The organism is Kitasatospora sp. NPDC101108 (assembly GCF_055584725.1).
In genome coordinates, this window is record NZ_JBVJLM010000016.1 from 102,103 (window position 1) to 152,148 (window position 50,046).

The window sequence follows — 50,046 nt, forward strand, 5'->3', positions numbered from 1 at the left end:
CACGGACACCATGACCGCGCGGCTGGGCGCTCAGGCCTCGGCCGGCGGGGGGAAGGACCCGGGCGAGATGAGCCCGGCCGACCTGCGCAAGCTGCCCGAACCCGTTCAGGACGCCTTCCACCACGCCGTGTCCAACGGCATCCACACCGTCTTCCTGTGGGGCGCGGGGGTGGCCGTGATCGCCATCGCCGCCGCGGTGTTCCTGCGCGAGGTGCCGCTGCGCGGCACCGGCAAGGGCGAGAAGCCGGCCGAGGCCTCGCTGGAGGCGGCGGCCGTCTGACGGTCCCCCTCGTACGCACGGCGCCCCCGGAGGCTCGAAGCCTTCCGGGGGCGCCGTCGTGCTGTCGTCGCCGCGCCTACTGGGGAAGCCGGTAGACACCCTGTTCGACAGGCTCCACCAGGCCGTCGGCGACCAGGCCGTCCAGGGCCCGGGCGCGCTGCACCGCATCCGGCCAGACGGCGTCCAGCCGGGCCTGCGGCACCGTGCCGTGCGCCTCGCGCAGCACCGCCAGCAGCTTGCCGCGCACCTGGCGGTCCGTGCCCTCGTAGGTCTGGCCGCGCCGGGCCGGGCCCTCGTACGGCGGGCGGCCGGCCCGCTGCCAGGCGCAGACGGTGAACAGCGGGCAGTCCCCGCACTCCGGGCCGCGGGCGGTGCAGACCAGCGCGCCCAGCTCCATCACACCGACCGCCCAGGTGGCGGCCGTCCCGGCGTCATCGGGCAGCAGCGCGGTCGCGGTGCGGCGCTCGGCGGCGGTGGTGGCGGTGGCCGGGTACTCGACGCCGGTCACCGCGCGGGCGAACACCCGGCGGACGTTGGTGTCCAGCACCACGTGCCGCTGGCGGAAGGCGAAGGAGGCGACCGCGGCGGCGGTGTACTCCCCCACCCCGGGCAGCGAGAGCAGCGTGGCGTGGTCGTCCGGTACCTCGCCGCCGTGCTCCTCGGTGATCGCCACGGCGGCCGCGTGCAGGCGCAGGGCGCGGCGCGGGTAGCCCAGCCGGCCCCACATCCGGACCGCCTCGCCGGGCGCCTCGGCGGCGAGGTCGGCAGGGGTCGGCCAGCGCGTGAGCCAGGCCTGCCAGGCGGGCAGCACCCGCTTCACCGGGGTCTGCTGGAGCATGAACTCGCTCACCATGACCGCCCAGGGCGTCGCGTCCGCGGTCCGCCAGGGCAGGTCGCGCTTGCTGGACTCGTACCAGTCGATGACGGTCGAGTGCAGCAGCGGCAGGGGCATCGGCGGCGAGGGGGCTTCGGTGGCGGTGATGGCAGTCATGGCCCTTCGATCCTCCCACGGCCGATAGGCGCGACCGAAGGGGAGGCTTGTGTTCCGGTTGGGGCGAAATAGCCTGGAAGTCCCGGTTCGGGGTCTCCCTCGAACGGATCAAATGGCGGATCATGTGAAAGAAGGGGCGACTGTGCGGTGTTGGTGAGTCAATCGCCACACACAGTCTCGTAGAGTTTGATCGTGCCCTCTCTGCGTCAACCCGTGGGACCGCTGCCGGCCTCGATCTACTGGCGTCGGCGCGTCGTCGTGCTCGTCGCCGTCGCGGCGGTCGTCGCCCTGATCGCCTGGCTGATGACCGATCAGGGCGGAGGTGACGGCGGCTCACCGAACAAGGCCGCCCAGGCCGCACCCTCCCAGTCCGAGAGCCAGACGCCGGCTCAGACGATCACGCCCGGCACCTCGCCGAGCGGCCCCGCGGCGCACCCCGCCACCGGCGGCACCGGCAGCGGGCCGGTGGCCAGCGGCGGAGGCAGCGAGGTCGGCCTCAGCGGTGGCGGCACCGGCGGTGCCGGGGGTTCCGGCGGCTCGGGTGGCTCCGGCGGCTCCGGTGGGTCCGGCGGCTCCGGTGGGTCCGGCGGGGGCAACCCGGCTCCGGCGGGCGGCTCCAGCGGGGGTTCGGCCGGCGGGTCCGGCGGCTCGGGCGGTGGCTCGGGCGGCGGGGCCCCGGCGGTGAACACCCCCGAGGTGATGGCACTTCCGGTCTGCTCCTCCTCGCAGGTCGCCCTGGAGCTGGCGGGCACCCAGAACTCGTACCAGCCCAAGGACAAGCCGAAGCTGGCCCTGACGGTCAAGAACTCCTCCGGCGCCAACTGCCGGGTGGACCTGGGCCGCACCGCCTCCGTCATCACGGTCAGCAGCGGCAGCAACAACGACCGGGTCTGGTCCTCCGGCGACTGCCCGCCCGACAAGGGCAGCATCTGGGTGCAGATCCCGGCGAACAGCAGCCAGACCGAGACCTTCACCTGGGACCGCAGCCGCAGCAAGCCGCAGTGCGCGACCGCCGACCAGACGGCACCGGCGAGCGGCACGTACGTGGTGCTCGCGGAGCTCACCGGGCTCTCCGGGGACAAGGTCTCGGCGCGGACCTCGATCCGGCTGGACAGCTGATCCTCCGCCACTTCCGTTCGGAGCCCTCGGCCGCAGCGCGGCCGGGGGCTCCTGCGTTGCGGGGGCCGTTGCGTCGGGCTTCCCCTGGGAGGCGGAACGGCCCCCGGGGAAGCGTTTCTCCGGGGGCCGTTCCGCGCTCTGCCGCGCACCGGTCAGACGTAGCGCTCCAGGATGGACGATTCGGCAAGGCGGGACAGGCCCTCGCGGACCGAGCGGGCCCGGGTCTCGCCGACGCCCTCGACCGTCTGGAGGTCGTCGATGCTGGCGGCCAGCAGCTTCTGCAGGCCGCCGAAGTGCTCGACCAGCCGCTCTATCACCGTGTTGGGCAGGCGCGGAATCTTCGCCAGCAGGCGGTAGCCGCGCGGCGAGACGGCCGAGTCCAGGGACTCCGGCGAGCCGGAGTAGCCGAGCGCCTTGGCGACCGTCTGCAGGTCCAGAAGCTCGGCGTGGGTCAGCGCCTCCAGGTCGCCGAGCACCTCGGTGACCGTCCGGCCCTTCTTGGCGGCGCGCTCCGGGAAGTAGTCCCGGGCGACCAGTTCGCGCTCCGGCTCCACGCCCGCGATCAGCTCGTCCAGCTGGAGCGAGAGCAGGCGGCCGTCGATGCCGAGCTCCAGCACGTAGCCGGCGATCTCGGTGGCGATCAGCCGGACCATCTCCAGGCGCTGGGCCACGGCGGTGACGTCCCGGACCGTCACCAGGTCCTCGATCTCCAGGGCGGAGAGGGTGCCGGCCACCTCGTCCAGGCGCAGCTTGTAGCGCTCCAGGGTGGCCAGCGCCTGGTTGGCGCGGGAGAGGACGGTGGTGGAGTCCTCCAGCACCCGGCGGGTGCCGTTGACGTACATGGCGATCAGCCGCATCGAGTGCGAGACCGCGACCACCGGGTAGCCGGTCTGCCGGTTGACCCGCTCGGCGGTGCGGTGGCGGGTGCCCGTCTCGTCGGTGGGGATGGTGGAGTCCGGCATCAGGTGGACGCCGGCCCGGACGATCTTGGTAATGTCCTTGTCCAGCACCACCGCGCCGTCCAGCTTGCACAGCTCGCGCAGCCGGGTCGCGCTGAACTCGACGTCCAGCACGAAGCCGCCGGTGCACAGGGACTCGACGGTCCGGTCGAACCCCAGCACGATCAGGCCGCCGGTGTTGGCCCGCAGGACCCGTTCCAGGCCGTCACGAAGCGCGGTACCGGGCGCGATGGCGGTGAGGGAGGCGCGCAGCAGGGCCTCCTCACGGGAGGCCTTGTCCGCCCCCCGGTCGCTGGCTGCCACGTGACTCCTCCGGTCGACCCCGTGCCTCGCGCCGTGCGCCGGTCCGCGGTCTGTTGCTCTGTCGCTCAGTACCGCTCCGGTACTGCCTTCTGGCCAATGAGACTGGGGAAAGTCTAACTGCGTGCGGCTTCGGCAGGGCTTGGGTCAGTGCAGTTCGTCGGAGTCGAGCGGCTCCCAGCCGTCCATCAGCTCCTCCGGGTACGCCGGGACCTTCGCCGCGCGGGGCGCCGGCGGGGCCGACGGGGTCTCACCACGCCCCTCACCGCGCGGCTTGGCGGCGGACCGGCGACGGCCCGGGATGGCCCGCAGCGCCTCGCCGATGTCGGCCACCTCGACCACCTTCATGCCCGGCGGCACCTTGCCCGGGTCCGGCGGGACCAGGGCGTGGGTGAAGCCCAGCCGGTGCGCCTCGGCCAGCCGGCGCTGCACACCCGTCACCCGCCGCACCTCGCCCGCCAGGCCGACCTCGCCGATCGCCACCAGGTTGCTGGGCAGCGGGGTGTCGGTGGAGGAACTGGCCACCGCGAGCGCGACCGCGAGGTCGGCGGAGGGCTCGGTCAGCTTCACCCCGCCGACCGTCGCGGTGTAGATGTCCTGCTTGCCGAGCTTCACCCCGCCGTGCCGCTCGACCACCGCCAGGATCATCGCGATCCGGGGCGACTCCAGGCCCGAGGTGGTGCGGCGCGGGGAGGGGATCTGCGAATCCACCATCAGCGCCTGCACCTCGGCGACCAGCGGGCGCTTGCCCTCCAGGGTGACGGTGAGGCAGGTGCCGGGGACGGGCTTGTCACGCCTGGTCAGGAACAGGCCGGACGGGTCGGCCAGGCCGACGATGCCCTCGTCGTGCAGCTCGAAGCAGCCCACCTCGTCGGTGGCGCCGTAGCGGTTCTTGACCCCGCGGATGAGCCGCAGCCGGGCGTGCCGGTCGCCCTCGAAGCTCAGCACCACGTCCACCAGGTGCTCCAGCAGGCGCGGGCCGGCGATCTGGCCGTCCTTGGTGACGTGGCCGACCAGCAGGGTGGCCATGCCGCGCTCCTTGGAGGCGCGGATCAGCGCGCCCGCCACCTCACGGACCTGGGCCGGGCCGCCGGGGGCGCCGTCCAGCTCGGCGGAGGCGATGGTCTGCACCGAGTCCAGGATCAGCAGGCCGGGGTTGACCGCCTCGATGTGCCCCAGCACCGCGCCCAGGTCCTGCTCGGCGGCGAGGTAGAGGTGCTCGGAGAGGGCGTTGATCCGGTCGGCGCGCAGCCGGACCTGGCCGGCCGACTCCTCGCCGGTGACGTAGAGCGTGCGGTGCTGCCCGGTGGCCGCCTTGGCGGCGACGTCCAGCAGCAGGGTGGACTTGCCGACGCCGGGCTCGCCGGCCAGCAGCACCACCGCGCCGGGGACCAGACCGCCGCCGAGCACCCGGTCCAGCTCCGGCACGCCCGTCGAGCGGGCCGTCGCGACCTGGCCGTCCACCTGGGCGATCGGACGGGCCGGCGCGCTGACCGGACCGGCCGCGGTGGTGCGGATCGGCACCGCGCCGTACTCCTCGACCGTGCCCCAGGCGTTGCACTCCGGGCAGCGGCCGACCCACTTGGGCAGCTGGTTGCCGCACTCGGTGCAGCGGTAGGCCGGGCGCGGCTTGGCGGTGGTCTTGGAACGCGGAGGCATGCGGCCCACGGTAGTGCCTGGGGGTGACAGCCGCGGACCGCGACCGGACGCGCCGCGCGTCCACACAGATGGGCGATGTTGTTACCCGAAAGAAGTACATACGCGGCGATTGGCGGGGAGGGGCGGCCCGTTGTCCCTACCGTCGGACGGGTGACAACGCGAACTGTTGGGCCCGCGGGGGCGCCGGACGCCGTGCTCGCGGCGTACGACCGGCAGGTGGACGGCCTCTTCACCTACTGCCTCTCGGTGCTCTGCGAGCACGACGCGGCCGCCGACGCCCTGCGCGAGGTCCGCGAACTGGCCCGGCGGCACGGCGCCCGGCTGGCCGAACCCGGGCTGGTGCGCGCCTGGCTGTTCTCGCTGGCCCGGTACTGCTGCCTGCGGCGGCTGGCGGACGGGACGGGCGGGGGGACCGGAGTGGCGGCCGGGCGCGGGGCGGGGCTGACCGAGGCCGAGGCGGTCCGGCGGCGGCGCGAGCTGGCCTCGCTCGCCTGGCCGGAGGCGGCCGGTACGGACCCGGAGCAGCGCGAGGCGCTGGAACTGTCCGTGCGGCACCGGCTGACCCCGCTGGAGGTGGCGGCCGTCCTGGGAATGCCGTTCGACCGGACCCGCGGACTGCTCGCCGCCGCCGAGGCCGAGGTGGCCCGGACCAGGGCCGCGCTGCTGGTGCTCGGGGTGGGCAGCTGCCCCGAGCTGGACCGGCTGGGCGGGGCCGGGGCGGAGTCCTGGCGGGACTGGGTGCTCGGCCCGGCTCTGCGGCGGGAGCTGGTGCAGCACGTGGTGGACTGCCCGACCTGCCGGGGGACGGCGGAGCGGGTGGCCGCCGGGGAGGCGGCCGAGGGAGCGGCGGGGCTGTCGGGGCTGCCGCTGCTGACGGCGCCCTCCCCGGTGGGCGGGGCGGCGGCCGGGGAGTCGCGGCCGTCGGCGGCCGGAGTGGCGGTGGCCGAGGTGGCCGGGGCGGCGACCGGAGAGTCGCGGCCGTCGGTGGCCGAGGTGGCCGGGGTGGCCGGTCGACGGGGCTCGGCGGCGGCCGAGCCGGGGCTGCGGTTCGACCACGGCGGCTTCCCCCGGCACCGGGCGCCGGACGCGGGCCGGGGGCTGGCGGTCCGTCGGCGGGTGGTGACCACCGGGGTGCTCGCGGCCGTCCTGGCGGCGCCGGTGGTCGCGCTGTGGGCCGGGCACCGGGGCGGCGGGTCGGGGGCGGCGGCCTCGGTCTCGGCGGTGCGGGTGGAGGAGGCCGGGCGGGACGCCGGGCAGCGGCCGCCGTGGGCGGCGGGCGGGGCGGATGCGACCGTGGGCGTGGGGGTGCCGGGGCTGGAGCTGGCGGGCGCGGGGCCCGGGGGTGCGGGTGGCGAGGGCGGCCCGGGCGATGCAGAAACGTTGCTTCCCGGCTTTCCGCGGCTCACCTTCCAGGGGCCGGTGGTCCCGGTACCGGGCCGGGGCGCGACCCCGCTCGGCAGCCCGACCCTGGTCGCCGCCCCCGCCCCGATGGTCGAACGGGCCTCCGCCCAGGGCGCGGGCGACCCCGCCCCGGCCGGGCTGCTCACCGTCGAGGCCGGCGAGTACGGCAGCCGGACGGTGCTCACCCTCACCAACTCCGGTACCACGGAGATCCGTTGGCACGCCGTGACGGACGCCGGCTGGCTCCGGCTCAGCCGCGACTCGGGGACCCTGGCGCCCGGGCAGCGGATCACCGTGATCGTCACCGTGGACGAGGACCTCGCACCCGCCGCCCACTGGACCGCCCGGATCGCGCTGCCGCCCTCGCAGGCGGTGGTCACCCTGGAGGGCGGGCCGCAGAGCCGCGGCGGGTCGGCGTCCTCCTCGGCGGAGCCCTCGTCCGCGCCCTCGTCGGCGCCCGCGCCCTCGTCCGCGTCCTCGTCGGGCCCCTCGTCGGGATCGTCGCCGGCACCGAGCGGGGCACCGGGCGGCGGGCCGGGCGGCGGACCGAGCGGCGGGCCGTCGGCGACCGCCTCCGCCACGGCTTCGCCCTCGTCGACGCCGAGCCGTACGGGCGCGCCGTCGCCGTCGGGGTCGGGCGCGTCCTCGGGAACGCCGGGCGGTACGGCCGCGCCCTCGGCGACTCCGACGGGCGGCGCGTCGCCGCACCCGACGGGAGCGGCCACGGGGTCGGGTCGGTGAGGGGCCCGGCCACCGCCGAGTGGCCGGGCGTCAGGTGCGGCGGATCGGGGGCACCTGGTAGCTGCCGTCCAGCACCTCGGGCTTCGGCCGGTAGAGCCGGATGATCGGGCGGAACTCGCCGAGCGGGGTGGGCAGCCAGTTGGCGGCGGCCGTCGGGTCCTCGGGCGGTTCGTGCTGGAGCGTCACGGTCAGCGAGCCGTCCGGCCCGTACACCAGGCCGGGGGTGCGGTCGCCGATGGAGTAGCGGTTGATCGGGTTCTCGACCAGGTAGTAGTCCGGGACCGAGTACATCGTGACGGACCAGAACGCCTCGACCGGCGGCGGCTCATCGAAGCGGAGGGTGTAGCTGTTGGCGCCGCTGAGCGGGCGGCCGTCGGAGTCGTCGTAGGTCACCGCGTACGAGGCCTCGTAGGCGTGGTTGCCCCAGAGGCCGGCCCGGGCGGCCGCGGCGCGGCTGAGGTAGGCGGCTCGGCGGTCGGGGATGCGCCACTCGGGGTCGTCCAGGGTGCCGGGGCCCAGGTGGTCGAGGTTGTAGTCGAAGAGGTGGAGCGCGCAGCGCCACTCGCCGAGTGGGTGCTCCTCGGGCGGGCGGGTGGCGTCCTCGACCCGTTCGCGTCCGGCGGCGAGACCCTTGGCGAGCGCGAGGGTCCACTCCGCGGCGGCCGAGCGGTACGGCGAGGTGCCGTCGTCCAGCAGGCCCAGCGGGGCGAAGCGGCGCTGGTACTCGATGTCCGGGGTGGCCGGCGGGAAGGCCTGCATCCACACCCGCAGCCGCTCGAAGAAGGCCAGCCGCTCGGGGACGTCCGGGTCCGGCTCGGGCAGTCCGGCGACCAGGCCGCCGGGTTCCAGCGGCTCCAGGCGGAGCCCGGCCTGCAGCGCCCTGACCCGCGGGAGGTCGCGCGGGCCGTTGCAGGCGAAGCGGCCGACGATCGTGCCCAGGGTGGTGGGCAGTTCGATCACCCGGTCCGGGTCCGGGGCGGTGCCGTGCCAGCCGGGCGGCACGATCAGCCAGGTCTGCGCGTCGGTGCCGGTGGCGCGGCTGCCGAGGTAGGCGACGTTGTCCGTCCAGGCGCCGATGAACTGCAGCACGTAGTAGGCGCCGGAGGTGTCCGGGACGTGGAGCACCTGCGGGCCCTCGGAGAGGTCGAGCTGGGCGATCGAGTAGATCGTGTCGTTGTTGACCGAGACGAACTGGTCGCCGGGACCGGCCAGCCGGGTGGCGTGGCTGAAGTGGTTGGGCGGCGCCGCCGGGAGGGTGCCCAGGCCGCCCTTGGCGAAGCGCTCGACCATGGTGAGGCCGGCGACGAGCGGGTAGCCGTAGACGTAGGCGTCGGCGGCCAGGGCCTCCAGCTCGGGCAGGTTCATCGGGGGGTCCTTCGTCGGATCGGGTCGGGGCCTGGGGCGCGGAGCGGCTGTGGCTGCGGCTGTGGCTGCGGCTGTGGCTGGGGCGGAGCAGGTCAGTGCGGGGTGAGCGGCGGGGGCTGCCAGCGGCCGTCCAGGACGGACGCCTCCGGGCCGTGGATCCGGAGCACGACGGCGAACGGGCCGTCCGGGGCGGGCAGCCAGTTGGCGGAGTGGTCGGCGTCGGCGGGGCGCTTGTGCTGGACGTAGAGGGTGAGGCCGCCGTCCCCGTCGCGGACCAGGCCGGGGGTGTGGCCGCCGATCGAGTAGCGGGCCAGGGTGTTGTCGACCAACCGGTGGCCCGGGAGCGCGTACATCGTCGCGGACCAGAAGAAGCGGGCCGGGGGCAGGGCGTCCGGGGCGAAGCGGATCAGGTGGTCGCGGTCGCTGGCGTTCGGCGGGCGGCGGCCCTCGCTGTCCGCCGCCCAACGGCCGTACCAGACCTCCTCGGCGGGCAGGCCGTACGGGTCGAGCTCGGCGCCGACGGCCTGCCGGAGGAAGTCCCCGCCGAGCTGTTCGCGGGTGCCGAACAGCCCTGCGGAGTCACGGAGTTCGGCCAGTGCACGGGTCAGCCGGGCGCGGCCGTCGGCGATCCCGCGGTCGAGTTCGGCACGGACCTCCAGCGGGAGGAGGGCGGGCTCGAACTCGCCGCGGCCGTCGATGCCGAGGTCGGTGAGGCGGCCGCGCAGTTCGGTCTCGGCGGGCGGGAGCCCGTCGGTGTGGGGGAAGAAGCCGAGCAGGAAGTCCAGGAAGGTCAGGAACTCGACGCCCTCCAGGACCTCGTCGCGCCAGACCGGCCAGACCGGTTCGGGGGCGGGGGCCGGCGCCGGGGTGCCGGCGTACTCGTGCAGCGGGCGCAGCCGGTACTGGTCCTGGACGGCCCGCAGGGCGGCGAGGTCGTCGGGGGTGTTCCCGGTGAGGCGGGTGCGGCCGACCAGAGCGACCAGCCGGGTGGCGGTGCGGATCACGCCCTTGAGGCCGGGCGGGGGCTCGCCCTGCCAGTCGGGGCCGGCCACCAGGTAGTCCCCCGCGTCCTGGCCGGTGGTCCGGGAGCCGATCAACCCGGCGTGCAGGGCGTCGAGTTCGCGCACCGCGAGGACGTGGTAGCGGTCCTGGGCGGGGACCGAGAGCACCCAGGGTTCGGCGCGCAGGTCGAGCCAGGCGCGGGAGGGGAGGGTGTCGTTGTCCGGGGTGACGGCGTCGGTGTCGGCGGGGGCGGCCGGGCGCGCGGTGTGGTGGAAGACGCCGAAGCCGCCGATGTAGCCGGGGTCCGCGTCGTCCAGGGCCTGGGTGTAGAGGGTGCGGTAGGTCCGCAGCAGGGGGTGGCCGCGGATCCAGGCCTCGGCCGCGGTCGCGCGGATGGTGGCCGGATCGACGAGTGCCGGGTTGACCATGCTGTCGCTCTCCCAGGCCGGATCAGATCATGGATCGACTCATGTCGGTACATTTCGGATGCTAAGTGGGGCCGGGTGGGGTGGCATTTCGGGCGGCACGCCGGGCGGCTTCGGGCGGCACTTCGGGCAGCCCCTGGCGGGCGTGCCGGCCGGCGGGCCGGTCGGCGGTCCGGTCGACGCGCCTGCTCCGGCGCTCTGCTCAGCGCTAAGCCGGGCGTACGGACGGGGCCGCCGGGACAGGCTGGGCGGTATGAAGATCCTTCTGCTCGGGGGCTCGTCCTTCCTCGGACGCGCCTACGCCGTCGAGGCACTCGCCCGCGGCCACCAGGTCACCACCTTCAACCGCGGCCGCCGCGCCCCCGACCTGCCCGGGGTCGAGGCCGTCCGGGGCGACCGCGACAGCGCCGAGGACCTGGCGCGGCTGGTCGCGGGCCGCCGCTGGGACGCCGTCGTCGACACCTCCGCCCAGCAGCCCGCACAGGTCGCGCTCTCCGTACGACTGCTGCGCGAGCGGGCCGACCACTACACCCTCGTCTCCTCGGTGCACGCCTGCGCCGACTGGGCCACCCAGGTGATCACCGAGGACTCCCCGCTCCTGCCGTGCCCCGCCGACACCCCGCCCGGCCGGCCCTTCGGCCGCGAGCTGAAGGCGGGGTGCGAGCGGGCGGCGTCGGCAGGCTTCGGCGCCGACCGCACGCTGGTGCTCAGCAGCGGGCTGCTGGTCGGACCGTACGAGGTCGGCGGCCGGCTGCCCTGGTGGCTGGAGCGGATGGCCCGCGGCGGGCGGGTGCTCGCCCCCGGCGATCCGGGGCGAGCCATCCAGGTGATCGACGTCCGGGACTTCGCCGCGTTCGGGCTCGACCTGCTGACGGCCGGGACGGCGGGGCGCTACCTCACCACGGCGCCGCCCGGGCGGCTCACCTTCGGGCAGTGGCTGGAGACCTGCCGGGAGGTCGCGGGCGCCCCGGGCACCGAACTGGTCCGGATCGACGACGGTCCGCTGCTGGCCGAGGGTCCGGACCGGGTCGAGCCCTGGTCCGAACTCCCGTTCTGGGCACCGGACCTGCCGGACTGGGCGTACGTCTGGCAGGTCGACAGCAGCCGCGCCCGGGCGGCCGGGCTGCGCTGCCGACCGTTCGCGGAAACCGCCCGGGACACCTGGGAGTGGCTGCGCACCCGGGGACCGGTCGAGGACACCGACGCGGAGGGGCGCAAGGGCGCGCCGGGGGCGCCGGTCAAGCATGGCATCGAACCCGCCAAGGAGCAGCGGTTGTTGGCCGCGCACGGGTGAGTCTCGCCGGATCGGCCGCGTGCAGGCGAGACGCGCTCAGGTGAACCCCGCGCAGCCGGCGACCGGGGCGGGAGGTCGGCCGGGGCGGGAAGTCGGTCGGGGCGGGAGGTCGGCCGGGCCGACGTCCCGCTCCGGGCCGGGAGCGCCGGACGCGGTTCAGTGGCTGCGGCGGGTCACCAGCTCGGCGAGTGCCAGCAGTTCGTCGGCCGCGGACGGCTCCGGTACGGCCACGGCCAGCTGGGCCATCGCCGCGGCCATCCGCTCGCAGGACTCGCCCTGCGCCCAGCCGCGCCCGCCGGCCGCCTCCACGGCGGCCGCGCACCGCGCCAACTCCTCGGCGCTGAGCGGACGTTCGAGCGAGTAGAGCTCGGCGAGCCGGGCTCCCTCGGCGGTGCCGGAGCCGAGCGCCTTGACCACCGGCAGCGACTTCTTCCGGGCGACCAGGTCGGCGCCGACCGGCTTGCCGGTGACCGCCGGATCCCCCCAGATGCCGATCAGGTCGTCGATCAGCTGGAAGGCCAGGCCGATCTCGCGGCCGAAGCCGTCCATCGCCTGCGCCGCCTCCTCCGTGCCGCCGCCGTACAGCGCGCCCATCGCACAGGCGGCTCCGAGCAGGGCGCCGGTCTTGGCCTCGGCCATCGCCAGGCACTCGGCGAGCGAGACGTCGTTGCGCTGCTCGAAGGCGCAGTCGATCTGCTGGCCCTCGCAGAGTTCGACCACGCAGTCGGCGAGCCGGCGGATCGAGCCGCGGGCGGCCGGGTGGGCGTCCTCGGCGACCAGGCGCAGCGCGAGGGAGTGCATCGCGTCGCCGGCCAGGATGGCCTCGGTGGTGCCGAACACCCGCCAGGCGGTGGGCCGGTGGCGGCGGGTGTCGTCCCGGTCGATGACGTCGTCGTGGAGCAGGGTGAAGTTGTGCACCAGCTCCACCGCGGCGGCCGCGGCGACGGCCCTGCCGGGGGTGCCGCCGAGGGCCTGGGTGGCGGCGAGGACCAGGGCGGGGCGGATCGCCTTGCCGGAGGAGGCCTCGGAGGGTGTACCGTCCGCCTCCCACCAGCCGAAGTGGTAGCCGGCCACCTTGCGCATCGTGCCGGGCAGTGAGTCGACGGCGGCCCGCAGGACCGGGTCGACCAGCCCGCGGGCACGGGCCAGGATGTCGGCCGCCTCGTGGCCCTCTTTGTGGTCCCGCTCCAGCGTGGAGCTCGTCATGGGTTCCTCCCCCTGTAGGGCGCGTGCGTGGGACGGCCGGCCCGTCGGGGCGGCCGGGTGCGCCGGGGCGGCGGGCCGGTGGCCGTACGCGCCGCGGCGCGCCGCCCGGCCGGGGCTGCTCCCCCCGGCCGGGCGGCGCGGTTTCGGCTCGGAAGCCGAGCCGGCGGCTGTCGTCAGCGCTGGGCGACGTCCACGTTCTCCAGGACGCCGACGGCGTCCGGAACCAGGATGGCGGCCGAATAGTAGGCGCTCACCAGGTAGGAAATGATGGCCTTCTCGTCGATTCCCATGAACCGCACCGAAAGGCTCGGCTGGTATTCGTCCGGAATTCCGGTCTGGTGCAGGCCGATGACACCCTGGTTGTCCTCGCCGATGCGCATCGCGAGGATCGAGCTGGTGTTCCCGCCGATGACCGGGATCTTGTTGCACGGGAAGATCGGCACTCCGCGCCAGGCGCTGACCTGCTTGCCCTCGACCTCGACCGTGCCCGGGTAGAGGCCGCGCTTGTTGCACTCCCGGCCGAAGGCGGCGATGGCCTTGGGGTGCGCCAGGAACATCCTGGTGCTGCGGCGGCGGCTGAGCAGCTCGTCCATGTCGTCCGGGGTGGGCGGGCCGGAGTGGGTCTGGATCCGCTGGTCGTACTCGGCGTTCTCCAGCAGGCCGAACTCGGGGTTGTTGATGAGCTCGTGCTCCTGGCGCTCGCGCAGGGCCTCGATGGTCAGCCGGAGCTGGTGCTCGGTCTGGTTCATCGGCTTGTTGTAGAGGTCGGCGACGCGGCTGTGCACCTTGAGGATGGTCTGGGCGACGCTCAGCTCGTACTCGCGCGGCTTGAGTTCGTAGTCCACGAAGGCGCCGGGCAGCTCGTACTCGCCCTGGTGGCCGGCGGAGAGGTCGATCGCGGCCTCGCCGTGCTTGTTCTGCGCCTGCTGGAAGCCGTTCAGGTACTCCATGATCTGCAGCTGCAGGGACTCGGAGCGGTCGTGCAGTTCCTGGAAGGACGGCCAGGCGAGCACCATCACGGTGCCGGCGGTGGCGGCGCGGACGGTGTACGGCCAGCTGCCGTTCTCCTCCTGGAGCGCCTCGTCGCCCAGGTGGTCGCCGTCGGCCAGGGTGCCGACCACCGTCTCCTCGCCGTACTTGCCGGTGCCGAGCCGGTCGAGCTTGCCGTGCGCGATCAGGAAGACCTCGCTGATCGGCGTGCCGGCCGTGACCAGGACGTCGCCCGCGTCGAACTGCCGCTGGACGAAGCGGCCGGCCAGCTCCTCCAGCACCGCCTCGTCCTGGTAGCCGCGCAGCACCGGCACCTCGGCCAGCGTCTGCGGCACGATCCGCACCTCGGAACCCGTCTTGACGAAACCCACCCGGCCGCGGCCGACCTTGTGGCGCAGGCGGCGGTTGACCCGGTAGGTGCCGCCGGAGACCTGCACCCAGGGCAGCATCCTGAGCAGCCAGCGCGGGCTGATGCCCTGCATCTGGGGCGCGGACTTGGTGGTCGTGGCGAGGTTCCGCGCGCCCGCCGTGCTCAGGGACTGCTGCTGCCGGATCTCCGGCTGCGCGCCCGGCGCAGGAATTCCGGCATTGGTTTCGGTCGACATAGGGGGAGCCCTTCGCATGCCCGATGAAGTGTCGCCTTGCACATTCTTGTTGCAGCTTCATGGTGGGCCCGTTCGGGGACGACCCGCAATCACTCGTTCGAGTGGTTCTGAATAACCGAACAAATAGTACGAATAGATCGCCTGGTCGATATGCGTTCGACCGTTTATTCGAACTGTTCTAGAGCGGGCCGTTCCAGTCCAGGGTCGGCTCCAGCACCCCTTCCAGGGTGAGCAGCCAGCGCTTCACATCGATCCCGACCCGGCCGCCGCCGAAGCCGCCGATCCCGTCCGCCGCCACCACCCGGTGGCAGGGCACCAGCAGGGCCACCGGGTTGGCGGCCATCATCTGCCCGACCGTCCGGGCGGCCAGGCCGGGCTCCGTGACGTCCTCGAACACCCCGCTGCGGGCGGCCAGTTCGCCGTAGGTGATGGTCCGGCCGTACGGTACCTGCTCCCAGAGCGTCCGCAGCACGGCGCGGTGCGGCCCGGAGCTGAGGCTCCAGTCGATCGGCAGGCCCAACTCCCGGCTGCGGCCCGCCAGGTAGGCACCGATCCGCTCGGTGACGGCGGTGATCTTCGCGGGGTCGGTGCACGGCGGGGTCTCGCCGTCCCGTCCGCCGTAGCCGGCGGCAGCCACGCCCAGCGGCGTCACCGCGATGTGCATCGGGCCGCTGGGCAGCGGGGTCGGCACGGTCAGCCAGGACAACGACCAGGACTGCGGCACGCTCGGGCCCCCACCCTCCACCGGGCCGGCCACCGGCCAGCCCGGCGACCACGGGGCGCTCCGGACCGGTCCGCCCCGCGCGCCATCGTACGGCGGGCGGGGCGGGCCCTCGGTCGGTCCGGTCAGAGCTGCCCCTTCAGGCTGCGGGCGGTCGACGCGCAGAAGTGCACCAGTTCGGCGCGGTCCGGCGCGCGGCCCTCGCAGAGCGCGGCGACCTGGGCGTCGGTGATCCGGTCCGATCCCGGGATCTCCAGCAGGTACGCCAGGTCGGCCAGAACGGTGGCCAGCCGCTCCGCGTCCACGTGGTCCAGGGTGGCCGCGGACTGGTGGTGGCTGATGGTGAGCGAACCGGGCATGGTGCACCTCCTCCGTACCCCCTCCGTCCACGGTACGGCCGACCCGGCCACCCCGCCCGCCGCGGAGGCACGCACGCGTGGGCGGAGCGACCGGCTGCGCTCCGGGGCCGGCCGGGTGCGGTGCGCGGTGGGCCGCACCGGTACCGGCCGGGGGTGCGCCCCGGAGCCGTCCGAGGGGTGAGTCAGTGGTCCGGGCCCTCCTCCCAGCGGCGATCCGTACGGTCGGCAGGCCCAACACTACGGCCCCGGCCACGACTTGCCGGACCGCTCCGGCCCACAGCACGCCGCCGACGCCGAACCGGGCCGACAGCGGACCGGCCCTCCGGCAGCTGCGGGAGGGTCGGTAGGAGCGGTAGGAGGGGTAGGAGCGGTAGGAGACATCCGTCGGAGCGGGGCACAGCCACGGCTCCGACGGTTCAGCCGGTGGCCCAGGTCGGGGTCGCGGCCCGGTCGAGCCGGGCGTAGCCGGCGTCCTGGGTGAGCAGTTCCCGGTGGCTGCCGCACGCGACCACGCGGCCTCCGCGCAGCAGGACGATCCGGTCGGCGTTCCGTACGGTGAGCAGGTTGTGCGAGATGATGATCGTGGTCCGTCCGCTCATCAGCCGGCCGAGCGGCTCCAGGATCCGCCGCCCCGACTCCGGGTCCAGCCCGGTGGTCGGCTCGTCGAGCAGCAGCACGGGTGCGTCCCGGACCATCGCCCGGGCGATCGCGATCCGCTGGCGCTGGCCGCCGGACAGCAGCCGCCCGTGCTGGCCCACCACCGTGTCGTAGCCCTCGGGCAGCCGGCTGACGAACTCGTGGGCGTCGGCGGCCCGGGCGGCCGCCACGATCTGCGCGTCGGTGGCGTCCGGACGGCCGTAGGCGATGTTGTCCCGGACGGTCCCGTGGACGACCAGGGTCTCCTGGAGCAGCAGCGCGATGTGCTCGCGCAGGTCGGTGACGGCCAGGTCGCGCACATCGGTGCCGTCCAGCCGGACGGTACCGCGCTCCGGGTCGTAGAAGCGCAGCAGCAGCTTGGCCACGGTGGACTTGCCCGCCCCGCTCTCCCCGACCAACGCCACCGTCTCGCCCGGTTCGGCGTGGAAGGAGACGTCGTGCAGCGCCACCCGGGGCGCGTCCGGGTAGCGGAACCGGACGCCCTCGAAGGCCACCGTCCCGCGCACCCGCGCCGGGCGCAGCGGTTTCGGCGGATCGGCCACCTGCGGCCGCTGGTCCTGGAGTTCGATGATCCGCTCGGCGGAGGCCGCGGCCGAGAAGAAGCCGTTGCTGAGCCGCCCGATCCCCTGGACCGGGCCGTAGAGACGGCTCAACAGAGCGACGAAGACGAGGAGTTCGCCGAGGGTGAGGCGGCCGCGGGCCAGCTCCCACGCCCCCAGCCCGAGCACGATCAGCGCGCCGAGCAGCTCCAGCAGGTCCACGATCGGCTCGAACAGCGCCCGTATCCGGGCCGCCGCCATGGTCGCCCGGAACCGTGCCAGGTTCTCCCGCAGAAAACGCCGCTGCTCCCAGTCCTGCTGGTTGTACGCCTGGACGAGGGCGATGTTGCCGAGCGTCTCCTCCGCGAGGGCGCTGACCGAACCGCTGCGGCGCCGCCGCTCGCGGGACGCCGCCTTGACCTTCACCGAGAAGCGCCGGGCGGTGACCCAGAACAGCGGTGCGACCACCAGGGCCGTCAGCGTGAGGTCCCAGCGCAGGTAGAACAGCACGCCCAGGAAGACGGCCAGTTCGGCGACGTACGCGACCGCTTCCAGGACGCCCGAGAGCAGGAAGGTCTCGACCGCCTCGATGTCCGCGGTCAGCCGCGACAGCACGTCGCCGAGCCGCCGTCGCTCGAAGAAGCCCAGCGACAGGCCCTGCAGGTGCCGGAAGACGTCCGTCCGCAGATTGAGGAGGAAGCGCTCGCTGACCCAGGTGGAGAGCGTCTCGTCGGCGAAGCCCAGGCCTCCCGCCAGCAGGGTCAGCCCGGCGTAACCGAGCGCCACCGGCAGGAACAGTCCGAGTCTGCGCGGCACCAGCACATCGTCGACGACGACCTTGAACAGCCAGATCATCGCCGCGTCGACCACCGGGCCGAGCAGGACGATCGCCACCAGGAGGATCAGCCAGCGCCTCCCGCCTCGGGTGTAGGGCCAGAACTGCCGGAAGGTCCGCCGCAGCGGTACGACCGGGGCCGCGGCGACGACCGGCTCCACCCGGCCGTCGCCGTCGCCCGTGTCGACGGCCGTCAACCGCCGCAGGGACCACACCAGTTCGTCCTAGCCAGGGATCTTCAGCGGTCCGTGGACCCGTCAGTACCGGTCCCGCCGGTTCCGGCGGTGACGGCGACGGCGGCGACGGTCGTCGCCGAAGTCGTCCTTGTGGTCGCGGAAGTCCCCGCGGTCGTCTCCGCGGTCACGGCCGCGGCCACCGCGGTCGCCCCGCAGCGTCGGCAGGAGGTTGGCGAGGATGCTCATCACTGCCACCTTTCTCTCGGTTTCTCCCCCACCGGAATGTACGGACGGACGGGCGGGGGTACTCAGCCCCGGACGCATGTCACCGGATGTGTTCGGGGTCACCGAGGGTGTTCCGGCGGGCGTCACGGCTTCGTCGCGGCTTCTTTCGCGGCTTCGGGCACGGCTTCTTTCGCGGCTTCGTCGCGGCTTCGGGCGCGGCTTCGGGCGCGGCTTCGGGCGCGGCTTCTTTCGCGTCCGTCGCGGCTTCGGGCGCGGCTTCCGTCACAGCTCCGTTCCGACCGGCCCGGCGACCGTTACCCAGCCGATGGGCGACCGTGACGCGGCCGGGCGGGCACCGCGACACGGCCCTCCTACCGTCACTGACGACGCACCGACCGGCCGAACGGGCCGGCCCCACCGGCCGGCCGTACGGGCCGCGGGGGCGTCGCGAGAGCCGCGGTCTCGCCACTGACGCGTTCGTTCACCAGAGTCTTCGTCTTCGAAGGAGAACCACCGTATGAGCAGGAGCCGTACCCACCGTTCGCCCGCCCGCCGGATGCTGGCGGTCTGCGCGCTGACCGGCGCCGCGCTGGTGACCGTCGTCACCGGCGGACAGGCCTGGGCCGACGGAACCCCGAAGGCGGCCCCCACCGCCCACGCCCCCGCCAACCCGGCACCGGCGGGCGGGGCCGCGGGCGCGGCCCGTCCCTCCGCCACGGCCGTCAGCCCGGCCACCGCCGTGCCCGCGGCGCAGCCCGCCCCCGCCGGCGGCCAGTCGCAGGTCCGCGAGGTGCCGAAGGGCGCCGCCCAGGCCGGTGACGGCTCGGGAGAGACCGACGGCAACGGCCTGATGCTGGCGGGCGGCGGCGCCGTCGCGGCCGTCGGCGCCGGTGCGCTGGGCTTCGCCGTGCTGCGCCGCCGCTCCGGTGCGCGTGGCTGACAGCCGTCCCGAGTCCGCCGGGCACCCCGGCGCCCTTCCTCCGCACCCGGCCGGGCGGGGAAGCGGCGCCGGGGTGCCCCGGGCGGCGGGGACCGCCGCGCGGGGCGGCCGTGGGCGGCGGCGTGCCGCCCGGCCCGGCCCCGGAATCCTGCGCCGGAGCGTCTTCGGCGCCGCCGGCCTGCTCTGCGTGGTGCTCGGCACCTCGCTCGCGCTGTCCGGCCAGAACGCCCCGGTGGTGCGGATCGAGACCTCCGGCCACGACCCGGCGGCCGACGCGCCCGCCCCGACCGCGTCCGGCCGTACCACCCCCGTAGGCGCACCGACCGCCGGTGCCGGGACGCTCGCCGCCTCGCCGCCCACCCGGCTGCTGATCCCCTCCATCGGCGTGGACGCCCCGGTGACCGACCTCGGCCTGAACGCCGACGGCAGCGTCCAGGTGCCCACGGCCGACCACGCCGACCAGGTCGGCTGGTACCGCAACGGCCCCACCCCGGGCGAGGCCGGCCCCGCCGTCCTGATCGGCCACCTCGACACCAGGAACGGCCCGGCGGTCTTCCGGCACCTGCCGGAACTCCACCCGGGGGACCTGATCCGGATCCGGCGCTCGGACGGCGGCACCGTTGACTTCAAGGTCCGCAGCCTCCTCCAGGCCGCCAAGGACCGCTTCCCGACCGACACGGTGTACGGCGACACCCCCGGGCCCACGCTGCGGCTGATCACCTGCGGCGGCCGGATCGGCTCGGACGGCCACTGGACGGACAACATCATCGTGCTGGCGGACCCGGCCTGACCTGGGCCGTCGCCCCGGCGGGGGAACCGCCGGGCGGCGTCCGGGCGACCTACCCACCGGAACAACCGCAGGAACAACCACTGGGACAAGCGCAGGCCGCAGGAACAGCCACCGGAACAGCCACCGGGACGCACGGGCTACCACAGTTGCGACAGCAGAACGGGCACAGGGACGACGAACCGGCACCGCACCGCGCGCACCGCGAACCAGGAGGACGAGCACCGACCGTGGCACCACCGACCCCGCTCCGCCGCCGCCCCGGCGCCGTACCCGCGGCCGCCCTCGCCGCCCTGGCAGTGCTGACCGTCCTCGGCGTCCTGGCGTTCGGCCGTCCCGCCCCCGGCGGTCTGCGGGACGACGGCCCGCGCGCGGCCGTCACCCGGCCGCCGTCGGCCAAGCCGCTCTGGCCCGGCCTGGCCACCGCCCCGCCGCCCGCCACGTCCGCGACCGGGTCCACCACCCAGGCACCGCCGCAGCCCGTACCCGACCTGACCGTCCCCGGGCACGACCTCACCGCGGTCGACGTCCACGCCCTCCTCGCCAAGGACCCGGCAGTGACCGCGGAGGAGCGCCGCGCGCTCGGCTCCTGCACCGACTGCGAGGTGCGGGCCCCCGAGTTCCGCGACCTCACCGGCGACGGACAGCCCGAGCTGATCACGGCCGTCACCACCCCCGGACAGGTCGTGCTGCACGTCTACACCCTCTCCGGCGACCGCGTGCTGCCGATCCTGCGGGTGCAGATCAAGCCCGATTTCGGCGCCGAGACACTCGACTCCGACCTGTGGCTGTACGAGCCCACCACCGTCACCACCCGCACCACCAGCCACTACCGGTGGGACGGGACCAGGCTCGCCCTGGTCGAGAAGCGGGTGGACGGCATCGGCCTGCTCCAGCCCACCGAGGCGGGCGCCGACCCGGCGACCGGCACCGGTCCCAGCGGCGCGGTGCCCGTTCCGATGCGTCCCTCCGCCGAGGCGAAGCCGGGCGGATGGGCGGCCGTCCCGTCCGCACGCCCCGGCCGACCCCAGCCCCAGCCCCAGCCCGCCCAGCCGTCCGCCACCGCCGTCGTCCCGGAAGCGAAGCGATGACCAGCGCAACCGCCCCCGCCCAGCCACACATCCTGCTCGTCGAGGACGACGAAGTGATCCGGGAGGCCACCCGGATGGCCCTGGAGCGCTACGGCTTCCCGGTCACCACCGCCGCCGACGGCCTGGAGGGGCTGGAGGCCTTCCACGCCGTCCGCCCCGACCTGCTCCTGCTGGACGTCATGCTGCCGCTGCTCGACGGGGTCGGTCTGTGCCGCCGGATCCGGGAGGAGAGCCAGCTGCCGATCCTGATGATGTCGGCCCGCACCGACCCGGTGGACGTGGTGTCCGGCCTGGAGGCGGGCGCGGACGACTACGTGGTCAAGCCCTTCGAGAGCGCCGTCCTGGTCGCCCGGATCCGTACCGTGCTGCGCCGCATCCGGGTGGCGCCGGCGGCCGTCCCCCCGGCTCCTCCCGCTGCCTCTCCTTCCACTCCCTCCTCCCCTTCCGCTCTCTCCCCTTCCTCCGACGCCCCGGCACCCCTCGCCGCGCCCTCCCCCTCCCCCGCCGTCCGCAACTTCGACGGTCTGCAGGTGGACACCGACAGCATGGAGGTGCGGGTCGACGGCCGCCTCGTCCCACTCACCCCCACCGAGCTGCGGCTGCTGCTGGAGTTCACCGCCGCACCCGGCATCGTGCTGGAACGCTCCACGCTGTTGGAGCGCGTCTGGGACTACGAGTGGGGCGCCGACACCCGGGTGGTCGACGTCCATGTGCAACGGCTGCGCGCCAAGATCGGCTCCGGCCGGATCGAGACCGTCCGCGGCTTCGGCTACAAGCTGCGGCGCCCCGCATGACCGTGCGCCTCCCCCGACTCCCCGGCCCCCGACTCCCCGGCCCCCGACTCCCCGGCCCCCGACTGACGCTGCACCGACCGGCCCTGCGCCGGATGACGCTGCGCCGCCAGATCGCCACCGCCGTCGCCGCCATCTCCGTCCTGGTCGCGGTGGCCGTCGGCCTGCTGGTCCACCAGGCGATGATCCGTCAGCACGTCGACCAGGCACGCGCCTCGGCGCTCACCGCCCTCGACTCCGCACTCACCGACTACGGGCGCAACCTCCCCAACCCCGTCGGCGCCCTCGACGACCCGGCCCTCCCCACCCGACTGCACGACCTCGCCGCCGCCGGACGACAGGGCTCGCTGCTCGCGACCGACCGGCAGGGCGAGTCCATGTGGGCGGCGGCCCCGGTCCAGGGCGGCGTGCTCTCCGTCCGGGTGGACTTCGCCCAGGACCGCCGGGCCATCGCCGACCTGGACCGGATCATCCTGCTCACCGTCATCGCCGCGGTCTTCACCACCGTGCTCGCCGGCGTGCTCGTCGCCGACCGGATCAGCCGCCGCCTGCGCACCGCGGCCACCGCCGCCCGGGGCATCGCGGCCGGCGGCACCGACACCCGGATCGGCGAACTCGTCGACGGGAAGGACGAGGTCGCCGACCTCGCCGCCGCCGTCGACCTGATGTCCCGCACCCTGCACCGCCGCCTGGCGGACGAACAGCGCTTCACCGCCGACGTCGCCCACGAACTGCGCACCCCGCTCACCGGCCTGGTCACCGCCGCCGAACTGCTGCCGCCCGGCCGCCCCACCCAGCTGGTGCAGAACCGGGTCCAGGCCCTGCGCGCGCTCGTCGAGGACCTCCTGGAGGTCTCCCGCCTGGACGCGGACGTCGAGTCCCCCGACCTCTCCGCCGTCCCCCTGGAACGCGCGGTGCGCCGCACCGTCACCCTCACCGGCCTCGACGTCGAGATCGGGATCACCTCCGACCAGGAGGTCCGCACCGACCTGCGCCGCCTCGACCGCATCCTCGGCAACCTGCTGCTCAACGCCCACCGCCACGGAGCCGGCCCGGTCGAACTCCACGTCGACGGCCGCCGCATCACCGTCCGCGACCACGGCCCCGGCTACCCGGACGACCTCCTCGACCACGGCCCCCAGCGCTTCCGCACCAACGCCCCGGAACGCGGCCGCGGCCACGGCCTCGGCCTCACCATCGCCACCGGCCACACCCGCGTCATCGGCGCCACCCTCACCTTCGCCAACCACCCCGCCGGCGGCGCCCTCGCCACCCTCACCCTCCCCCCGGACTGACACCCCGCCCCCACCAACGCCGAAGGGCCGGCCCGATCACCATCGGGCCGGCCCTTCCGCCGCTGAGCCCCCTGTCGGGTTCGAACCGACGACCCCCGCTTTACAAGAGCGGTGCTCTGGCCAGCTGAGCTAAGGAGGCACGGTGGCCGTCCGCGAAGGATCACGGCGGCACCGGGGGCAGTCTACCGGGCCGGGGTGGCGAGGTGGGGGGATATCCGGGGGTTGGCGGGGGGCGGACGCTGCGTGGGTGGGCGGGGGTCGGTGTGGGGGGTGGGCGTGATGGAACCGATGCCGAAATCGGGTGGAGGGGGGCTGACAAGCGACGGGAGCGCGGGTAGCGTCGCCGGGAGTCGGTTCTGGTAGTGGTTCAGACCACTGACGGGCCGACGGAGACGAACAATCCCCCTTTACTCGGATCGTCCGGCACGTTCCTGCCGGTGAAGGAGAGAACGACCATGGCTTCTGTCACGTACGACCAGGCGACCCGCATCTACCCGGGGGCGACCAAGCCCTCGGTGGACGCGCTGGACCTGGAGATCGCGGACGGCGAGTTCCTCGTGCTGGTCGGCCCGTCGGGCTGCGGCAAGTCGACCAGCCTGCGCATGCTGGCCGGCCTGGAGGACGTCAACAGCGGCGCGATCCGGATCGGCGACCGGGACGTCACCCACCTGCCGCCGAAGGACCGGGACATCGCCATGGTGTTCCAGAACTACGCGCTCTACCCGCACATGACCGTCGCCGAGAACATGGGCTTCGCGCTCAAGATCGCCGGCGTGAACAAGGCGGACATCCGCACCAAGGTCGAGGAGGCGGCGAAGATCCTCGACCTCACCGACTTCCTGGACCGCAAGCCGAAGGCGCTCTCCGGCGGTCAGCGCCAGCGTGTCGCGATGGGCCGCGCGATCGTCCGCCAGCCGCAGGTCTTCCTGATGGACGAGCCGCTGTCGAACCTGGACGCCAAGCTCCGCGTCTCGACGCGCACCCAGATCGCCGGCCTGCAGCGCCGCCTGGGCATCACCACCGTCTACGTCACCCACGACCAGACCGAGGCGCTCACCATGGGCGACCGGGTCGCGGTGCTCAAGGACGGTCTGCTGCAGCAGGTCGACACCCCGCGCAACATGTACGACAAGCCCGCCAACCTGTTCGTGGCCGGCTTCATCGGCTCGCCGGCCATGAACCTGGTCGAGGTGCCGCTGGTGGACGGCGGGGTGAAGTTCGGCGGCTCCGTCGTCAACATCTCGCGCGAGAACCTGGCCGGCGCCGGCACCGACAAGACGGTGATCGTCGGCATCCGCCCGGAGCACTTCCAGATCGTCGACGCCGGCGGCATCGAGGGCGTCGCCGTGACGGTGAACGTGGTCGAGGAGCTCGGCTCGGACGGCTTCGTCTACGGCACCACCCAGCTCGGCGGCGTGGACAAGGACTTGGTCGTCCGGGTGCCCGGCCGCCAGATCCCGACCCGCGGCGAGACCATCCACGTGGTGCCGATCGCCCAGGAGACCCACGTCTTCGCCGCCAGCAGCGGCGTGCGCCTGAGCGTCTGCGACTGAGGCGGCTGACCCCCGGCTACGGAGCCCGTCGGACCTTCCGGTCCGGCGGGCTCCGTCCGTACACCCCCGCGTCAACACCGTGCAGGGACGAACCCGGACACCTGTCACTCGATGGTGTAACCGAGGGCGATCCGGCCCGTACCCACCGCTACTCTCCTGAGGGTGAAGCAGCTTGTGCGCCGTATCGGCCAGACCGTCGCCCTGACCCTGCCGGTCGTCCTGGTGACCACCGGCACCCTCGCCGTGACCCGCGTCCCGTGGGCCCCACCGACCGGGCTCGACCAGCAGGTCGTGGCGGCGTCCAGCGGCGACGGCGCCGGGATCGGGCGCTCCGCCACCGCCACCACCAGGACGGACGGGCTCGCCCCGCAGGAGTCGCTGCGGGTGGCGCTGCTGGACGAGCTGCGCGCCAAGAACCCCTCGGCCGCGCTGGACCTGCTGGAGCGCTCCATGCGCGAGCAGCCCTCGCTGACGCCGTACTGCACCTCGCTGGCCACCGAGTTGGGCAAGGCCGCGGTGCGCAAGTACCAGGGCGACGTGCAGCGGGCCCGGTCCTTCGCCCGCCCGGTCTGCGACGGCTCCTTCGCGGCCGGCGTCACCGGCTGACGACCGCCGACTGGCGACTGGCGACTGGCGACCGGCGTCCGACGACCGGCGACTGACGACCGGCGTCCGGCGACCGACGACCGACGACCGGGTGCTGTCGACCGGCACCCGTCGTCCGGGAGCCGTCGACCGCAAAGCCGACCGCCGCTGAACGACGGACGGCGTCAACACCCTCCGGGCGTCCTATTGTTCAGGCATGACCGCTGACTCCGGCCCCACCGCCGACCTCGCGTCCTCCCCGCCCCACCAGCCCCGGCCGACCACGACGCCCGTCACCCAGGCCGTGATCCTGGCCGGCGGCCAGGGCTCCCGGCTGCGCCCCTACACGGACGACCGCCCCAAGTCGCTGGTCGAGATCCCGGGGACGGGCACCCCGATCCTCGGCCACCAGCTGGCCTGGCTGGCCGCCGAGGGCGTCACCGACGTCGTGGTGTCCTGCGGTCACCTCGCCGACGTGCTGGAGGAGTGGCTCGGCCGGGCGGACCTGCCGTTGCGGGTCAGCACGGTGGTCGAGGCCGAGCCGCTGGGGCGCGGTGGCGGCCTGAAGTTCGCGGCGAAGGCGCTGCCGCGCCCGGACGAGCCCTGGTACGCGACCAACGGCGACATCTGGACCCGCTTCAGCCTGCGCGACATGGCCGCCTTCCACCACGAGCGGGACGCCGTCGCGACGCTCGCGCTGGCCCGGCCGCGCATCCCGTGGGGCGCCGTGGAGACCGACCAGTTCGGCAACGTGCTGGACTTCATCGAGTCCCCGCCCTCGCCCTTCCTGATCAACGCCGGCCTGTACGTGTTCAGCCCGGAGTTCGCCGAGTTGCTGCCGGACGTGGGCGACCACGAGCGGACCACCTTCCCCCAGCTCGCCCGCGGCAAGCGGCTCGCCGGCTACCAGCTGGCACTGGGTGTGTACTGGCGCGCCATCGACACGGCGAAGGATCTCACCGAGGCGGCCAAGGAGCTCGCGGCCTACCGCGAAAGCGCCCAGTAACGAACGCGCGGGCACCCGCCCAGGCGGGCACAGACCGAGACCCAGGCCCAGGCGCCCAGGCGCCCAGCCGCAGCCGCAGGCACTATGCGCAAGCAGAAGCACGGGCAAAAGCGCTACGGCCGGGTGCTCCCCCACGGAGCACCCGGCCGTAGCGCGTCCGGCGGCCTCAGGTGGCCGTCGGCGTCCCCGGACGGGAGGACTGCCCACCGGACAGGTCGGCCAGCGGCCCGCTGCCCAGCACCGGTCCGCTGCCCAGCACCCCGCCGAGCAGCCCGGAGCCGCTGCTCGGGCTGGGCTTGGGCGCCGTGCCCGAGCCGCCGGGGACCGGGGTCCGCTGGGCCGGCGCGGAGCCGGACCCGGCGGACGGGGCGGAGGCCGCCGGCGAGGAGCCGCCGGTCTCGGCCTTGCCGGAGTGCTTGCCGCTCGGCGCGGCCCCGGCCGGCTTGGCGGGGGCGCTGGAGGGCGTGGTGGCGCTCGGCGTCGGGGTGGCCGGGCGCGGCGCGGCGGGCGGGGGCGGGGTGGACGTGCCCTGTCCGCCCGGGGCGCCGGACGGGCTGCCCGACGGCCAGACCGGGGTGCCGTAGTCGGTGGCCGGCCGGCCCGGCGTCTGGTGCGGCCGGGCGCTGGTGCGGACGGCCGCGCCCAGCATCGAGCCGAGCAGCAGGGTCAGGCCGACCACGACGGTGGTGACCACCGCGCCCCGCCGCAGGACCCGGCGGCGCAGGGCGCCCGGCGCGCCGGAGCCGATCCGCCGCCAGGCCTCCAGGTTGAGCCGCCCGTCGAGCGAGGCGAAGGGCGCCCCGGCGATCAGCAGCGGGCTCCAGGCCGCGAGGAAGATCAGGTCGGGGGTGTCGTAGACCGGCACGGACCGCCAGCTGACGGTGAACAGCAGCGCGGCGGAGAGCAGCATGGCCGCTCCGGCCGCGAGCCGCTGCCAGAGGCCGAGGACGGTGAGCACGCCGACCACGATCTCGGTGAACGACACCACCAGGCCGGAGCCGACGGGGTGCGCCATCGCGAAGGCGAGCAGCGGCTCGGCGACCTTCCACGGGTGCAGCGAGGAGAGCCAGCGCATCATCGAGCCGCGCTCGCCGCCGTCGAAGTACACCGGGTCGCAGAGCTTGCTGAACCCGGCGTAGACGGAGAGCGAGCCCAGTACGGCGCGCAGCGGCAGCAGCACCAGGCCGAGGTCGACCCGGCGGCCGGGGTACCAGGGCTGCCTGCCCTCGGAGTCGGTGGCGGAGACCTCGGGCAGTTCGCCGCTGGGGGTCCAGCCGTGCGGCTCGCCGACCGGGCCGGTGCCCGCGTCGGTGGCGGTGCCGCTGCCCTCGCGCGGCTGGCGGGGGACGGTCCGGGCGCCGGCGTAGGCCGGGAGCACCTGGGTGTCGGCCTCGTCCAGGTCGGTGCCCGCCGGGGAGCCGTTGGTCCGCACCGCCTCCAGCAGCCGGGTGGCCGCGAGGTCCCCGGGGGCCGCCTGGCCGGTCCAGGTGACGGCGGTGACCCGGCCCTTGCGGCGCGGTGCGCCGCCGGCGGCCCCGGCGGCCGCCCCGGCCATCGCCGGGACGGCGGAGGCGGGTACGACGACCTGCGGGGTGACCAGCGGACGGCGGATCAGGCCCTGGTTGGCGTAGGGGTCGCCGAAGGCTGCGCCGGTGGACAGGAGTCCGACCGGGGGCTCGATCAGCGGCGCGACCGGGGCGCCGAGCCGGAGCCGGAAGCTCGCCTGGGTGCTGCTGAGGCGCGCGGGGTCCGACGGCACCTTGACGGTGTCGAGCCCTGGGCCCGCGTCTATCCCGGTGCTGCCGCCGCCGAACAGGGGGCGCCGAGGTGTTCTGGTGTCCACGTCCACGCCCGTCTAACCGGGTGACGGCCGCTTAGGACACTCTCCCGGGTGGATGTCCGGCGCATACTTGAAGTGATCATGAGAAAAGCGATCGGACCCGGTCGGGCCCGATCGCTTTCCACTCGGATCACGGGGAATTCGGAAGATCCCCTGCGGGCGGGGCGCCCGCCGTGCTCAGCGCTTGGCGCGCAGCCGCGCGGCCTCGTACAGCACGATGCCCGCCGCGACACCGGCGTTCAGCGACTCGGTCAGGCCGCTCATCGGGATCCGCACCCGCATGTCGCAGGTCTCCGAGACCAGCCGGGACAGGCCCTTGCCCTCGCTGCCCGCGACGATCACCACGGGGCCGGTCAGCAGCTCCAGGTCACCCAGCTCGGCCTCGCCGTCGGCGGCCAGGCCGACCACCATCAGGCCGGCCTTCTGGTAGGCCTCCAGGGCGCGGGTCATGTTGGTGGCGCGGGCGACGGGCAGCCGGGCCGCGGCGCCGGAGGAGGTCTTCCAGGCACCGGCGGTCATGCCGGCCGCGCGGCGCTCGGGGATGACCACGCCGTGCGCGCCGAAGGCGGCGGCGGAGCGGACCACGGCGCCCAGGTTGCGCGAGTCGGTGACCCCGTCCAGCGCGATGATCAGCGCGTCCTGGCCGGCGTCGGCGGCCTCGGCCAGCAGGTCCTCGGGGTGGGCGTACTCGTACGGCGGGACCTGCAGCACCAGGCCCTGGTGGTTCATCCCGCCGGTCATCTGGTCCAGCTGCGGGCGCGGGGCCTCCATCAGCGGGATGCCGCGCTCGTTGGCGGCCTGGAAGGCGTCGCGGACGCGGTCGTCGGTGTCGATGAACTGCTGGACGTACAGCGCGTTGGCCGGGACGTCGCCCTGCAGCGCCTCGACCACCGAGTTGCGGCCGAAGACCAGCTCGGCGCTGCCCGCGCCACCGCGGCCGCCGCGGCCGCCGGCGCCGGCCCGGCGCATGCCGGCCCGGGCCTTGGCGTCCCGCTCGCGCTTGAGCGCGGCGTTGGCGGCCCGCTGCTTGGGGTGGCCCTTGCGCGCCTCACCGGGCGGAGTCGGGCCCTTGCCCTCCAGCGCCCTCCGGCTGTGCCCGCCGGTACCGACAGACGCGCCCTTCTTCGATCCGGGGTTGCGGCGGTTCCTGCGCTGGCTGTTGCCGGCCATGGCTGTACTTCCTGTCTGTCCGGCATGCCCGGCCGTCCCGCTCGGTGCGGCGGCGGCCGACGGCATGCGCTACGTCATGCGGGAGGGCCGCACCGGTCCGGTACGGCCCACCCATCACCCCGGTCGTCAGATGGGGTTACTGGCTGTTGATCGTCCAGCGCGGGCCGGACGGGGTGTCCTCGATCACCAGCCCGGCCAGGCCGAGCTGGTCGCGGATGGCGTCCGCGGTGGCGAAGTCCTTGCGCTGGCGCGCCGCCTGCCGCTGGTCCAGGACCAGGCGGACCAGCGAATCGACCACACCGTGGAGGTCCTCACCGCGCTCCGCCCCGGTCCACTGCGGGTCGAGCGGGTCGAGGCCCAGTACACCGAGCATCGCACGGACCTCGGCCAGTCGCGCCACCACGCTCTCCTTGTCGTCCGCGTTCAGGGCGCTGTTGCCCTGGCGGACGGCGGTGTGCACGACGGCCAGCGCCTGCGGGACGCCGAAGTCGTCGTCCATCGCCTCGGCGAAGGCGGGCGGCACCTCGGGTGCCGCGTCGACCGTCCCGCAGCGCTCGACGGCCCGCTGGACGAAGCCCTCGATCCGGCCGAACCCGGCCTCGGCCTCGCGCAGCGCCTCCTCGCTGTACTCGATCATCGAGCGGTAGTGCGCGGCGCCCAGGTAGTAGCGGAGCACGATCGGCCGCCAGCGCTGGACCATCGCGGAGACCAGCACCGAGTTGCCGAGCGACTTGCTCATCTTCTCGCCGGCCAGGGTGACCCAGGCGTTGTGCACCCAGAAGGCCGCGAAGTCGTCGCCGTAGGCCTTGGACTGGGCGATCTCGTTCTCGTGGTGCGGGAAGATCAGGTCCAGCCCGCCGCCGTGGATGTCGAAGGCCGGGCCCAGGTACTTGTGGGCCATCGCCGAGCACTCCAGGTGCCAGCCCGGACGGCCCCGGCCCCACGGGGTCTCCCAGCTCGGCTCGCCCGGCTTGGCGGACTTCCACATCGCGAAGTCGCGCTGGTCGCGCTTGCCGGTCTCGCCCTCGCCCTCGGGCTGGCGCAGGTCGTCCAGCTTCTGGTTGGAGAGCGCGAGGTAGTCGGGGTACGACTTCACGTCGAAGTAGACGTTGCCGTCGACCGCGTAGGCGTGGCCCCTCTCGATGAGCCCCTGCATCATCTCGATCATCTCGGGCACGTGCCCGGTGGCCCGCGGCTCGACGGTCGGCGGCAGGCAGCCGAGCGCGCCGTAACCGTCGTTGAAGGCACGCTCGTTCTCGTACCCGATCTGCCACCACGGGGTCCCGAGCTCGCGCTCCTTGGCGATGATCTTGTCGTCGATGTCGGTGACGTTGCGGACGAAGGTCACCTGGTAGCCGCGGTAGGCGAACCACCGCTGCATGATGTCGAAGTTGAGGCCGGACCGGATGTGCCCGATGTGTGGCGCCGACTGAACGGTAGCGCCGCACAGGTAGATCGAGACACAACCCGGTACAAGCGGGACGAAGTCGCGTACCTGGCGGGTGCTGGTGTCGTACAGACGAATGCTCACAGCGTCAAGCGTAGTGGGCAGCGGGGGGTGCCCCGCGACATTACCGGGGAACGACAGGGCGTTCCCCGGGATTCGGCGGGGTGCGATCCCGGGGAAACGGCGGCCTCCGCGCCGGTCAGATGCTGCCGACCACCTTGCGCGGCGAGAGCCGGACGACCACCCGGACGTCCTCCGGGCCGTCCCAGGTGTACTCGTCCTCGCCGCGGTACTTGGCGGCCAGCTCGTTGATCAGCTCCCGGCCGCCCTCGGTGGTCATCGTCACCGAGCCGCGCGCCTCCAGGTACTCGTACGGGCTCTCCGCCGGGTTGATCAGGATCGAGACGCGCGGGTCCTTCACCAGGTTGAGGTGCTTGCGGCGGCCCTGGACGGTGGAGAACAGGATGTCGTCGCCGTCCCGCTTGACCCAGACCACCGAGGACTGGGGGCTGCCGTCGGGCTGGATCGTGGAGACCACTGCGAAGCTCTTGCCGTCGATCAACGCCTTGGCGCGGTCGGAGAGTTGAGCACTCATCGGATACTTCCTCTTCTGGTCGGCGACGGTACGGACCCGAGGGCGAGCTCCGCACGGGCCCGGATCGAAACCCTACCGATCCGGACCCCTGCGACATCCGGTGAACACCCGTCGGCAACGGGGTATTTCCGGTCGGCCGACCGGCGGACGGCTCAACGCCGTTCGTACACCAGCGCGGTGGCGATCGCGGCCAGCCCCTCGGCCCGACCGGTCAGTCCCAGGCCGTCGGTGGTGGTGCCGGAGACCGAGACCGGCGCCCCGGCCGCCTCGGACAGCGCGGCCTGCGCCTCGGCCCGCCGCTTGCCGATCTTCGGCCGGACGCCGATCACCTGGACCGCGATGTTGCCGATCTCGAAGCCCGCCTCGCGCACCAGCCGGGCCGCCTCGCCGAGCAGCTTCACCCCGGAGGCACCGGCCCACTCCGGGCGGTCGGTGCCGAAGTGGGCGCCCAGGTCGCCGATGCCGGCGGCCGAGAACAGGGCGTCGCAGGAGGCGTGGGCGGCGACGTCGGCGTCCGAGTGCCCGGCGAGCCCGAACTCGGAGTCCGGCCACTCCAGTCCGGCCACCCACAGCGGGCGGCCGACCGCGAAGGCGTGCACATCGGTGCCGATCCCCACCCGGGGGATCAGGGGCTCAGTAGGCATCGGCGGCCCTCCGGCGGGCGAGTACGGCCTCGGCGAGCACGAGGTCCAGCGGACGGGTGACCTTGAACGCCTCCTCGTGGCCGGGCACCACGACGACGGTGCCGCCGTAGCGCTCGACCAGTCCGGCGTCGTCGGTGACGGGCGGGGCGTCGGCGCCGCCGGCGGCCTCCTCGGCCAGCGCCTTGGCGTGCACCTCGACCAGGGTGGCCCGGTCGAAGCCCTGCGGGGTCTGCACCGCGCGCAGGGTGGCCCGCTCGGGCGTGTCGACGACCGGCTCGGGGTGGCCCGGGTTGGGCTCGACCCGCTTCACGGTGTCGGCCAGCGGCACCGCCGGCACCACCGCCGCGGCACCGGCCCGGACGGCGGCCGCGACGGCGTCCACCACCTCGACCGGGACGAGCGGACGGGCCGCGTCGTGCACCAGGACGATCCCGACCTCCTCGGGGATCGCGGCCAGGCCCAGCCGCACCGACTCCTGGCGGGTCGCGCCGCCGGCCACCACCCGGATGTCCTTGCCGTCCAGCCCGTGGCTGTCCAGCAGGGCGACCACCTCGGCCACCCCGTCGGCGGGCGCGGCGACCACGACCAGGCCGACCGCCCGGCTGCGGGCGAGGGCGCGTACGGCGTGCACCAGGAGCGGCACGCCACCCAGTTCCCGCAGGGCCTTGGGGGCGCCCGGCCCCAGGCGCTCACCGCGTCCGGCGGCGGGCACGACTGCTGCTGCGACTGCTCCTGAGGCGTTCAGGTTTCACTCCTTCGGCGAAGTGGGTATGGCCTTGGCGTGCCCGGCGGGCGCGGGGGCCCCTTCCGAAGAACCACTGGTCCACTGCCCGCCGCACGTTTGCGCAGAAACGGTCTTGCAGGCCTGGACCGGCTCGGGCGGGGGGGGCGTCGTCCGGACACGCCTCAGCGCCCGGAGTGCCACTGCACCACTCCTGGACGATCAGTCCTGGGAGCGGCGCGCCGGCACCGGGCGCTGTGGGCGATGGGCGGCAGCCCGACTGCACTACGAGGCGAGGACCTCGTCGAGCAGCGTCTCCGCCTTGTCCTCGTTGGTGTTCTCCGCCAGCGCGAGTTCGCTGACGAGGATCTGGCGCGCCTTCGCGAGCATCCGCTTCTCGCCGGCCGAGAGGCCGCGCTCGCGCTCGCGACGCCAGAGGTCGCGCACGACCTCGGCGACCTTGATGACGTCGCCCGAGGCGAGCTTCTCCAGGTTCGCCTTGTAGCGACGGGACCAGTTGGTCGGCTCTTCGGTGTACGGTGCCCGGAGCACCTCGAAGACCCGGTCCAGACCCTCCTGGCCGACCACATCGCGCACGCCGACGAACTCCGCGTTCTCGGCGGGCACGCGGAGCGTCAGGTCTCCCTGCTGCACCTTGAGCACCAGGTAGGTCTTGTCCACACCTTTGATCTGGCGAATTTCGATGGCCTCGATCAGCGCGGCCCCGTGATGGGGGTAGACCACCGTGTCGCCAACCTTGAACGTCATGTGACAGGACCCCTTCCGTGGCTTTCCAGAATAACACGCCTTGCGGCGCACCCGAAGGGCGTTTTCGCAGGTCAGGGCCGGTCTCGGGGCTTGACAACCACCCCCATGACGTGCTGCGACCGATGTTCGAGAGGGGCTTCCCGCAGGTCGGAGGCGGTTCCGAGGTCTGCCGAAACCCTTGCGCAACACCCCGGCAACCATGATTGGATCTTGAGCTTTCACCGCTTTTCCGGCCGTGACCCGATCGTTATTCGATCTTGGTCGAAGCTTGTCCTCGGGTGACCGGTTCATGCCAGCAGTACGGCCGGACGGCCCCCGCGGAGCCCCGGGAGTGCGACACGGGGGACCACCCCGTGAGGAGCGCATAAGTGAGGTCGATAATCTGAGACCTGACCTGTCGACACGTGACCTAGGAGTAGCCGCCGCCGTGAGCCGCAGCCTTCGACGCGGCAGCATCGCCGCCATCGCCGCCATCGCCATCGCCTCGCTGTCCTCCTGCGCGGCCAGCACCACGCCGGACACCCTGCAGATCAAGCCGGACAACGCCGCGGCGACCCTGGGGACGAACCTTCGACTGAACAACATCGTGCTCGTCACCGGGGTCGGCACCTCGGGTGACTACACGGGCACCGCCAACGTGGTCGTGAACATCTCGAACACGGCCGGCACCCCGGCGGAGCTCCAGTCGATCACCGTCGGCAACGCCGCCGCCACCTTCGCGGACGCCGCGGGCGCCCCGCTGTCCAGCATCGTCGTGCCGGCCGGCGGCTCCGTGATCCTCGGCGGACAGGGCAACCCCTCCGCCTCGGTCAGCTCGGTCTCCGTCCACGTCGGCGGCTTCGCCACCACCACCTTCGCCTTCAAGGACGGCCAGAAGGTCGACGCCCAGGCCGCGGTGAGCCCGGACTCGGGCCTCTACAAGGGCTTCGGCCCGACCCCGAGCCCGACCCCGACCCTGACCCCGGCCGCCGCGCCCACCAAGGCCGCCACCCCGTCCGCCGGCGCCACCGCCCCGGCCACCCCGTCCGCCGGCGCCACCGCCTCGGGCGCCCCGGTCACCCCGTCGGCCCCGGCCACCCCGTCCGCGGGCGCCACCGTCCCGGGTGCCCCGGTCGCCGGTGCCACCGCGACCATCCCGGCCGCCCACTGACGCGGGTCACGGCAACGCGGAGGCCCCCGCCGGCTGCTGTCGGCGGGGGCCTCCGCGTGTTCTGCTCGGGACCGCGGTCTACGGCTCGAACTTGTAGCCCAGGCCGCGGACGGTGACCAGGTAGCGCGGCGCGCCCGGGTCGGGCTCGATCTTCGCCCGCAGGCGCTTCACGTGGACGTCCAGGGTCTTGGTGTCGCCGACGTAGTCCGCGCCCCAGACCCGGTCGATCAGCTGCATGCGGGTAAGCACCCGGCCCGCGTTGCGCAGCAGCATCTCCAGCAGGTCGAACTCCTTGAGCGGCAGCTCGACCTTGGCACCGTCCACCGTCACCACGTGCCGGTCCACGTCCATCCGGACCGGGCCCGCCTCCAGGGCGCCCGGGCCGCCGCCGTTCTCGCCCGCGCCGCCGTCCTCGCCGCGGCGGCGCAGCACCGCGCGGATCCGGGCGACCAGCTCGCGGGTGGAGTACGGCTTGGTGACGTAGTCGTCAGCGCCTATCTCCAGCCCGACGACCTTGTCGATCTCGCTGTCCTTGGCGGTCACCATGATCACCGGGACGTTGGAGCGCACCCGGAGCTGACGGCAGACCTCGGTGCCCGGCAGGCCCGGCAGCATCAGGTCGAGCAGGACGAGGTCGGCGCCGTTGCGTTCGAACTGCTCCAGGGCGTCGGGGCCGGTCGCGGCGACGGCCACCTCGAAACCCTCCTTGCGGAGCATGTACGAGAGGGCGTCGCTGAACGACTCCTCGTCCTCGACCACCAGTACTCGGGTCACGATCAGGCCTCCGGGGCAAGCTGGGTTGTCTTTGTCAGGGGTACTTGCCGCTCCCCGGCGGGGAGCGAACGGGCCGTACGGTCGGTGCGGTCCGTGGTGAGGGTTCGGGGTGCCGCGGCGGGCCCGGCGGGGTCGGCGCCGGGCTCGTCGCGGGGTTCGCGGTCGCGGGTCCGGTTGTCGGCGGGGGCGCCCCCGCCGAAGTGGTCGAAGTCGTCGAAGTCGTCGGAGCCGTCGTCGCCGCCGAGGTCGACCGCGTCGCTCTCCTCGTCGGCGGGCGCCTGGCCGGCGGGCAGGCGGACGGTGAAGGTCGAGCCCTGCCCCTCGACGCTCCACACCGAGACGGTGCCGCCGTGCGAGGCGGCGACGTGCTTGACGATGGACAGGCCGAGGCCGGTGCCGCCGGTCTGCCGGGAGCGGGCCGGGTCGACCCGGTAGAAGCGTTCGAAGACCCGCTCGCGGTCCTTCTCGGAGATGCCGATGCCCTGGTCGGTGACCGAGATCTCGATCAGCTCGCCGTCCGCCTCGCCGAGGGCCGCGGCGCTGGAGATCCGGCGGGTGGCGATGGCCACCCGGGTGCGGGGCGGGCTGTAGTTGACGGCGTTCTCCACCAGGTTGCCGAGCGCGGCGGCGAGCTGGCCGCGGTTGCCGTGCAGGTAGAGCCCGGCGATGCCACCGGCCGCGATCAGGATCTGCTTGGCGGCGGCCTGCTGGCGGCAGCGGTCGATCGCCTCGGCGATCAGCTCGTCCACCGCGACCGGCTCCGGGTCGACCATCAGCCGGTCGTCCTGGACCCGGGAGAGGTCGATGATCTCCTGCACCAGGCTGGCCAGGCGGGTCGCCTCGACCTGCATCCGGCCGGCGAAGCGCTGCACCGCCTCCGGGTCGTCGGCCGCGTCGGCGACCGCCTCGGAGAGCAGCGACAGGGCGCCGACCGGGGTCTTGAGCTCGTGGCTGACGTTGGCCACGAAGTCCCGGCGGACGGCCTCCACCCGGCGGCGCTCGGTCTGGTCCTCGACCAGCACCAGCACCAGCCGGGAGCCCAGCGGGGCGACCCGGACGGAGACCGCGAGCGGCTCGGCCGCGCGGGCCGCGCCGGGGCGGGGCACCTCCAGTTCCACCTGCCGGATCTCGCCGTCCCGGCGGGTGGCGCGGGCCAGGGCGAGCATCTGGTCCACGGCGACGGCACCGCCGCGCACCAGGCCCATCGCGTACGCCGCAGAGCTGGCCTTGACCACCTCGTCACCCTCGCCCAGCACGATCGCGCAGGAGCGGAGCACGGAGAGTACGGTGTCCACGCCCGGCGGCAGCGGGGGCTCCGGGGTGCCGGTGCCCAGCGTCTGGTACCGGCCGTACTGCTTGCCGCCGGTGTGCCTGCCCCTGGCCTGCTCGCGCTCGCTCCAGCGGAAGGCGATGGAGGCGGTGAGGCCGACGCCGAGCCCGGCTATGGCGCAGGCAGCGGCAGCGGCCACGTTCACGTCCATGTGGCCAGCGTAAGCGCACGGCCACACCACTCCCCAAGGGCTGGATCAAGGCATCGACCACGCGTTGCCGAGAATTCACCTCCACGTGGCTGCTGATTCACCCCGGCGGCCGTGCACCGTCGCCAGGACGGCACAGAGTTGGCCATGCAGCCCGTGTGGGAGAGACCGGCGCGCCGAACAGCGGCCAAGGTCTCGGGTGTGCGCGTACCATTCGCGCCACCAGCAGCGGTCGCCCGGACACCGGAACGACGGTCGGACGGGCTGACCGGTCGGCACCGCCACCGACACAGCTACTGAGGAGAGAACATGCGCGACGCGTACCACGAGGAACTCGATGCGATCGGTGACAGCCTGATCGAGATGGCCCGGCTGGTCGGCTCCGCCCTGGGCCGGGCCACCACCGCTCTCCTCGACGCGGACCTGGCGCTGGCGGAGGGCGTGATCGCCGCCGACGAGAAGATCAACGACCTCCACCACGAGCTGGAGAACCGGGCCATCGACCTGCTCGCCCGTCAGCAGCCGGTCGCCACCGACCTGCGGATCGTGGTCACCTCGCTGCGGATGAGCGCCGACCTGGAGCGCTGCGGCGACCTCGCCCGGCACGTCGCCAAGGTGGCGCGGATGCGCTACCCCGAGTCGGCCGTGCCCGCCGACCTGCAGTCCACCGTCCTGGAGATGGGCCAGCTCGCCCAGCGCCTGGTGGCCAAGGCGGGCCTGGTGATCGCCACCAAGGACGTCGACAAGGCCCTGGAGATGGAGCAGGACGACGACCGGATCGACGCCCTGCACCGCGAGCTGCTGTCGCACCTGATCGACGAGCGGTGGCACCACGGCATCGAGACCGCCGTCGACATCACCCTGGTCGGCCGCTACTACGAGCGCTTCGCGGACCACGCCGTGTCGGTCGCCAAGCGCGTGGTGTACCTGGTGACGGGCGAGCACGTGGCCGAGTTCGTGGCCGCCGCCGAGGCGGCGGCCTCCGCGGCGGAGTGACGGCCGGGGCGGAGTGACGGCCGGAGTGGTGTGACGGCGGGGTGGGTGACGGCCGGGGTGGAGTGACCGTCGCTCCTCCCCGGGGTGAGTAAACCTGTGGCGAGGGTGGTGCGGACGCACGGTTCTCCGTACGTTCCACCACTGCGCGCCCGTTGACGCTCTCGCCGAACGGCGGCTTCACTCAAGGGCGGGGCACCGCGGTGTGCCCGTCACTAGGAGGGAAGAGCTCGATGAAGGCCAACCCGACCCGACCGGCAACCGCCCACGACACCGTCGAGCCGCCCGCCCCGAAGCTGTTGCCCGTCCTCGCGGCCGGCTGCGGCTGCGGCCCGGGCTGCGGCTGCGGCTGCCAGTCCGGCGCACCCTGCCAGTGCGGCGGCATGGACGGCGGCTGCTGCGGCGGTCACTGAGGAAGTCCACCGCCACCGAACCACCGGGCGGCCCGGGGCGCACGGCTGTGCGCCCCGGGCCGCCCGTGCGGCGCTGCAGTCGGCGGATCAGAACTGCACGTCGGTGCAGGAGTAGAAGGCGTTCCCGGTGTCGGCGATCGTCCAGACCGCGACGACCACCTGGTGCCCGGTTCGCCCGCCGGGGACGGTCGCGGTGTGGCTGAGCGTGCCGGGCACCTGCGCCCCGCCGTACGGGACGACCAGGAAGGGCCTCACGTCGAGGTTGGCCCGGGTGATCGGCTGGGAGGCGTCGTAGCCCGGCTTGGTCAGGTAGTACCTGAAGTCGGTGGTCGCGTGCCTCGCGGTGAACCTCCAGGTGAAGGTGAGCTGCTGACCAGCCGTCACCGGTGTGGTCGGCCAGGCTCCGCCGTGCGGGTCGTCCAGCTCGGCGAAGCGGGAGTTACCGCCGGCGCAGATGGTGCCGTCGGACGGCCCGCCGGAGGGGAAGCCCTTCGGGCCCTCGACGCTCTGCGGCTCCCACTGGATGTCGCCGCAGTCCCACGGGACGGCGTTCGCGTCCGCGTCGCAGAGCGCGGCCCGGCTGGGCGGCGTGGTGATGTAGCCGTGGGACTGGGCCGGGACGGCCAGGGTGAGCGGGATCGCGAGCGCGGCGACGGCCGCCCCGACCAGATGACGTGTGCGCATGGTGCTCCTCCGTGGGGGTGGATGGAGAGTGCGCCGGGGCGCAGACGCGCGCGCGTGGGGGTGCGGCGGCCCGGGGCATGGGGAGATCCCTTGGCATGCCTGCGCCGGCCCGGTGCCCTCACGGTAGGAGCCGGCGCAGTCAGCCGTCAATGGTCTGAACCATTTTGAACGCCGCCAGGGCTCGCCCGCCAGACCTCAACTCCTCCCCGCCACATGGCGGTTGAACGTCGAAGGCCCCGCCCCCGGCGAACCGGGGTGCGGGGCCCTGAGACCTCGGGGGGGTTACTTCTTGCCCTGGGTCTGGCCTGTCGATTTTTCAGCCCTGATCAACGAGCTCTGACCTGGGGTTGAGCCGTCGCCAGTTGTCATCGTTGGCCGCCCTTGATCGACGCCGGACGGCCCACAGACGGCCCAGAAGCTAGCGGCGCGCCACCCGGGAGGCGCGCTTGCTACCCAGAAGCAACGCAGCGAGCGCAGCGCTGTCGACGAGCGCCTGATGTAGATACCCGGCCGGCACCGCGAGAACGATGACGACCACGATGATGGCGACAGCCCACGGAAGCCCATCGACAGTTGACAGGGGATGCGGGGCAGGGGTCAAACTCATAGGGATGCCTCCACGGCGTCAGCAGCCCGCACGCGTCGCTCTTGGCTTGGACCCCCTGAGCGGCGTGCGCGGGCTTTTTGCTTGAGCCACCATGATGGCCAGTCACCACCCCGACAACGCAAACCATCCATCGGGTCCAACAAGGCCCCCCAACCGGCTAAAGACGTCGCACTTTACGGACATCCAGTCGGCGGCACCTCGCATCGCCGGACAGCCCTTGACCTGGGACTATGACCCTCTACCATATGCCGGGAGCATCCCGTCGCGACATGAAAAAGGATACCACATAAAACGCACTCAATCCGATTGAAATGCCCGATTTATAACCATATGCCAGTGACGCAGATCACATAAAAGAATTCTGCTCGCGCTTCATTCCAATAGGCCTCGCCGACCGCCTCACGGAAGTCGACAAAACGCCACGGCGGCATCGTCACCGGACTTGAATCGCGGCCACCGAAGCCCATCCGGGTCCGTGGCCTCGACCTTCCGAACCGCCGAGATCAGCCCGTCAGCGCCAGCCTCCCGGAGCGTTGTAAATGCATCCGCCCACGACGCGGCACGGTACTCGGTGACGAGTCGCGAGACGCCATCGGACAGGACAGCCGCCGCCCGGACGTCGGCCAGCGGCACCGCGCCAGTCAGCGTGTGATGTGCCGCTTCGCCGCTGGAGGCGGCCACCCAGTAGCCGTCCACGGTGTTCCGGGTGAGCCGCTGGGCCTCGACCATTCGGCGGACGGCCGCTGCGTGCTCGGGCGTCCCGGTGGCGAACCGTTCCGTCTCGGCGCGGAGTTCGGGCACCACGGTGTCCACCCGCAGGTCGGTGACCACCTGGTAGTCGTCAGCCCGCTCGAAGACGATCGGCGAGTCGGCGAGAACCAGGTAGTCGAACTGGCCGGCTCCGGCCCGCAGGATCGAGACCGTCGCCGATGGCGTGCCGGGGTTGCCGAGATCGCACCCGGGGTGGAGTGCGGCGACCTGGTCGAGAGCCTGGGCCAGCCCGTCAGCCAGTGGCCGGCTGGGCTCTGCCAGCGCGGCCACCAGGTGGCCGCCCAACTGGGCGACATACCAAGGGACACCGTGCCGACAGCCGGTGTCGAGTCCGGCCGTGCTCAGGCCGTCCAGGACCACGGCGAGCGTGGGCGTGGCCGCCACCCAGTCTTCGTTCGGGTTCGCGCCGCCAGGAGCGGTGGCGATGGAGACGCGCATCTGTCAGCCCTCTGTCGGTAGAGATCGGGCCAGGAAGGCGATCGACGGGGCCTTCAACCCCCAAGATCACCAAGGCTGACGGCCCACAGGCGGCCCGGGAATGACGACGGCCCCTCACCAGCGCAAACGCGCAGGTGAGGGGCCGTTTCGGCAAGTGGGTTACTTCTTGCCCTGGTTCTTGACCGCCTCGATGGCCGCGGCGGCGGCGTCCGCGTCGAGGTAGCGGCCGCCCTTGGCGACCGGCTTGAAGTCGGCGTCGAGCTCGTAGACGAGCGGGATGCCGGTCGGGATGTTCAGGCCGGCGATGTCCGCGTCGGAGATGCCGTCGAGGTGCTTGACCAGCGCGCGCAGGCTGTTGCCGTGGGCGGTGACCAGGACGGTCTTGCCGGCGGCGAGGTCCGGGACGATGGCGTCGTACCAGTACGGGAGCATCCGCTCGACGACGTCCTTCAGGCACTCGGTGCGCGGGCGCAGCTCGCTCGGGATCTCCGCGTAGCGGGCGTCACCGGCCTGCGAGTACTCGGCGTCGTCGGCCAGCACCGGCGGCGGGGTGTCGTAGGAGCGGCGCCACAGCTGGAACTGCTCCTCGCCGAACTCGGCCAGGGTCTGAGCCTTGTCCTTGCCCTGCAGCGCGCCGTAGTGCCGCTCGTTCAGGCGCCAGCTGCGGCTGACCGGGATCCAGTGGCGGTCGGCCTTGTCCAGGGCGATCTGCGAGGTGCGGATGGCGCGGCGCAGCAGCGAGGTGTGCACCACGTCGGGGAACAGGCCCTCAGCGGCCAGGAGCTCGCCACCGCGGGCGGCCTCCTTCTCGCCCTTCTCGTTGAGGTCGACGTCGACCCAACCGGTGAACAGGTTCTTCTGGTTCCACTGGCTCTCGCCGTGGCGGAGCAGGATGAGTCGGTACGTCGTGTCAGCCATGGCCCCCAGCTTAGTGGAGGGCCGGAAAACCCCTGGTGGGGACCTTGGGCGGCTGGGTAACCTGTGCGGCGGCTATCTGCCTCTTACCCACGTCGGCTGACCGGGCCTGCCCGCGCCGCTCAGCGGACGCCTGCCCTCGGGAGCCCCCACATGCTCGTCGCCCTGGCCGCCAACCCCCGGATCCGAAGGCTGGTGCGCGAGACGGTGGGCGGGTTGCCCCGGCAGTTCTGGTGGCTCTGGGTGAGCACCCTGGTGAACCGGCTCGGGTCCTTCGTCGTCACGTTCCTGGCCCTCTACCTGACCGCCGAGCGGGGGTACTCGGCGTCCTACGCGGGCCTGGTGGCCTCGCTGTTCGGCGCCGGGTCGGCGGTCGCCGCGGTCGGCGCCGGGGTGCTGACCGACCGGATCGGGCGCCGCCCAACGCTGGTCGCCGCCCAGCTCGGCACCGCGGCGTCCACCGTCGTGCTCGGTTTCGTGGACGGCCGGCTGGCGATCGCCGTGGTGGCCTTCCTGGTCGGCCTGTGCAACAACGCCACCCGGCCGCCCACCTCGGCGATCATCGCCGACCTCGTCCCGGCCGAGGACCGGGTCCGGGCGTACTCGCTGAACTACTGGGCGATCAACATCGGCTTCGGGCTCTCCGCCGCCGCGGCCGGTCTGATCGCCACCCACGGCTACCTCACGCTCTTCCTGCTGGACGCCCTCACCACCCTGGTCTGCGCGGTGGTGATCTTCATCCGGATCCCGGAGACCAGGCCGCAGGCCGCGCCCGGCCAGGACGCGGAGGGGGCCGAGGAGGGAACCAGCCTGGTCACCGTGCTCCGGGACGGCCCGTTCATGGCGCTGGTCGGGCTGACCCTGCTGGTCGCCCTGGTCTTCCAGCAGGGCGGCACCACCCTGGCCGTGGACATGGGCGCCTCCGGTGTCACGTCCACCGGGTACGGGCTGGTCATCAGCCTGAACGGCCTGCTGATCGTCGTGCTGCAGATCCCGCTGACCCGGTGGCTGGAGGGCCGCTCGCGGACCGCGATGCTGGTCGCCAGCTGCCTGCTCACCGGCTGGGGCTTCGGGCTGGCCGCGCTGGCCGGGTCCTCGGCCTGGCTGTTCGCGCTGTCGGTGGCGGTCTGGACGGTCGGCGAGATCCTCCACACCCCGGTGATGATGGGCCTGGTCAGCGAGCTGGCGCCGACCCACGGGCGAGGCCGCTACCAGGGCGTCTACTCGCTGTCCTGGTCGCTCGCCTCGCTGCTCGGCCCGGCGGGCGGCGGGCTGCTGCTGCAGTACTCCGGGCCGGCGGTGCTGTGGTCGGTCTGCGGGGTGATCGGGACGGCCGCCGCGCTCGGCTACGTGGTGCTGGCCCGTCGCACGGGTGCGACGGGGCGCCGTCCGGCCGCGGTGATCGAGGTGGCAGCACCTGCGCAGGAGGCCGAGAAGGCCCCGTCGGGCGCCTGAGCGCGCCCGGCCGGATCAGTCGGCGGCCGGCGCGGGTCCGTCGGCGGCCGGCGCGGGTCCGTCGGCGGCCGGCGCGGACAGGTGGGCGAAGGCGGCCAGGTTGCGGGTGGACTCCCCGCGCTTGGTGCGCCACTCCCACTCGCGCCGGATCGCCGAGGCGAAGCCCAGCTCCAGCAGGGTGTTGAAGGGCTCGTCGGCGTTCTCCAGGACCGTCCCGAGCAGCCGGTCGACGGCGTCCGGGGTGAGCGCCTCCAGCGGCAGACGGCCGGCCAGGTAGACGTCGCCGAGCGCGTCGATCGCGTACGCGACGCCGTAGAGGCGGGTGTTGCGCTCCAGCAGCCAGCGGTAGACGGCCTCGTGGTTCTCGTCCGGGCGGCGGATCACGAAGGCGTTCACCGACAGGGTGTGATCGCCGACCCGCAGGGCGCAGGCGGTGTTCAGCTTGCGGGTGCCCGGGAGGGTCGCCACCAGCGTGTACGGGTCGGCGGCGGCCGGCTCCCAGGCCACCCCGGCGTCGTCCAGGGCGGTGCGCAGGAGGGTCAGGGCCTCGTCCTTGGTGCGGATTGCCATGGGGGTGACGTTACTCGGCGGTACCCGATGAGCGCAGCCGACGTCTCGCACCGGCCGCGGGGATCAGCGGCGCAGTGCCCCGGCCAGTCGGCCGGCCGGACGGGCCAGGCTGCCGGCGTACACCTCGGCAGTGGTCGCCGCGGCCGTGTCCCAGCCGAAGGCGGCCGCGTGCCGGGCCGCCGCCGCACCGCGCCGGGCCACCAGGGCCGGGTCGGTGACGTACGGCTCCAGCGCGTGCGACCAGTCCAGCGGGTCGTGGCCGTGCACCAGGGTGCCGGACTCGCCGTCCCGCACGGCGACCGGCAGGCCGCCGACCGAGGCCGCCACCACCGGGGTGCCGCAGGCCTGGGCCTCCAGCGCCACCAGGCCGAAGGACTCGCTGTACGAGGGCATCACCAGGGCTGTCGCCGCGCGGTACCAGTCGGCCAGCCGGGTCTGGCCGACCGGCGGGTGGAAGCGCACCACGTCGCCGATGCCCAGCTGGGCGGCGAGCTTGTGCAGGCTCTCCGGCCGGGCCAGCCCGGTGCCGGACGGCCCGCCGACCACCGGCACCACCAGGCGCTCGCGCAGCTCCGGACGGCGCTCCAGCAGCGCGGCAACCGCCCGCAGCAGCACGTCCGGCGCCTTCAGCGGCTGGATCCGCCCGGCGAACAGCAGCACCGCGGCGTCCTGCGGGAGGCCGAGGCGGTCCCGGGCGTCGGCCGAGGACCCGGGGCCGCCGGGCCGGAAGACGTCCAGGTTGACGCCGGGGTGGACGACGGCCAGCTGGTCCGGCCGGGCGGCGTAGTGCAGCGCCAGCTCGGCGGCCTCCTCGGTGGTGTTGGCGATCAGCCGGTCGGCCGCCTCGACCACCTGGGTCTCGCCGATCACCCGGGCCGCGGGCTCGGGCGTGTCGCCCTCGGCCAGCGCGGCGTTCTTGACCTTCGCCATGGTGTGCATGGTGTGCACCAGCGGCACGCCCCAGCGCTGGGCGGCCAGCCAGCCGACCTGCCCGGAGAGCCAGTAGTGCGAGTGCACCAGGTCGTAGTGGCCGGGGCGGTGGCCCGCCTCGGTCCGCAGCACCCCGTGGGTGAAGGCGCACAGCTGGGCCGGCAGGTCCTCCTTGACCAGGCCCTCGTACGGCCCGGCGGTGACGTGCCGGACCAGTACGCCCGGCGCCAGCTCGACCGTCGGCGCGTCGTCCGAGCAGATCGCCCGGGTGAACACCTCGACCTCGATGTTGAGCTCGGCCAGGCGCTTGGCCAGCTCGACGATGTAGACGTTCATCCCGCCCGCGTCCCCGGTGCCGGGCTGGTGCAGCGGCGAGGTGTGCACGCTGAGCATGGCTATCCGGCGCGGGCGGCGGCGGCCCGGGACGAGCCCCTGGAGCCGGCCGCGCGCGGGGGCGGCGGACTGGGCACGGCGTACCGAACGGACGGGGTGCTGGATCACCTGGCTGAAGCCTCCTCGTGTGCGGCCCGTCTCGGCGGGTCCGCGTGAACGGGCCACCGCATGTCCGGTGTGCGCTGCCCCGTCCGGGCACACATCACCACCAGTCTGCCAACCACTCGGCGGTGGCCCGGCATTCCCGGTCCGGGCGATCGGTCGGCCGGTCCGGCATCCGGCCAGGTCAGAGCGCGGTCCGACCGGGTCCGCGGCCGCCGACTACCCTTCTGGGCATGGCTGCCTCCTTCGACCCCGCGACCGCCGCGCCCGCCCGCGGACGGACCGGACGGCCGGTGGGGACGGTCACCCGGGGCACCACCAACACCAACCGGCTGCGCCGGATGGACCGCTGGATCGCCCACACTCTGGGCCGGGCGCTGCGCGCCGCCGAGCGGCCGCCGGTCGCGGTCGACCTGGGCTACGGCGCGGCGCCGTGGACGGCCGTGGAGCTGGCCGGACGGCTGCGCACGGTGCGGCCGGACGTCCGGGTGGTCGGGATCGAGATCGAGCCGGAGCGGGTCGCGGCCGCCCTGCCGTACGCCCAGCCGCCGCTGCTCACCTTCCGGCGCGGCGGCTTCGAGGTGCCGCTGGACGGCGGCGGGCCGGCCCAGCTGATCCGGGCGGCCAACGTGCTGCGGCAGTACGACGAGTCGGCGGTGGCCGGGGTGTGGGAGCGGCTGTGCTCCCGGCTCGCCCCGGACGGGCTGCTGGTCGAGGGCACCTGTGACGAGATCGGGCGGCGGCACGTCTGGGTCGCGCTCGGGCCCGAGGGGCCCCGGACGGTGACCTTCGCGGCCCGGCTGGGCGGCCTCGGCCAGCCCTCCGACCTGGCCGAACGGCTGCCGAAGGCGCTGATCCACCACAACGTGCCGGGGCGGCCGGTGCACGCCTTCCTGACCGACTTCGACCGGGCCTGGGCGGCGGCCGCGCCGTACGGGGCGTTCGGGGCGCGGCAGCGCTGGGTGGCGGCGTGCACGGCGCTGGCGGGCAGCTGGCCGCTGGTGGACGCGCGGGGGCGGTGGCGGCAGGGCGAGGTCACGCTGCCCTGGACGGCGCTGGCGCCGTAGCGGGCCCGTCTCCGGGGCGCCGGGGCGGCCGTCCACCCGGGCGCTGGTGAGCGACTCGACGCATTCACTCGAACGAGTTATCGAATATCTCTGGCGTGTTGACGCCTCGTCACGCCACGATGGAAGCCGCCGAGCGGCGACACCACACGCCGCTCGGTGCCCGCCCTGCCGCGGGCAGGACCCGCGGCACCGGCGGCACCCGCAGCAGTCCGTCGTCAGCCCTCCGGCCCGAGCAGCTCCTCCCGGGCCCGTTCGAACTCCCGGTACATCTCCGCCCCGAACAGCACGAACCGCACCTCCGCCAGCTCCGCGCCCGCACGCGCGTCACCGCCGTCCAGCACCCCGGCGACGGTGCCCAGCGCGATCCGGGCCGCGTCCGCCGGCGGCCAGCCGAAGATCCCGGCCGACACGGCCGGGAAGGCCACCGTGCGCGCGCCCAACTCGGCCGCCGCGCGCAGCGACTCGCGATAGCAGGAGGCCAGCAGCCCAGCCCGCTCCTCGTACTCCTCCGCCAGGTAGACCGGCCCCACGGTGTGCACCACCCACCGGGCCGGCAGCCGCCCGGCCGTGGTCGCCACCGCCCGCCCGACGGGCAGCCCCTTGCCCCAGTGCGAGGCCCGCAGCCGACGGCACTCCGCCAGGATCTCCGGCCCGCCCCTGCGGTGAATCGCGCCGTCCACCCCGCCCCCGCCCAGCAGGGACGAGTTGGCGGCGTTCACCACCGCGTCCACCCGCTGTTCCGTGATGTCACCCTCGACGAGGGTGATCCGCGTCACCATCTCCTAGCCCCTTCCCCGGACCCACCCGGCAGCCGCCGGGCCTGGATCCGAGCCGTCGTCCGAATCCGATCACCGCACCGCCACCGGCGTGGCAATAACCACAACGGCGCCGGTCGGCCAGAGAAATCCCCGGAGATCACGTTATGGTCGCGAGAAGTTCCCCGACGCACGGTGCCAGGCGGGCACTGCGGACGGACTCCGGCCGTTACGCAGTCGGGGAAAGGGAGGAACCACCGATGCCCGCAACGGGAGACGGGCGGGCACCTGGTGCCGCGGACCTGCCGGGCGCCCATGACGGCGCCCCCGTCGGCCATGCCCGCAACCGCCCGACGACCGGCCCGGCCACGGCCACTGCTCCGATACCCCACCCCCGCTCGCAGCCGGTCCGGACCGCGCACGGCACCCGCCACCCCGCGCACCTCACCGAGGCGGGAAGCCCTCCGGCAGCCGGTGACGGCCCCGCCGACGGCAGCGCGCCGCTGCGGCTGCTGGTCATCGAGGACGACGCCTCGGACGCCCAGCTGATCAAGGCGGCGGTCGCCGACAGCGGCACCTCGATCGAGATCCACTGGGCCCGCGGCCTCGAACAGGCCACCCAACTGCTCGCCCAGGCCTCCCCCGCCACCCGGCGCGGGCGCTCCCGCGGCAACGAGTTCGGCTGCGTGCTGCTCGACCTGGCCTCCCCGGCCGACCTGCCGCACCCCTCCGACCCCTCGGACGGCCTGGAAGGCCTGCACGAACTGCTCCGCCGCGCCCCGCACATCCCCGTGGTGGTGCTCACCGACGCCGCCGGGGCCGAACTCGGCGCCGCCGCCGTCGCGGCGGGCGCCCAGGACTTCCTGCTCAAGCACGAGACGGACGGCCCGCTGCTGGCCCGCGCACTGCGCTACGCCGTCGAACGCAAGCGCGCCGACGAGTCCCAGCGCCGCCTGGTCGAGGCCGAGTTGCGCGGCCAGGAGAACGCCCGACTGCAGCGCCACCTGCTGCCCACCCCGCTGCTGGACGGCGCCGGGCTCTCCTTCACCCGCCGCTACCGCCCCGGCCGCCGCCGCGCCCTGCTCGGCGGCGACTTCTACGACGCCGTGCGCACCGACGACGGCACCGTCCACGTCGTGATCGGCGACGTCTGCGGCCACGGCCCGGACGAGGCCGCGCTCGGCGTCGCACTCCGGATAGCGTGGCGCACCCTGGTCTTCGCCGGCCTCACCGGCGAAACCCTGCTCACCACCCTCCAGCACGTGCTGGAGCACGAACGGCGCAGCGACGAGATCTTCGCGACGCTCTGCATGGTCGTCATCGAACCCGGCGCCGCCACCGGCCTCGACTCGCTCGGCACCGGCGAGCGCGCCCGGCTCTACCTCGCCGGGCACCCGGCCCCGCTGCTCCTCGGGCGCGACCACGCCCCGGTCACCCTGCCCTCCGAGTTCGCGGGGCCCGCGCTCGGCCTGCTGCCATGCCACGACGGCCAGGCCGCCTGGCCCGCCCACGAGGTCGAACTCCAGCCCGGCTGGAGGCTGTTGCTCTACACCGACGGGCTGATCGAGGGCCGGGTCGGCGCCGGGTCGCGCCGCCTCGGCCAGGACGGGCTGGCCGACCTGATCGCCGACCACCAGTCCGCCGGGCTCACCCGGGGACGGCTGGTCGACAGCGCGATCGCCGAGGTCGAGGAGCTGAACGGCGGTGCGCTGACCGACGACGTCGCGGTGCTGCTGCTGGAGCGCAACCCCGTGCAACTGCTCCTCGGCTGAGCCGGGAACAGGAAAGGCCGCGGCCCGGGCGGGTCAACTCCCGCCCGGGCCGCGGCCTTCGTCCGTCCGGGTGCCTACCAGGGGCCGTACGGGCCGGTGTTGCTCCGGCCGCCCCGGCCGCTGCCGCCGGTCAGGGCCCGGATCGCGGGGCGGACGTCCACCACGTAGACGATCGAGGCGACCAGGCCGGCCAGGGTGCCGATGCTGCCGAGGAAGTTCGCCCCGAACAGCAGGTCCCAGCCGAAGCTGATCCCGAGGACGGCCAGCCAGAAGCCCTTGGTCTTCTTGTCCGCCGCCCGGTAGGCGTCCTCCCGGCGGGTGGCCGCGTCGACCAGCGCGAAGAACTTGTAGCCCAGGATCGCGACGGCCATCCACCAGAACGGGTTCAGGTAGGAAAAGGCCAGGATCTGGAACACTCCGGTCATCGCGGTCTCCTACGTCTCTCGGCTTGCTACGCCCCGGCCGCCGCCCATCCTGGCACGGCGGCCGCTCGCACGGTGTGAACGTCCCGCCGTCACCGGATGTGCCCCGGTCCGGCGGGACCAGTCACTCGGAGCCGTTGGCGTCGGCCTTCCGGGCCTTGGCGGACTTCTTCGGCGCGGGGGCCTCGGCGTCGTCCACCAGCTCGGCGTCGTCCAGCAGCACAGCGTCGTCCAGCGGCACGGCGTCGTCCAGCAGCCCGGCCCGGACGGGCTCGTCGCTGGGGGCCACGGCCTCGGTGGCCGGGGCTTGCTGGGGACGGGCCTTCTCCACCACGACCTTGCCTCGCTCGGCCAGCTCGTCGTACGTCTCCTTGGCCCGGACGGCCAGCTCCAGTGCGCGGGCCACCTGCTGCAGGGCGAAGCCCTGGGCCCGCTCCTGCAGGACCTTGAGGTCCGTGGGAAGGGCGTTGACGGCCTCGGTGACCTTGGCCGGCGCCCCGGCCAGCAGCTCCTGCGCCTCGTGCAGCCTGGCGGTCGCCTTCTCCTGCGCGCCCTGGCGGTCCGCCGCCAGCGCCTCGACCCGGCCCGGCACCTCGCGCAGCTTCTCGTACGCGAGGTCCCCGGCGCCGGCCAGGGCGTAGAGCGGGGTGGGGTCGGTGAGGGTCTTCTTGATGTCGTCGGTGATCGGCATGGTTACCGGTCCTCCCGGGGGGTGTTCTGGGTGGCCTCGCCGTCGGTCATCGGGCTGGCGGCCGAGGCGGCGTTCTCCTTGAGGAAGGCGTCGTAGACCGCGAGCAGCGCCTGCTTCTGCTGCTCGTTGATCAGCGGATCGGCCAGGATCGAGGCCCGCAGCTCCAGGCCCTCACCCCGCCGCTCCTCCAGGATCCCGGCCTGGACGTACAGCGTCTCCGCCGAGATCCGCAGCGCCTTGGCGATCTGCTGCAGGATCTCCGCGCTCGGCTTGCGCAACCCTCGCTCGATCTGGCTGAGGTAGGGGTTGGACACGCCGGCGGCCTCCGCCAGCTGGCGCAGTGAGTACTGGGCGTTGCGGCGCTGCTCGCGGATGTACTCGCCGAGCGAGGCGACGTTGAGGGAGGCCATGGGGGTAGCTTGCCGCAGGGTGCTTGCTGTTGCAAGCAGGGTGTTAGCCGGGGGCAAGCAGTGGGGGGTGCTGTGGGGGGTGGGGCTTTCGGGAGGGTGGGTGACGCCGGGGGGGGGGGGGGGGGGGGGGGGGGCGGGGGGGGGGGGGGGGGGGGGGGGGGGGGCGGGGGGGGC

47 protein-coding genes and 1 tRNA gene (1 of these 48 only partly in view) are annotated in these 50,046 nt (G+C 73.8%); 18 read left to right on the top strand and 30 right to left on the bottom strand.

What is annotated here, in order from left to right; all coding sequences use genetic code 11:
• A protein-coding gene (locus ACZ6Z8_RS28720; protein WP_465612925.1) for an MDR family MFS transporter crosses the window boundary here: on the top strand, window positions 1-280 show its 3' end. The gene continues 1,313 nt to the left of window position 1, outside the view; only the last 280 of its 1,593 coding nucleotides appear in the window; the start codon falls outside the window, past its left edge; the stop codon is at window positions 278-280.
• 76 nt (window positions 281-356) lie between these two features.
• Here the strand turns inward: ACZ6Z8_RS28720 and ACZ6Z8_RS28725 are convergent, their stop codons facing one another.
• Entirely contained in the window at window positions 357-1,271 is a 915-nt protein-coding gene (locus ACZ6Z8_RS28725) for an HhH-GPD family protein (protein ID WP_465612926.1), read from the bottom strand.
• A 192-nt stretch (window positions 1,272-1,463) separates the two neighbouring features.
• Between ACZ6Z8_RS28725 and ACZ6Z8_RS28730 the strand changes: the two genes are divergently transcribed.
• A complete protein-coding gene (locus tag ACZ6Z8_RS28730; protein ID WP_465612927.1) occupies window positions 1,464-2,390 on the top strand; it encodes a hypothetical protein in 927 nt (308 codons plus the stop codon).
• A 152-nt stretch (window positions 2,391-2,542) separates the two neighbouring features.
• Here ACZ6Z8_RS28730 and disA read toward each other — a convergent pair whose 3' ends face one another.
• Together disA and radA are read right to left on the bottom strand one after the other, a co-directional pair.
• Window positions 2,543-3,601 carry a DNA integrity scanning diadenylate cyclase DisA gene (disA, locus tag ACZ6Z8_RS28735; protein WP_030284398.1) on the bottom strand — a complete coding sequence of 353 codons (1,059 nt, stop codon included), beginning with the start codon at window positions 3,599-3,601 and terminating at the stop codon, window positions 2,543-2,545.
• A 195-nt stretch (window positions 3,602-3,796) separates the two neighbouring features.
• The gene (gene radA, locus ACZ6Z8_RS28740; RefSeq protein WP_465612928.1) at window positions 3,797-5,308 is read right to left on the bottom strand and encodes a DNA repair protein RadA; all 1,512 of its coding nucleotides are present in this window, start codon (window positions 5,306-5,308) and stop codon (window positions 3,797-3,799) included.
• A gap of 150 nt (window positions 5,309-5,458) precedes the next feature.
• On the opposite strand from radA, the gene ACZ6Z8_RS28745 reads away from it, so the two are divergent.
• Window positions 5,459-7,450, top strand: a complete 1,992-nt coding sequence (locus ACZ6Z8_RS28745) for a BACON domain-containing protein (protein ID WP_465612929.1) — start codon at window positions 5,459-5,461, stop codon at window positions 7,448-7,450.
• Window positions 7,451-7,480: 30 nt separating this feature from the next.
• On the opposite strand, the gene ACZ6Z8_RS28750 is transcribed toward ACZ6Z8_RS28745, so the two are convergent.
• Window positions 7,481-8,815: a DUF1254 domain-containing protein gene (locus tag ACZ6Z8_RS28750; protein WP_465612930.1), complete on the bottom strand. Its 1,335-nt coding sequence runs from the start codon at window positions 8,813-8,815 to the stop codon at window positions 7,481-7,483.
• A 92-nt stretch (window positions 8,816-8,907) separates the two neighbouring features.
• Window positions 8,908-10,245 carry a DUF1254 domain-containing protein gene (locus tag ACZ6Z8_RS28755; protein ID WP_465612931.1) on the bottom strand — a complete coding sequence of 446 codons (1,338 nt, stop codon included), beginning with the start codon at window positions 10,243-10,245 and terminating at the stop codon, window positions 8,908-8,910.
• A 250-nt stretch (window positions 10,246-10,495) separates the two neighbouring features.
• On the opposite strand from ACZ6Z8_RS28755, the gene ACZ6Z8_RS28760 reads away from it, so the two are divergent.
• Window positions 10,496-11,536 carry an NAD-dependent epimerase/dehydratase family protein gene (locus ACZ6Z8_RS28760; protein WP_465612932.1) on the top strand — a complete coding sequence of 347 codons (1,041 nt, stop codon included), beginning with the start codon at window positions 10,496-10,498 and terminating at the stop codon, window positions 11,534-11,536.
• Between the two features lie 156 nt (window positions 11,537-11,692).
• On the opposite strand, the gene ACZ6Z8_RS28765 is transcribed toward ACZ6Z8_RS28760, so the two are convergent.
• The 6 genes from ACZ6Z8_RS28765 to ACZ6Z8_RS28790 all read right to left on the bottom strand — a co-directional run bounded on the left by ACZ6Z8_RS28765 (window position 11,693) and on the right by ACZ6Z8_RS28790 (window position 17,870).
• Window positions 11,693-12,742, bottom strand: coding sequence for a family 2 encapsulin nanocompartment cargo protein polyprenyl transferase (locus ACZ6Z8_RS28765; RefSeq protein WP_402824138.1), 1,050 nt, complete (start codon window positions 12,740-12,742; stop codon window positions 11,693-11,695).
• A 173-nt stretch (window positions 12,743-12,915) separates the two neighbouring features.
• Window positions 12,916-14,337, bottom strand: coding sequence for a family 2B encapsulin nanocompartment shell protein (locus ACZ6Z8_RS28770; RefSeq protein ID WP_465612933.1), 1,422 nt, complete (start codon window positions 14,335-14,337; stop codon window positions 12,916-12,918).
• A gap of 178 nt (window positions 14,338-14,515) precedes the next feature.
• A complete protein-coding gene (locus ACZ6Z8_RS28775; RefSeq protein ID WP_465612934.1) occupies window positions 14,516-15,061 on the bottom strand; it encodes a methylated-DNA--[protein]-cysteine S-methyltransferase in 546 nt (181 codons plus the stop codon).
• A 122-nt stretch (window positions 15,062-15,183) separates the two neighbouring features.
• Window positions 15,184-15,417, bottom strand: a complete 234-nt coding sequence (locus ACZ6Z8_RS28780; protein WP_465612935.1) for a hypothetical protein — start codon at window positions 15,415-15,417, stop codon at window positions 15,184-15,186.
• 416 nt (window positions 15,418-15,833) lie between these two features.
• A complete protein-coding gene (locus ACZ6Z8_RS28785; protein ID WP_465612936.1) occupies window positions 15,834-17,645 on the bottom strand; it encodes an ABC transporter ATP-binding protein in 1,812 nt (603 codons plus the stop codon).
• Between the two features lie 60 nt (window positions 17,646-17,705).
• A complete protein-coding gene (locus ACZ6Z8_RS28790; RefSeq protein WP_465612937.1) occupies window positions 17,706-17,870 on the bottom strand; it encodes a hypothetical protein in 165 nt (54 codons plus the stop codon).
• 496 nt (window positions 17,871-18,366) lie between these two features.
• On the opposite strand from ACZ6Z8_RS28790, the gene ACZ6Z8_RS28795 reads away from it, so the two are divergent.
• The 5 genes from ACZ6Z8_RS28795 (at window position 18,367) to ACZ6Z8_RS28815 (ending at window position 22,753) form a co-directional block, all read left to right on the top strand.
• A complete protein-coding gene (locus tag ACZ6Z8_RS28795; RefSeq protein WP_465612938.1) occupies window positions 18,367-18,789 on the top strand; it encodes a hypothetical protein in 423 nt (140 codons plus the stop codon).
• Window positions 18,782-19,579 carry a class F sortase gene (locus ACZ6Z8_RS28800; protein WP_465612939.1) on the top strand — a complete coding sequence of 266 codons (798 nt, stop codon included), beginning with the start codon at window positions 18,782-18,784 and terminating at the stop codon, window positions 19,577-19,579. The genes ACZ6Z8_RS28795 and ACZ6Z8_RS28800 overlap by 8 nt, the downstream gene beginning before the upstream one ends.
• A 227-nt stretch (window positions 19,580-19,806) precedes the next feature.
• On the top strand, window positions 19,807-20,667 hold the full coding sequence (locus tag ACZ6Z8_RS28805) for a hypothetical protein (RefSeq protein WP_465612940.1): 861 nt from the start codon (window positions 19,807-19,809) through the stop codon (window positions 20,665-20,667).
• Window positions 20,664-21,461, top strand: a complete 798-nt coding sequence (locus tag ACZ6Z8_RS28810; RefSeq protein ID WP_465612941.1) for a response regulator — start codon at window positions 20,664-20,666, stop codon at window positions 21,459-21,461. The genes ACZ6Z8_RS28805 and ACZ6Z8_RS28810 overlap by 4 nt, the downstream gene beginning before the upstream one ends.
• Window positions 21,458-22,753 (top strand): sensor histidine kinase, encoded by a 1,296-nt coding sequence (locus tag ACZ6Z8_RS28815; protein WP_465612942.1) that lies wholly within the window; start codon window positions 21,458-21,460, stop codon window positions 22,751-22,753. Before ACZ6Z8_RS28810 ends, ACZ6Z8_RS28815 begins: the two co-directional genes overlap by 4 nt.
• Before the next feature lie 65 nt (window positions 22,754-22,818).
• Here ACZ6Z8_RS28815 and ACZ6Z8_RS28820 read toward each other — a convergent pair.
• Window positions 22,819-22,892 (bottom strand) — tRNA-Thr (locus ACZ6Z8_RS28820).
• A 316-nt stretch (window positions 22,893-23,208) separates the two neighbouring features.
• Here ACZ6Z8_RS28820 and ACZ6Z8_RS28825 point away from each other — a divergent pair.
• From ACZ6Z8_RS28825 to ACZ6Z8_RS28835, 3 genes are all read left to right on the top strand, one after another.
• Window positions 23,209-24,306, top strand: a complete 1,098-nt coding sequence (locus tag ACZ6Z8_RS28825; protein ID WP_465612943.1) for an ABC transporter ATP-binding protein — start codon at window positions 23,209-23,211, stop codon at window positions 24,304-24,306.
• Between the two features lie 162 nt (window positions 24,307-24,468).
• Window positions 24,469-24,912 carry a hypothetical protein gene (locus ACZ6Z8_RS28830; RefSeq protein ID WP_465612944.1) on the top strand — a complete coding sequence of 148 codons (444 nt, stop codon included), beginning with the start codon at window positions 24,469-24,471 and terminating at the stop codon, window positions 24,910-24,912.
• Between the two features lie 196 nt (window positions 24,913-25,108).
• Window positions 25,109-25,897, top strand: coding sequence for a nucleotidyltransferase family protein (locus ACZ6Z8_RS28835; protein ID WP_465612945.1), 789 nt, complete (start codon window positions 25,109-25,111; stop codon window positions 25,895-25,897).
• A 166-nt stretch (window positions 25,898-26,063) separates the two neighbouring features.
• Here the strand turns inward: ACZ6Z8_RS28835 and ACZ6Z8_RS28840 are convergent, their stop codons facing one another.
• The 7 genes from ACZ6Z8_RS28840 to ACZ6Z8_RS28870 form a co-directional block, all read right to left on the bottom strand.
• Window positions 26,064-27,656 (bottom strand): DoxX family membrane protein, encoded by a 1,593-nt coding sequence (locus tag ACZ6Z8_RS28840; protein ID WP_465612946.1) that lies wholly within the window; start codon window positions 27,654-27,656, stop codon window positions 26,064-26,066.
• Window positions 27,657-27,914: 258 nt separating this feature from the next.
• On the bottom strand, window positions 27,915-28,907 hold the full coding sequence (gene rlmB, locus ACZ6Z8_RS28845) for a 23S rRNA (guanosine(2251)-2'-O)-methyltransferase RlmB (protein WP_465612947.1): 993 nt from the start codon (window positions 28,905-28,907) through the stop codon (window positions 27,915-27,917).
• Window positions 28,908-29,043: 136 nt separating this feature from the next.
• Window positions 29,044-30,438 (bottom strand): cysteine--tRNA ligase, encoded by a 1,395-nt coding sequence (gene cysS / locus ACZ6Z8_RS28850; protein WP_465612948.1) that lies wholly within the window; start codon window positions 30,436-30,438, stop codon window positions 29,044-29,046.
• 115 nt (window positions 30,439-30,553) lie between these two features.
• A complete protein-coding gene (locus ACZ6Z8_RS28855; RefSeq protein ID WP_033347009.1) occupies window positions 30,554-30,949 on the bottom strand; it encodes a PPOX class F420-dependent oxidoreductase in 396 nt (131 codons plus the stop codon).
• A gap of 152 nt (window positions 30,950-31,101) precedes the next feature.
• Complete coding sequence (gene ispF, locus ACZ6Z8_RS28860; protein WP_465612949.1) at window positions 31,102-31,593, bottom strand: 2-C-methyl-D-erythritol 2,4-cyclodiphosphate synthase; 492 nt, start codon at window positions 31,591-31,593, stop codon at window positions 31,102-31,104.
• The gene (gene ispD / locus ACZ6Z8_RS28865; RefSeq protein WP_465612968.1) at window positions 31,583-32,338 is read right to left on the bottom strand and encodes a 2-C-methyl-D-erythritol 4-phosphate cytidylyltransferase; all 756 of its coding nucleotides are present in this window, start codon (window positions 32,336-32,338) and stop codon (window positions 31,583-31,585) included. The genes ispF and ispD overlap by 11 nt, the downstream gene beginning before the upstream one ends.
• Before the next feature lie 261 nt (window positions 32,339-32,599).
• Window positions 32,600-33,082: a CarD family transcriptional regulator gene (locus ACZ6Z8_RS28870; RefSeq protein WP_030244332.1), complete on the bottom strand. Its 483-nt coding sequence runs from the start codon at window positions 33,080-33,082 to the stop codon at window positions 32,600-32,602.
• 427 nt (window positions 33,083-33,509) lie between these two features.
• Between ACZ6Z8_RS28870 and ACZ6Z8_RS28875 the strand changes: the two genes are divergently transcribed.
• A complete protein-coding gene (locus tag ACZ6Z8_RS28875; RefSeq protein WP_465612950.1) occupies window positions 33,510-34,232 on the top strand; it encodes a DUF461 domain-containing protein in 723 nt (240 codons plus the stop codon).
• Window positions 34,233-34,310: 78 nt separating this feature from the next.
• Here ACZ6Z8_RS28875 and ACZ6Z8_RS28880 read toward each other — a convergent pair whose 3' ends face one another.
• Window positions 34,311-35,006 carry a response regulator transcription factor gene (locus ACZ6Z8_RS28880; protein WP_033347005.1) on the bottom strand — a complete coding sequence of 232 codons (696 nt, stop codon included), beginning with the start codon at window positions 35,004-35,006 and terminating at the stop codon, window positions 34,311-34,313.
• A gap of 2 nt (window positions 35,007-35,008) precedes the next feature.
• A complete protein-coding gene (locus tag ACZ6Z8_RS28885) occupies window positions 35,009-36,487 on the bottom strand; it encodes a sensor histidine kinase (RefSeq protein WP_465612951.1) in 1,479 nt (492 codons plus the stop codon).
• A gap of 306 nt (window positions 36,488-36,793) precedes the next feature.
• On the opposite strand from ACZ6Z8_RS28885, the gene phoU reads away from it, so the two are divergent.
• Window positions 36,794-37,480, top strand: a complete 687-nt coding sequence (gene phoU / locus ACZ6Z8_RS28890) for a phosphate signaling complex protein PhoU (RefSeq protein ID WP_465612952.1) — start codon at window positions 36,794-36,796, stop codon at window positions 37,478-37,480.
• 230 nt (window positions 37,481-37,710) lie between these two features.
• Entirely contained in the window at window positions 37,711-37,890 is a 180-nt protein-coding gene (locus ACZ6Z8_RS28895; protein ID WP_402824070.1) for a hypothetical protein, read from the top strand.
• A gap of 87 nt (window positions 37,891-37,977) precedes the next feature.
• On the opposite strand, the gene ACZ6Z8_RS28900 is transcribed toward ACZ6Z8_RS28895, so the two are convergent.
• The 3 genes from ACZ6Z8_RS28900 to ACZ6Z8_RS28910 form a co-directional block, all read right to left on the bottom strand.
• Window positions 37,978-38,574, bottom strand: a complete 597-nt coding sequence (locus ACZ6Z8_RS28900; protein WP_465612953.1) for a lytic polysaccharide monooxygenase — start codon at window positions 38,572-38,574, stop codon at window positions 37,978-37,980.
• A gap of 1,006 nt (window positions 38,575-39,580) precedes the next feature.
• Window positions 39,581-40,390: a protein phosphatase 2C domain-containing protein gene (locus ACZ6Z8_RS28905; RefSeq protein ID WP_465612954.1), complete on the bottom strand. Its 810-nt coding sequence runs from the start codon at window positions 40,388-40,390 to the stop codon at window positions 39,581-39,583.
• 159 nt (window positions 40,391-40,549) lie between these two features.
• Window positions 40,550-41,308, bottom strand: coding sequence for a phosphoglyceromutase (locus ACZ6Z8_RS28910; protein ID WP_396244075.1), 759 nt, complete (start codon window positions 41,306-41,308; stop codon window positions 40,550-40,552).
• Window positions 41,309-41,458: 150 nt separating this feature from the next.
• Here ACZ6Z8_RS28910 and ACZ6Z8_RS28915 point away from each other — a divergent pair, with 150 nt between their 5' ends.
• Complete coding sequence (locus ACZ6Z8_RS28915; RefSeq protein WP_465612955.1) at window positions 41,459-42,760, top strand: MDR family MFS transporter; 1,302 nt, start codon at window positions 41,459-41,461, stop codon at window positions 42,758-42,760.
• A 15-nt stretch (window positions 42,761-42,775) separates the two neighbouring features.
• Here ACZ6Z8_RS28915 and ACZ6Z8_RS28920 read toward each other — a convergent pair whose 3' ends face one another.
• Window positions 42,776-43,330, bottom strand: coding sequence for a type III secretion system chaperone family protein (locus tag ACZ6Z8_RS28920; RefSeq protein ID WP_465612956.1), 555 nt, complete (start codon window positions 43,328-43,330; stop codon window positions 42,776-42,778).
• Window positions 43,331-43,393: 63 nt separating this feature from the next.
• Window positions 43,394-44,761 (bottom strand): D-inositol-3-phosphate glycosyltransferase, encoded by a 1,368-nt coding sequence (gene mshA, locus ACZ6Z8_RS28925; protein ID WP_465612957.1) that lies wholly within the window; start codon window positions 44,759-44,761, stop codon window positions 43,394-43,396.
• 227 nt (window positions 44,762-44,988) lie between these two features.
• Here mshA and ACZ6Z8_RS28930 point away from each other — a divergent pair, with 227 nt between their 5' ends.
• A complete protein-coding gene (locus ACZ6Z8_RS28930) occupies window positions 44,989-45,822 on the top strand; it encodes a methyltransferase domain-containing protein (protein WP_465612958.1) in 834 nt (277 codons plus the stop codon).
• A 215-nt stretch (window positions 45,823-46,037) separates the two neighbouring features.
• Here the strand turns inward: ACZ6Z8_RS28930 and ACZ6Z8_RS28935 are convergent, their stop codons facing one another.
• Complete coding sequence (locus tag ACZ6Z8_RS28935; RefSeq protein ID WP_465612969.1) at window positions 46,038-46,598, bottom strand: O-acetyl-ADP-ribose deacetylase; 561 nt, start codon at window positions 46,596-46,598, stop codon at window positions 46,038-46,040.
• A gap of 239 nt (window positions 46,599-46,837) precedes the next feature.
• Between ACZ6Z8_RS28935 and ACZ6Z8_RS28940 the strand changes: the two genes are divergently transcribed.
• The gene (locus ACZ6Z8_RS28940) at window positions 46,838-48,349 is read left to right on the top strand and encodes a PP2C family protein-serine/threonine phosphatase (protein WP_465612959.1); all 1,512 of its coding nucleotides are present in this window, start codon (window positions 46,838-46,840) and stop codon (window positions 48,347-48,349) included.
• A 74-nt stretch (window positions 48,350-48,423) separates the two neighbouring features.
• Here ACZ6Z8_RS28940 and ACZ6Z8_RS28945 read toward each other — a convergent pair whose 3' ends face one another.
• From ACZ6Z8_RS28945 to ACZ6Z8_RS28955, 3 genes are all read right to left on the bottom strand, one after another.
• Entirely contained in the window at window positions 48,424-48,774 is a 351-nt protein-coding gene (locus ACZ6Z8_RS28945; RefSeq protein WP_046387329.1) for a DUF2516 family protein, read from the bottom strand.
• A gap of 121 nt (window positions 48,775-48,895) precedes the next feature.
• Window positions 48,896-49,462: a hypothetical protein gene (locus ACZ6Z8_RS28950; protein ID WP_465612960.1), complete on the bottom strand. Its 567-nt coding sequence runs from the start codon at window positions 49,460-49,462 to the stop codon at window positions 48,896-48,898.
• 2 nt (window positions 49,463-49,464) lie between these two features.
• The gene (locus tag ACZ6Z8_RS28955; RefSeq protein WP_465612961.1) at window positions 49,465-49,872 is read right to left on the bottom strand and encodes a helix-turn-helix domain-containing protein; all 408 of its coding nucleotides are present in this window, start codon (window positions 49,870-49,872) and stop codon (window positions 49,465-49,467) included.
• Window positions 49,873-50,046 lie beyond the last annotated feature (174 nt).

Bases quoted from the DNA above. Each gene is read 5' to 3' on its own strand.
- ACZ6Z8_RS28725 (WP_465612926.1), bottom strand. From the start codon at position 1,271: ATGACTGCCATCACCGCCACCGAAGCCCCCTCGCCGCCGATGCCCCTG.
- radA (WP_465612928.1), bottom strand. From the start codon at position 5,308: ATGCCTCCGCGTTCCAAGACCACCGCCAAGCCGCGCCCGGCCTACCGC.
- ACZ6Z8_RS28750 (WP_465612930.1), bottom strand. From the start codon at position 8,815: ATGAACCTGCCCGAGCTGGAGGCCCTGGCCGCCGACGCCTACGTCTAC.
- ACZ6Z8_RS28755 (WP_465612931.1), bottom strand. From the start codon at position 10,245: ATGGTCAACCCGGCACTCGTCGATCCGGCCACCATCCGCGCGACCGCG.
- ACZ6Z8_RS28760 (WP_465612932.1), top strand. From the start codon at position 10,496: ATGAAGATCCTTCTGCTCGGGGGCTCGTCCTTCCTCGGACGCGCCTAC.
- ACZ6Z8_RS28765 (WP_402824138.1), bottom strand. From the start codon at position 12,742: ATGACGAGCTCCACGCTGGAGCGGGACCACAAAGAGGGCCACGAGGCG.
- ACZ6Z8_RS28770 (WP_465612933.1), bottom strand. From the start codon at position 14,337: ATGTCGACCGAAACCAATGCCGGAATTCCTGCGCCGGGCGCGCAGCCG.
- ACZ6Z8_RS28780 (WP_465612935.1), bottom strand. From the start codon at position 15,417: ATGCCCGGTTCGCTCACCATCAGCCACCACCAGTCCGCGGCCACCCTG.
- ACZ6Z8_RS28790 (WP_465612937.1), bottom strand. From the start codon at position 17,870: ATGAGCATCCTCGCCAACCTCCTGCCGACGCTGCGGGGCGACCGCGGT.
- ACZ6Z8_RS28795 (WP_465612938.1), top strand. From the start codon at position 18,367: ATGAGCAGGAGCCGTACCCACCGTTCGCCCGCCCGCCGGATGCTGGCG.
- ACZ6Z8_RS28810 (WP_465612941.1), top strand. From the start codon at position 20,664: ATGACCAGCGCAACCGCCCCCGCCCAGCCACACATCCTGCTCGTCGAG.
- ACZ6Z8_RS28815 (WP_465612942.1), top strand. From the start codon at position 21,458: ATGACCGTGCGCCTCCCCCGACTCCCCGGCCCCCGACTCCCCGGCCCC.
- ACZ6Z8_RS28825 (WP_465612943.1), top strand. From the start codon at position 23,209: ATGGCTTCTGTCACGTACGACCAGGCGACCCGCATCTACCCGGGGGCG.
- ACZ6Z8_RS28835 (WP_465612945.1), top strand. From the start codon at position 25,109: ATGACCGCTGACTCCGGCCCCACCGCCGACCTCGCGTCCTCCCCGCCC.
- rlmB (WP_465612947.1), bottom strand. From the start codon at position 28,907: ATGGCCGGCAACAGCCAGCGCAGGAACCGCCGCAACCCCGGATCGAAG.
- ACZ6Z8_RS28855 (WP_033347009.1), bottom strand. From the start codon at position 30,949: ATGAGTGCTCAACTCTCCGACCGCGCCAAGGCGTTGATCGACGGCAAG.
- ispF (WP_465612949.1), bottom strand. From the start codon at position 31,593: ATGCCTACTGAGCCCCTGATCCCCCGGGTGGGGATCGGCACCGATGTG.
- ACZ6Z8_RS28870 (WP_030244332.1), bottom strand. From the start codon at position 33,082: ATGACGTTCAAGGTTGGCGACACGGTGGTCTACCCCCATCACGGGGCC.
- ACZ6Z8_RS28885 (WP_465612951.1), bottom strand. From the start codon at position 36,487: ATGGACGTGAACGTGGCCGCTGCCGCTGCCTGCGCCATAGCCGGGCTC.
- phoU (WP_465612952.1), top strand. From the start codon at position 36,794: ATGCGCGACGCGTACCACGAGGAACTCGATGCGATCGGTGACAGCCTG.
- ACZ6Z8_RS28895 (WP_402824070.1), top strand. From the start codon at position 37,711: ATGAAGGCCAACCCGACCCGACCGGCAACCGCCCACGACACCGTCGAG.
- ACZ6Z8_RS28900 (WP_465612953.1), bottom strand. From the start codon at position 38,574: ATGCGCACACGTCATCTGGTCGGGGCGGCCGTCGCCGCGCTCGCGATC.
- ACZ6Z8_RS28905 (WP_465612954.1), bottom strand. From the start codon at position 40,390: ATGCGCGTCTCCATCGCCACCGCTCCTGGCGGCGCGAACCCGAACGAA.
- ACZ6Z8_RS28910 (WP_396244075.1), bottom strand. From the start codon at position 41,308: ATGGCTGACACGACGTACCGACTCATCCTGCTCCGCCACGGCGAGAGC.
- ACZ6Z8_RS28915 (WP_465612955.1), top strand. From the start codon at position 41,459: ATGCTCGTCGCCCTGGCCGCCAACCCCCGGATCCGAAGGCTGGTGCGC.
- ACZ6Z8_RS28920 (WP_465612956.1), bottom strand. From the start codon at position 43,330: ATGGCAATCCGCACCAAGGACGAGGCCCTGACCCTCCTGCGCACCGCC.
- ACZ6Z8_RS28930 (WP_465612958.1), top strand. From the start codon at position 44,989: ATGGCTGCCTCCTTCGACCCCGCGACCGCCGCGCCCGCCCGCGGACGG.
- ACZ6Z8_RS28940 (WP_465612959.1), top strand. From the start codon at position 46,838: ATGCCCGCAACGGGAGACGGGCGGGCACCTGGTGCCGCGGACCTGCCG.
- ACZ6Z8_RS28945 (WP_046387329.1), bottom strand. From the start codon at position 48,774: ATGACCGGAGTGTTCCAGATCCTGGCCTTTTCCTACCTGAACCCGTTC.
- ACZ6Z8_RS28950 (WP_465612960.1), bottom strand. From the start codon at position 49,462: ATGCCGATCACCGACGACATCAAGAAGACCCTCACCGACCCCACCCCG.
- ACZ6Z8_RS28955 (WP_465612961.1), bottom strand. From the start codon at position 49,872: ATGGCCTCCCTCAACGTCGCCTCGCTCGGCGAGTACATCCGCGAGCAG.